The 47118-nt window shown below is 50.5% G+C and carries 39 protein-coding genes; 27 read left to right on the top strand and 12 right to left on the bottom strand.

Going from position 1 to position 47118, the window contains the following annotated elements:
- Positions 1-274 precede the first annotated feature (274 nt).
- From QZT18_RS13875 to QZT18_RS13855, 5 genes are read left to right on the top strand one after another with little or no spacing between them, the layout of a single operon-like run.
- Positions 275-1105 carry an alpha/beta fold hydrolase gene (locus tag QZT18_RS13875; RefSeq protein WP_294148590.1) on the top strand — a complete coding sequence of 277 codons (831 nt, stop codon included), beginning with the start codon at positions 275-277 and terminating at the stop codon, positions 1103-1105.
- A gap of 1 nt (position 1106) precedes the next feature.
- A complete protein-coding gene (locus QZT18_RS13870; protein WP_294148589.1) occupies positions 1107-1979 on the top strand; it encodes a DUF6282 family protein in 873 nt (290 codons plus the stop codon).
- A 51-nt stretch (positions 1980-2030) separates the two neighbouring features.
- A complete protein-coding gene (locus QZT18_RS13865) occupies positions 2031-3131 on the top strand; it encodes a TRAP transporter substrate-binding protein (RefSeq protein WP_294148588.1) in 1101 nt (366 codons plus the stop codon).
- Positions 3132-3142: 11 nt separating this feature from the next.
- The gene (locus QZT18_RS13860) at positions 3143-3646 is read left to right on the top strand and encodes a TRAP transporter small permease (protein WP_294148587.1); all 504 of its coding nucleotides are present in this window, start codon (positions 3143-3145) and stop codon (positions 3644-3646) included.
- Positions 3646-4923, top strand: coding sequence for a TRAP transporter large permease (locus tag QZT18_RS13855; protein ID WP_294148586.1), 1278 nt, complete (start codon positions 3646-3648; stop codon positions 4921-4923). Before QZT18_RS13860 ends, QZT18_RS13855 begins: the two co-directional genes overlap by 1 nt.
- Positions 4924-5053: 130 nt before the next feature.
- On the opposite strand, the gene QZT18_RS13850 is transcribed toward QZT18_RS13855, so the two are convergent.
- A complete protein-coding gene (locus QZT18_RS13850; RefSeq protein ID WP_294148585.1) occupies positions 5054-5500 on the bottom strand; it encodes a CYTH domain-containing protein in 447 nt (148 codons plus the stop codon).
- Between the two features lie 345 nt (positions 5501-5845).
- Between QZT18_RS13850 and QZT18_RS13845 the strand changes: the two genes are divergently transcribed.
- The 9 genes from QZT18_RS13845 to QZT18_RS13805 all read left to right on the top strand — a co-directional run bounded on the left by QZT18_RS13845 (position 5846) and on the right by QZT18_RS13805 (position 17056).
- Positions 5846-6724, top strand: a complete 879-nt coding sequence (locus tag QZT18_RS13845) for a DUF975 family protein (protein ID WP_294148583.1) — start codon at positions 5846-5848, stop codon at positions 6722-6724.
- Positions 6725-6750: 26 nt separating this feature from the next.
- Entirely contained in the window at positions 6751-7305 is a 555-nt protein-coding gene (locus QZT18_RS13840) for a DJ-1 family glyoxalase III (RefSeq protein ID WP_294148582.1), read from the top strand.
- Positions 7306-7534: 229 nt separating this feature from the next.
- Positions 7535-8821, top strand: coding sequence for a trigger factor (gene tig, locus QZT18_RS13835; protein WP_294148581.1), 1287 nt, complete (start codon positions 7535-7537; stop codon positions 8819-8821).
- Positions 8822-8954: 133 nt separating this feature from the next.
- Positions 8955-9536, top strand: a complete 582-nt coding sequence (gene clpP / locus QZT18_RS13830; protein ID WP_125140800.1) for an ATP-dependent Clp endopeptidase proteolytic subunit ClpP — start codon at positions 8955-8957, stop codon at positions 9534-9536.
- A 45-nt stretch (positions 9537-9581) separates the two neighbouring features.
- Complete coding sequence (gene clpX, locus QZT18_RS13825; RefSeq protein ID WP_125140799.1) at positions 9582-10883, top strand: ATP-dependent Clp protease ATP-binding subunit ClpX; 1302 nt, start codon at positions 9582-9584, stop codon at positions 10881-10883.
- Positions 10884-11120: 237 nt separating this feature from the next.
- Positions 11121-13547, top strand: coding sequence for an endopeptidase La (gene lon, locus QZT18_RS13820; protein ID WP_294148580.1), 2427 nt, complete (start codon positions 11121-11123; stop codon positions 13545-13547).
- The gene (gene yihA / locus QZT18_RS13815) at positions 13544-14131 is read left to right on the top strand and encodes a ribosome biogenesis GTP-binding protein YihA/YsxC (protein ID WP_294148579.1); all 588 of its coding nucleotides are present in this window, start codon (positions 13544-13546) and stop codon (positions 14129-14131) included. The genes lon and yihA overlap by 4 nt, the downstream gene beginning before the upstream one ends.
- Before the next feature lie 388 nt (positions 14132-14519).
- The gene (locus QZT18_RS13810; RefSeq protein ID WP_294148578.1) at positions 14520-15377 is read left to right on the top strand and encodes an RNA polymerase sigma factor; all 858 of its coding nucleotides are present in this window, start codon (positions 14520-14522) and stop codon (positions 15375-15377) included.
- A gap of 299 nt (positions 15378-15676) precedes the next feature.
- The gene (locus QZT18_RS13805) at positions 15677-17056 is read left to right on the top strand and encodes an MATE family efflux transporter (protein WP_294148577.1); all 1380 of its coding nucleotides are present in this window, start codon (positions 15677-15679) and stop codon (positions 17054-17056) included.
- 76 nt (positions 17057-17132) lie between these two features.
- Here the strand turns inward: QZT18_RS13805 and QZT18_RS13800 are convergent, their stop codons facing one another.
- A complete protein-coding gene (locus QZT18_RS13800) occupies positions 17133-17474 on the bottom strand; it encodes a hypothetical protein (RefSeq protein ID WP_294148576.1) in 342 nt (113 codons plus the stop codon).
- 144 nt (positions 17475-17618) lie between these two features.
- On the opposite strand from QZT18_RS13800, the gene QZT18_RS13795 reads away from it, so the two are divergent.
- Positions 17619-17747 (top strand): hypothetical protein, encoded by a 129-nt coding sequence (locus QZT18_RS13795; RefSeq protein ID WP_294148575.1) that lies wholly within the window; start codon positions 17619-17621, stop codon positions 17745-17747.
- Positions 17748-17973: 226 nt separating this feature from the next.
- On the opposite strand, the gene QZT18_RS13790 is transcribed toward QZT18_RS13795, so the two are convergent.
- From QZT18_RS13790 to QZT18_RS13775, 4 genes are all read right to left on the bottom strand, one after another.
- Positions 17974-19029 carry an acyltransferase family protein gene (locus QZT18_RS13790; protein WP_294148574.1) on the bottom strand — a complete coding sequence of 352 codons (1056 nt, stop codon included), beginning with the start codon at positions 19027-19029 and terminating at the stop codon, positions 17974-17976.
- A complete protein-coding gene (locus QZT18_RS13785) occupies positions 19026-19334 on the bottom strand; it encodes a hypothetical protein (protein ID WP_294148573.1) in 309 nt (102 codons plus the stop codon). The genes QZT18_RS13790 and QZT18_RS13785 overlap by 4 nt, the downstream gene beginning before the upstream one ends.
- Positions 19335-19534: 200 nt before the next feature.
- A complete protein-coding gene (locus QZT18_RS13780; RefSeq protein WP_125140791.1) occupies positions 19535-20077 on the bottom strand; it encodes a DUF4364 family protein in 543 nt (180 codons plus the stop codon).
- A gap of 104 nt (positions 20078-20181) precedes the next feature.
- A complete protein-coding gene (locus tag QZT18_RS13775; protein ID WP_294148572.1) occupies positions 20182-21330 on the bottom strand; it encodes an NADP-dependent malic enzyme in 1149 nt (382 codons plus the stop codon).
- A 265-nt stretch (positions 21331-21595) separates the two neighbouring features.
- Between QZT18_RS13775 and QZT18_RS13770 the strand changes: the two genes are divergently transcribed.
- The 5 genes from QZT18_RS13770 (at position 21596) to QZT18_RS13750 (ending at position 28387) form a co-directional block, all read left to right on the top strand.
- A complete protein-coding gene (locus QZT18_RS13770; RefSeq protein WP_294148571.1) occupies positions 21596-25180 on the top strand; it encodes a DUF5717 family protein in 3585 nt (1194 codons plus the stop codon).
- Between the two features lie 76 nt (positions 25181-25256).
- Positions 25257-26480, top strand: coding sequence for a DUF5716 family protein (locus QZT18_RS13765; protein WP_294148570.1), 1224 nt, complete (start codon positions 25257-25259; stop codon positions 26478-26480).
- On the top strand, positions 26477-27289 hold the full coding sequence (locus QZT18_RS13760; RefSeq protein ID WP_294148569.1) for a hypothetical protein: 813 nt from the start codon (positions 26477-26479) through the stop codon (positions 27287-27289). The genes QZT18_RS13765 and QZT18_RS13760 overlap by 4 nt, the downstream gene beginning before the upstream one ends.
- Before the next feature lie 40 nt (positions 27290-27329).
- Positions 27330-27467, top strand: a complete 138-nt coding sequence (locus QZT18_RS13755) for a hypothetical protein (protein ID WP_294148568.1) — start codon at positions 27330-27332, stop codon at positions 27465-27467.
- On the top strand, positions 27464-28387 hold the full coding sequence (locus QZT18_RS13750; RefSeq protein WP_294148567.1) for a DMT family transporter: 924 nt from the start codon (positions 27464-27466) through the stop codon (positions 28385-28387). The genes QZT18_RS13755 and QZT18_RS13750 overlap by 4 nt, the downstream gene beginning before the upstream one ends.
- A gap of 209 nt (positions 28388-28596) precedes the next feature.
- On the opposite strand, the gene QZT18_RS13745 is transcribed toward QZT18_RS13750, so the two are convergent.
- A complete protein-coding gene (locus QZT18_RS13745; RefSeq protein ID WP_294148566.1) occupies positions 28597-29607 on the bottom strand; it encodes a nucleoid-associated protein in 1011 nt (336 codons plus the stop codon).
- A gap of 1073 nt (positions 29608-30680) precedes the next feature.
- A complete protein-coding gene (locus QZT18_RS13740; RefSeq protein WP_294148565.1) occupies positions 30681-32378 on the bottom strand; it encodes a CvpA family protein in 1698 nt (565 codons plus the stop codon).
- A 477-nt stretch (positions 32379-32855) separates the two neighbouring features.
- On the opposite strand from QZT18_RS13740, the gene QZT18_RS13735 reads away from it, so the two are divergent.
- Entirely contained in the window at positions 32856-34037 is a 1182-nt protein-coding gene (locus QZT18_RS13735; RefSeq protein WP_294148564.1) for an amidohydrolase, read from the top strand.
- Between the two features lie 34 nt (positions 34038-34071).
- Entirely contained in the window at positions 34072-35472 is a 1401-nt protein-coding gene (locus QZT18_RS13730; protein ID WP_294148563.1) for a YfcC family protein, read from the top strand.
- A gap of 157 nt (positions 35473-35629) precedes the next feature.
- Here QZT18_RS13730 and QZT18_RS13725 read toward each other — a convergent pair whose 3' ends face one another.
- Positions 35630-36526, bottom strand: a complete 897-nt coding sequence (locus tag QZT18_RS13725) for an aldolase/citrate lyase family protein (protein WP_294148562.1) — start codon at positions 36524-36526, stop codon at positions 35630-35632.
- Positions 36523-36822 carry a citrate lyase acyl carrier protein gene (citD, locus tag QZT18_RS13720; RefSeq protein ID WP_294148561.1) on the bottom strand — a complete coding sequence of 100 codons (300 nt, stop codon included), beginning with the start codon at positions 36820-36822 and terminating at the stop codon, positions 36523-36525. The genes QZT18_RS13725 and citD overlap by 4 nt, the downstream gene beginning before the upstream one ends.
- Positions 36823-37045: 223 nt before the next feature.
- On the opposite strand from citD, the gene QZT18_RS13715 reads away from it, so the two are divergent.
- The 3 genes from QZT18_RS13715 (at position 37046) to QZT18_RS13705 (ending at position 40241) form a co-directional block, all read left to right on the top strand.
- Positions 37046-38116: a tripartite tricarboxylate transporter substrate binding protein gene (locus QZT18_RS13715; protein ID WP_294148560.1), complete on the top strand. Its 1071-nt coding sequence runs from the start codon at positions 37046-37048 to the stop codon at positions 38114-38116.
- 169 nt (positions 38117-38285) lie between these two features.
- The gene (locus QZT18_RS13710; protein WP_294148559.1) at positions 38286-38750 is read left to right on the top strand and encodes a tripartite tricarboxylate transporter TctB family protein; all 465 of its coding nucleotides are present in this window, start codon (positions 38286-38288) and stop codon (positions 38748-38750) included.
- Between the two features lie 15 nt (positions 38751-38765).
- Entirely contained in the window at positions 38766-40241 is a 1476-nt protein-coding gene (locus QZT18_RS13705; RefSeq protein WP_294148558.1) for a tripartite tricarboxylate transporter permease, read from the top strand.
- A 75-nt stretch (positions 40242-40316) separates the two neighbouring features.
- Here QZT18_RS13705 and QZT18_RS13700 read toward each other — a convergent pair whose 3' ends face one another.
- Complete coding sequence (locus tag QZT18_RS13700) at positions 40317-41249, bottom strand: LysR family transcriptional regulator (RefSeq protein WP_294148557.1); 933 nt, start codon at positions 41247-41249, stop codon at positions 40317-40319.
- Between the two features lie 156 nt (positions 41250-41405).
- On the opposite strand from QZT18_RS13700, the gene citF reads away from it, so the two are divergent.
- Together citF and QZT18_RS13690 are read left to right on the top strand one after the other, a co-directional pair.
- Positions 41406-42956: a citrate lyase subunit alpha gene (gene citF / locus QZT18_RS13695; protein ID WP_294148556.1), complete on the top strand. Its 1551-nt coding sequence runs from the start codon at positions 41406-41408 to the stop codon at positions 42954-42956.
- Complete coding sequence (locus tag QZT18_RS13690) at positions 42956-45331, top strand: hydratase (RefSeq protein ID WP_366925884.1); 2376 nt, start codon at positions 42956-42958, stop codon at positions 45329-45331. Before citF ends, QZT18_RS13690 begins: the two co-directional genes overlap by 1 nt.
- A gap of 210 nt (positions 45332-45541) precedes the next feature.
- Here QZT18_RS13690 and QZT18_RS13685 read toward each other — a convergent pair whose 3' ends face one another.
- The gene (locus QZT18_RS13685; RefSeq protein WP_294148555.1) at positions 45542-46903 is read right to left on the bottom strand and encodes a hypothetical protein; all 1362 of its coding nucleotides are present in this window, start codon (positions 46901-46903) and stop codon (positions 45542-45544) included.
- Positions 46904-47118: the final 215 nt, after the last annotated feature.

Below are 47118 nucleotides of genomic sequence, written 5' to 3'. Positions count from 1 at the left end.
CGGGAGCGCGTCCCCGCAGGAATTTTTTTCTCCGGATTCCCCCTCACGACAACCATCCACCGGGACTGAAGACTCATATACAACCTCCCACTACCCCGTCCGCCGTCTTACAGAGGCGTCCTCGCATCTCAACTAGTATACCAACTTTCACACAAAAAGTATAGTTTTAAGCTATACTTTCTATGCGGTAATTCTGGATTTACAGCTATAGTTCCTCGGTGTATCATAATGGTATAAATTATGGCGCCATTGAATGAAGAAGGGGAGGTTTTGCTTGAAGAAGGGTTATCTGACAACAACTGATAAAGCCCGCATTTATTATGAGGACAGGGGGGAGGGGATTCCTCTCGTATTTATTCCCGGCCATATGTGCACTTCCCGTTTTTTTAAAAAGAACGCCGAGGCGCTGTCGCAGTCTTACCGTGTTGTGACTATGGATCCGCGGGGGTTTGGGAATTCGTCGAAGGTACTCCATGGGAATGATGTGGAGCGGAACTGTGACGATATTAAGGAATTGATTGAGTTTCTGGGGCTGGAGCGCGTGGTGCTTCTCGGATGGTCGCTCGGCGGGAGTTTTGTCATGATGTATGCGCACAAATACCATGAAAACCATCTGGGCGCGCTGGGACTGATTGATGCCGCACTTTTTCCGTTTTCGGGGGCGGCCTGGAATACCTACAGGGCCAGGGACTACAATATGGATGAGTGGTGCGGTAAATACGGCGTTTGGATTACGGATGCGGAACTGTATTATAACAATTTTATCCGCCGCATCGACCGGGGAATGACTTCTGAGGACAGGGAAGAACTCGGAAGGGAAATTAAAAAAACGCCTCCCTGGATTGGATTTGCCATCCATACGGACTGGTGCCATACGGATACGGAGCAGTTTTTAAAAGAACTTACGGTTCCTGTGCTTCTCATTTCAGGGGAAGAAGTTTCAATGGGAAGACATTACAAAGGGCAGATACGGGGCTGTAGCGAGCTTTACGAATTTGAGACGGGAGGACATGCCATGTTCTGGACGGAATGCGGACATTTTAATGAGATACTTACAAATTTTACCGAACATACGGTGCATCGGGAGAAGGAAAGAAGGGCATGAGATGAGAACAATATCGTTAGAGGGAGCCTGCGATCTGCATATCCATTCGGCGCCGGATATCGTTGACCGGATAGGAAATGACATAGAGATTGCACTTCGCGCCAGGGAGGCGGGCATGAGGGCCATTGTTTTGAAATCGGTTCTGGAGCCTACCGTATCGAGGGCCTGGCATGTGATGCAGCAGGTGGAGGGAATCCGGGTTTTTGGCGGCGTGGTGCTCGATTATCACATGGGAGGGCTGAATCCCATGGCCGTGAGTCCGGCCATCGAGATGGGAGCGAAGGTTGTCTGGCTGCCGACCTACCATGCGCTGGGGCACGAGATTGCCTTCGGCGCTCTGGGAAGCTTCGGCTACACGAAGGAAAACAGCCGCAGCCGCACGCTGGAACCAATCACGATACTGGACGAAGAGGGAAATATAAAAGCTTCGGTCATGGAGATTATGGAAATGTGCAAAGACGCCGGCATTATCCTGGCGACCGGCCATATCCATGCCTCGGAAACGTTGAAGCTGGCCAGGGCGGCGAAGGAGAGCGGGTTCCGGAAACTGGTGGTAGACCATCCGTTTTTCAAGGTGCCGGATCTGGATATTGCCACGGTGGGAGAACTGGTCCGTCTGGGCGCTTACATGGAGTTCTGTGCCAATGAACTCTGTCCGATTCCCCGGAGCGCCAACCTTTACGATTATACGGCATGTTTTGAGAAATACGGCGTGGATCATTTTATTCTGGCCTCGGATGCAGGGCATAACAGGAAGGGGTGGCCTGCGGAGGAACTCAGGATATTTGCCCAGCTTCTGGGCTATGCGGGAGCGAAGGAAGAGCAGCTTCATCAGATGATGAATGAGAACTATAATTTCCTGCTGTCCCTGTGACGGTGAGGAGGTTGAGATTGAAAGAACATACAGAGAGAAGGAGATGCGGTTATGAAAAAAAGATTATGGGTAAAAACAACGGCTCTTACAATGGCGGCAATTCTGGGTGCGGTTACAATGGCGGGATGCAGCTCGCCGGGTGGAACAAAGAGCGCCCCGGAGACAAAGGAGGCCCTGTCGTCTGCGGAGGAAAATCAAGCGGACGCAGGCGCTGCGGATTTTCCGGAAATGACGATTAAGCTGGGCCACGGTTCCGCTCCCGCCGATGATGATCCCTACCATATCCTGGCGGCAAACTTCAAGAAGAACGTGGAAGAGGCGACGGGAGGAAAAGTGACAATTGAAATTTTCCCGAGCGGACAGCTTGGAGGGGAAATGGACAGCTACGAGGGGCTGGGCATGGGAACGGTTGACATGTGCATTGCCACGGGCAATATTTTCGGCCTGTACAATAATAAGACGACAATCATGGACATGCCGTTTTTCCTGGAGGACGAGGCGGCAGCGGAGAAACTTCTGGACAGCAAAATGGTCGCAGGCCTTCTTGAGGAACTGTCCCAGACGACGGGAGCCGTTCATCTGGGCTGGGGTTCGGGCGGCTTCAGGAACATTTTCAACAATATCCGGCCAATCAATACACCGGCTGATTTGAGCGGAGTCAAGCTGAGAGTTCCGGAAACGACCATTTTCGTGGACACGTTCTCTGCACTGGGAGCAAATGTGACCCCGATGACCTATTCGGAGACTTATACGGGAATCCAGCAGAAGACGATTGACGGAATTGAAGTCCCGGTAGGCAACGGATATACGGTCGGATTTTACGAGGTGTGCAAGTATCTGTCCATGACAAGACATTTCTACAACGCGCTTTCAATCAGCATCAGCCGGAACCTCTACGATAAAATGACGCCCGAACTTCAGCAGGTTTTAAGGGATGCGGCGGTAAAAGCGGGACAGGATCAGCGTCTGGCCGTGGCCGAGAATGAGGGAAAACAGCTGGAGGCAATGAAGGAAGCCGGAATCCAGGTCAATAACATCGAGGATATCGAGGAGTTCCGGACACTTGTAAAGCCAATCTATGAAAATTATAAAAACAATATCAGCGCCGAAATCTATGAGGAGGCTGTAAACTTGCTGGGAATCGATGAATAGGGGAGATATTTATGAAAAATGGTTTCAAGCGGGTGGCGGATCAATTCCTTTGGCTGTACTCGGCCGCCGGAACTTTGTTTCTTGCCCTTGTAATAATAACGACGTTTCTCCAGGTGGCTACGAGATATTTTATGAAAGCTTCCCTGCCCTGGACGGAAGAGGGGGCCAGGTATGCATTTATCTGGATGAGCATGATGGGGGCCTCGCTGGCAACCCGTCATGCGAGCCATGCGACAATCGACGTCATCGGTGATTTTATTCACGGGAAAGCCGGACGGTACCATGCGGCGGCTGTACAGCTTGCCATGATAACGGCCTCCGTGCTCATCGGCGTCTATGGAGTCAATATGGTTAAGGTGATGATGGTGCGTTCGAGCGCGGCTCTGGGAATTCCGATGGGATATGTCTATTGCGCAATCCCAATCGGCTGTGTTGGAATTGTCATTCAATGCCTGGCTAATCTTGCGGAGCTTAAGGCTGCCGGGACGGAAGGGGAAAAGGAGGTGGGCGGCTGATGGCGTTACTTTTGTTCGGACTTATGTTTGTACTGATGCTGGCAGGAATTCCCATCGCGTTCAGCATTGCCCTTGCGACCGCCGGTTTCCTCATCTTCACCGGTTCCGGATCCCTGCTGCTGCTCGCCCAGCGTTTTTTCCTGGGAATGGACTCCTTCGTCCTCCTTGCGGTTCCGCTCTTTGTCATGACCGGTTTCCTGATGGATCAGTGCGGACTGTCAAAACGGCTGATTGACTGGGTGGAATGTATTTTTGGACGGATCCGGGGCAGTGTCGGCGTTGTGACGATTGTATCCTGCGCCATATTTGCCGCCCTGGTCGGCTCGGGACCGGCGACAATCGCCGCCATAGGCGCGCTGATGATTCCGGCTCTGAGACAGAGCGGCTACCGGGAGGAAACCTCCGCAGGCCTTGTTGCGGCAGGCGGAGCGCTGGGCCCGATCATCCCTCCCAGTGTCGGCATGATTGTCTACGGTTCCACCATGAACCTGAGCATTCCGAAAATGTTCATGTCCGCGATTATTCCGGGCCTCATGATGGTGTTCGGTCTGATTTTTGTAAACATGCTCATTGTGAAGAAACAGGATATTCCTCCGAGCGATAAGAAATTCACGGCGAAGGAGAAACTTGTAAGGACGTGGAGAGCCCTTCCGGCCCTGCTGCTTCCGCTCATCATTCTGGGCGGCATCTATGGCGGAATCTTTACTCCAACGGAGGCGGCCGTCGTCTCGGTTGTCTACGGTATGCTGGTGGGCTTCTGCCTGAAGGAATTATCACTCAAAAAGCTCAGAAAAACCATGGTTTCCACGATTGAGACATCTGCAATGATCACGCTGATTCTGGGTGTATCCAATCTCTTTGGCTGGATTCTGGCCTACGCCAAGATTCCCCAGACCCTGGCGGCTCTCGTTATCCCGATCGTGAGGACGAAATTTATTTATCTGATAGTCCTCTGTCTGCTGATGCTGATAGTGGGAGCGCTCATGGAAACGCTGACGAGCATCGTAATTCTGGCCCCAATTCTGGCGCCGATTGGAATCGAACTGGGCATCGATCCCCTGATAGTCGGGATGGTCTTCTGCCTCAGCCTGATCATCGGGGTAGTGACGCCGCCGTTTGGAGTGAACCTGTTCACCGTGGCGTCGACGACCGGCCTGTCGTTCAGGAAGGTGGTCTCGGGGGCGGCGCCCTTTATCCTTTCCCTGATCGTTGTGGTTTTCGTTATAGCCATATTCCCGCAGATTCTGATGTTCCTGCCGAATCTGCTCATGAAATAGGAAGAGACGGCAGAAGTCCCGCTCTTTGCACAGATTTTATATGCAAAGAGCGGGACTTCTGTTTTTAAATCGCAGGAAAGCGCCCCTGTGATATCCAATTTAGAACTGCGTTCCCGCAACTGCCTGCTGTTTACAGCGCCGAAAGTCTGCTGTTCTGATATTCCCCCGTAAAAGTGACATCCCTTGTGAACCACGCAGGGGGTGTAAATGCATTGGCTTCCTCCTCCGTCGTGAACTCCACCTCGGCCAGCACAAGCCCTTCGTAGGCGCCGCTGAAGATATCGAGTTCAATGGTGAGCTTTGTCCCCTCGATGGGGATCAAATAGCGCCGTTTTGTCAGGACGCGGCCGTCGGCTTTCTCAAGCAGATGGAGATAGGCCTGTTCCGTCAGGGGAAGATTATATTCCTCCCGAACCATCCGTCCCCTGGACTTGTAGGTCAAATAAAACGTGTCGTCCTCGCGGCGCACGCGCACCACGGGATCCGTACAAAGATAGGCCTGTTCAATCTGGTGAAACGGGTACTGTTCCGGGTCAAAGGGGAGCGTTTCTATGAAATACTTTCTTTCAATTTCCATGTGTGACTTCCTTTCATAAAATCAGTATGAGATAAAACCATTTATTTCATTCTAATGGTATGGGGACGGGAAGTCAAATGAGGGAGAGTGAAAAATGAGGACGCCGACGGCAGGATGGCGGGCGGGGCGGTGAGGGTGACTGGATAGGGCTTCAGTCCCGAGGGAGGCTGTCGCGGGGGAATCCGGGCTGAAAAAATTCCTTCGGGGACTCGCTTTCGCTTGTGGAATGCGCAGCGGATGCTAACCTCCCACATTTTGAAAATTTTCCTATAGCTTTCTGAAAAAATATGCTATACTAAATTTGCGTTAAAGTTTTTTTACGGGAATAGTTAAGGAGGAAATATTATGTGGTCAATAGGAGATATGAAACGTAATGGATGGGCTAAAGTAAAACTCTATTATTGGTCGGCATTCGCAGTAACGATAATCTGGTCGCTTTTAGGAGGCGGTGCAAGCCGCGGAGGCAGTGTTAATACTTATAGGGAGTATAGGGAGGATATTCACCACAGTTTTCAGGGGATTAATCCTGCGACGCTGCACATGATAATTTTTACGCTGCTAGGGATTTTCGCGATTGTGGGAATTGCGGCGCTGCTGTTCAAGGTGTTTATCGGCAACCCTGTTACGGTAGGAAAGAACCGGTTCTTCATGGAGAGCCGTCTGACCCTTAAGTCGGCCGGGATCGGCAAGGTGTTCTGGGTGTTTGGATGCGGCCATTATATGAACGTGGTGAAGATCATGTTCCTGAGGGATCTTTTTACGGGTCTCTGGTCTCTTCTTTTTATAATTCCGGGAATTTACAAGGGTTATGAGTATGCAATGATTCCGTATATCCTGTCGGAGAATCCGGAGGCGGACAGCAGGGACGTCTTTGCCGTGACCAAGGATATGATGAACGGAAACCGTTTCCAGATGTTTTTACTGGAACTGTCGTTTATCGGCTGGTATCTGCTGGGAGCGCTCCTCTGCTGTGTCGGCGGAGTGCTGGTGGTGCCTTACCAGGAGGCGGCCATTGCCGAGCTTTATCATCATCTGAGAGGTTATATTAATGGTTTCCCGTTTAACGGCTATGGAGTGCCGGAACCGGAAGTGTTCTATGACAACCAGGGCGGCGGGGACAATTATTATGATAACCAGAACCAGGGAGGCCAGAATTACGGGAATGGAAATTATCAGGACAATCAGAACCAGGATAACGGAAACTATTACGACAACCAATATTAGAGAATGATTTGAAAGAGGTGGCTGATATGGCGGAAGTATATGCGTTTTTGGCGGATGGACTGGAAGAGGTTGAATGCCTGGCAACGGCGGACGTCCTCATTCGCGCCGGGGTGAAGGTGACCCTGGTATCCATCAGTGATAAGAAAGAAGTGACGGGCTCCCACGGTTTTACGGTTATGGCGGATGCCACAATCGGGGAGATTGATTTTAAAAGGGCGGATGTGCTGTTTCTGCCGGGCGGAATGCCGGGAACAAGACATCTTTCGGAGTGCCGGGCGCTCTGTGACGCTCTGGTGACGGCCAATGAGGAGGGACGCCGTCTGGCGGCCATCTGCGCGGGGCCGAGCGTCCTGGGGGGACTTGGAATCCTGAGAGGGAAGAAGGCCACCTGCTATCCCGGATTTGAGGGTGCGCTGGCCGGAGCCGAGATTACGGGCGACGGAGTTGTGACCGACGGCAATGTGACGACGGCAAGAGGCCTTGGGTATGCTCTGGATCTGGGGCTGGAACTGGCAGGCCTTTTGATTGACGAAAAAACGGCTTCCCATATCAAAACAGCGATACAATACGATCAGGTCTGAAATCGCAGAATCCATCCGGTGCGAACCGGAACCGGAAAAACAATACCGAATAACGGACGGGAAAACTGGGGAAAAAAGTAGAAAAACCCTTGTGTTTTCCCGTTTTTTCTTTGGTTTTTTGACAATTTGGACTGGTATTTACAGAAGGGATATGATATAATGCTATCTTGAAGTGTAACGCCTAACGGGTATGGCTGTTCACATATAGAAGCAAGGAGGACCCCTTATAATGAGTTTACAGGTAGAAAAATTAGAAAACAACATGGCTAAGCTTACGATCGAAGTTCCGGCTGAGGAATTCGAGGCTGCTATCAAAACTGCTTACAATCGCAATAAAGGAAAATTCAATATTCCTGGTTTTAGAAAAGGTAAAGCACCGCAGGCCATGATCGAGAAGATGTACGGAGCAGGCATTTTTTACGAAGAGGCTGCTAACGAAGTAATCGATGCATCTTATCCAAAGGCAGCAGAGGAGTGCGAGGAAGAGATCGTATCCTCCCCGGAGATCAATGTAACACAGATCGAAAAAGGAAAAGATTTTATTTATACAGCAACCGTAGCTTTAAAACCGGAAGTTACATTAGGCGAGTATAAAGGAGTAGAGGTAGAGAAGGTCGTTGCAGAAGTAACGGACAGCGATGTTGAGGAAGAGCTGGAAGCAGCCCGCCATAAGAACGGACGTCTTATCTCAGTAGAAGACAGACCGGTTGCCGACGGCGACAACACAGTTGTAGACTTCAAGGGCTTCATCGATGGTGTTGCATTTGAAGGAGGAGAAGGTACAGATTATCCTCTGACAATTGGTTCCCATTCCTTTATTGATACATTTGAGGAGCAGTTAATCGGTAAGAACCTCGGCGAGAAGTGCGAGATCGAAGTTACTTTCCCGGAAGAGTACCATGCTCCTGAATTAGCAGGCAAGCCGGCTAAGTTTGAAGTGACCATTAAAGAGATCAAGATGACCGAACTTCCTGAGCTGAACGACGAGTTTGCAAGCGAAGTTTCAGATTTTGAGACTCTTGCTGAATACAAAGACGATATCAGGGCAAAACTTCAGGATAAGAAGAACAGAGAAGCAGCTACTGAGAACGAGAACCGTGTTATTGATAAGGTAGTTGAGAATGCCCAGATGGATATCCCGGAGGCAATGATCAACACACAGGCACGCGGTATGGTGGAAGACTATGCGCGCAGACTGCAGAGCCAGGGCCTGAATATCAATGATTACATGAAATATACAGGTATGACGGCAGACAAGCTGATCGACCAGATGACTCCTCAGGCTCTTAAGAGAATCAAGACAAGACTTGTTCTTGAAAAGATCGTAGAACTTGAGAACATCGAAGTTTCCGACGACGCTGTTTACCAGCAGATTGGAAAGATGGCAACAAGCTATCAGATGGAAGCCGAGAAGCTGAACGAGCTGATGGGCGAGAAGGAAAAAGAGCAGTTAAAAGAAGACTTAAAGGTTCAGGAAGCAGTAGATTTACTGGTTTCAGAAGCAAAATTAGTTTAATTGCCGTATAATGAATAAGAAGTGCAAATTGGTGGGAGGCCCGCACTGCGCGCCTTTCACCGTTTGGTGTCGGTGAAAAGTGCGCTTTGCGGGCTTTTCATCGTTTCCATTTTTGCAGAACAGGAGGCATTCTATGAGTTTAGTACCCTATGTCATTGAATCCACCAGCCGGGGAGAACGTTCCTATGACATTTTTTCCAGGCTGTTAAAAGAGAGGATTATTTTCCTCGGAGAAGAAGTTACCGATGCGTCGGCAGGACTTATCGTGTCACAGCTTCTGTTTCTGGAGTCTGAAGATCCGAACAAGGATATTCATCTCTACATCAACAGCCCGGGCGGTTCCGTATCGGCAGGACTGGCAATTTATGACACGATGAATTACATCAAGTGTGATGTTTCTACTATCTGTTTCGGCATGGCGGCCAGCATGGGAGCGTTCCTCCTGGCAGGCGGTGCAAAGGGAAAACGTTTTGCCCTTCCAAATGCCGAGGTTATGATCCACCAGCCGTCCGGCGGAGCACAGGGTCAGGCTACGGAAATTCAGATCGTGGCAGAGAAGATTTTACAGACAAAGAAAAAACTGAACGAAATCCTGGCAGCGAACACCGGCCAGCCATATGAAGTCATCGAGAGAGATACCGACAGAGATAATTATATGACAGCACAGCAGGCAATGGAGTACGGACTGATTGACAGTGTCATTTCAAGCCACTAATTACATTCATAGCCATTATTTTATAGAAGGAATTGAGGTGGGCATATGCCAGGCAGATCTGACGACAAGATTCGCTGCTCTTTTTGCGGCAAAACGCAGGACCAGGTCAGAAAACTGATTGCAGGTTCTAATGATGTTTATATATGTGACGACTGCATCGAACTTTGTGCAGAAATTCTGGAAGAAGAATTTGCTGATCAGAATGACAAGGGTCCGGACTTCAGCGGGATTAACCTGTTAAAGCCGAAGGAGATCAAGGAATTTCTTGATGAGTATGTCGTAGGCCAGGAGGAAGCCAAGAAAGTTCTCTCCGTAGCAGTCTACAATCATTACAAAAGAATCACATCCAAGGGAAGCCAGGAAGTGGAGCTTCAGAAGAGCAATATCCTGATGCTTGGACCAACCGGTTCCGGCAAGACATATCTGGCACAGACGCTTGCCAAGATCCTGAATGTCCCTTTTGCCATTGCAGATGCCACGACATTGACGGAAGCCGGTTACGTCGGCGAGGATGTGGAGAATATTCTTTTAAAGATTATTCAGTCAGCCGATTTTGATATCAGCAAAGCCGAATACGGTATTGTCTATATAGACGAGATTGATAAAATAACGAAAAAATCTGAAAATGTTTCGATTACTAGAGACGTTTCGGGTGAAGGAGTGCAGCAGGCGCTTCTGAAAATCCTGGAAGGTACGGTCGCAAGTGTTCCGCCTCAGGGCGGGAGAAAGCATCCTCAGCAGGAGCTGTTACAGATCGACACAACGAACATTCTCTTTATCTGCGGCGGAGCGTTCGACGGTCTTGAGAAGATTATCGAAAACCGTCTGGGTGCCGGTTCCATCGGCTTTAATGCGGAAATCGTGGATAGACAGAACCAGGATATCGACGAACTTTTAAAGCAGGTTATGCCTCAGGACTTATCCAAGTTTGGCCTGATTCCGGAGTTTATCGGCCGTGTGCCGGTTACGGTTTCCTTAAGTTCCCTTTCGGAAGACGCTCTGGTGAAGATTCTTTCAAAGCCGAAGAATGCCATTATCAAGCAATATCAGGCACTCTTTGATCTGGACGGCGTGAAGCTGGAATTTACGGACGATGCACTCGGTGCGATTGCCCATCTGGCCGTAGAGAGAAAGACGGGAGCCAGAGGCCTGCGCTCGATTATGGAATCCATCATGATGAACATTATGTATGAGATCCCTTCAGACTCCAGCATTGGAATCTGCACGATAACCAAGGACGTGGTGGAAGGAAACAGTGAACCGGAACTGGTGTACCGGGAGAACACAGTACCCCGTAAATCATTTACAGGGCGTTCAAAAAAGGATAAGACAGGCGAAATCGCCTGATTAAGGCCTGTCATCAGCGATGAAAGGTACGCTTCCCGCGCACTTTTAGCGCCTAAACGAAAGGGGTTTGTAAGATGAAGTGTTTCTCATTTTACAGATCCCTTTATTGTTACACGAAAGGTAACTGGCCCTGTCTTTATGGTTCCACATAAAGCGGCGGAGCAGTTATGATGTATATCCAATCAGGCGGGCGATGCAGTCCCGCGAAACTGTGACATACAGAACAGGAGATTTGAAATGGAAGATAAAAAGATGAGACTTCCTGCGATTGCACTGCGCGGACTCACCGTGCTGCCGCAGATGACGATAAATTTTGATATAATCAGGGGAAAGTCCATTGCAGCCGTTGAGAAAGCCATGGTGGGCGATCAGAAGGTCCTTCTGATTACACAGGTGAAGCCGGAGGAGATGAATCCCGACATGGAGGACTTGTTCCATATCGGAACCGTCGGCTTTGTAAAACAACTGGTGAAGATGCCGGGCGGCATGGTCCGCGTTACCGTGGAAGGACTGGAGAAAGCGGAGCTTTTAGAACTGGACAACAGCGGTTCCACCCTGACGGCCACCGCGGAGCTCCTCGGCGACATAGAGGACGACTTAAACGTGATAGAGAAAGAAGCGATGCTCCGGATTGTGAAGGAGAAACTGGAGGAATACGGCAAACTCAACCAGACTGCCGGTAAAGATTTTCTCCTGTCCCTGACCTCCGCATCCGGGCTGGAAGAGCTTCTTCATCAGCTTGCCGTGCAGTTCCCATGGGATTACGAGGCAAGACAGAGAATTTTGGAGTGTACATATTTAAGCTCCATGTATGAGACCGTGCTTCAACTGCTGCTGACGGAGACCGAGGTTTACCGCGTCAAGAAAGAATTCCAGACCAAGGTAAAGGCGGCAATCGACAAGAATCAGAAGGACTATATCCTGCGCGAGCAGATGAGGGTGATCCGTGAGGAACTGGGGGAGGACAACCCCGTATCCGATGCGGATGAGCTGAAAAAACAGCTGAAGAGTATTAAGGCGGACAAGGAAATCAAGGACCGCATCTTAAAGGAAATCAACCGGTTTAAGGGAATGCCCTCCGGCAGCCAGGATGCCAACGTGCTGAGGACCTACCTGGAAACCGTTCTGGAACTGCCGTGGAATAAGGTGACAAAGGACAATGCGGATCTCAAGTTTGCGGAGCGCGTGCTGGAGGAAGACCATTACGGCCTTACGCAGGTCAAGGAGAGGGTGCTTGAATATCTCGCAGTGAGAATTCTGACGAAGAAGGGCACCAGCCCGATTATTTGTCTGGTGGGCCCTCCGGGAACCGGAAAAACGTCGATTGCCCGTTCCGTAGCCAGGGCGCTGGGCAAGAAATATGTCCGCATCAGCCTGGGCGGCGTGCATGATGAGGCCGAGATCAGGGGCCACAGAAAGACATATGTCGGCGCAATGCCGGGCCGTATCGTGGAGGGAATCAAGCTTGCGGGCGTAAGCAACCCGCTGATGCTGCTCGATGAGATCGACAAGGTGAGCAGCGACTATAAGGGAGATACCTCCTCGGCGCTTTTAGAGGTGCTGGACAGCGAACAGAACATCCATTTCCGTGACCATTATATTGAGCTGCCGATCAACCTGTCGGAAGTGCTCTTTATCGCGACGGCAAACACGACCCAGACAATCCCAGGGCCGCTTCTGGACCGAATGGAACTGATTGAGGTCAACAGCTATACGGAGAACGAAAAATTCCATATTGGAAAGAATTATCTGATACGCAAACAGATGGAGAAGAATGGACTGACAAGGGCACAGCTTACCATCACCAATCCTGCCCTGGAGAAAATCATCCATAATTATACCAGGGAAGCCGGTGTGAGAAATCTGGAGAGAAGGATCGGCGATATCTGCCGCAAGGCGGCAAGGGAGCTTCTGGAGCAGGACAGGAAATCAATCCGAATTACGGATAAAAACCTAGAGAAATACCTTGGCCGAGAAAAGGTGCTGTATGAGGACGCGAATGACGAGGATCAGGTGGGAATCGTCAGAGGCCTTGCCTGGACCAGCGTCGGGGGAGATACGCTTCAGATTGAAGTGAATGTGATGCCGGGCAAAGGCAATCTGCAGATGACGGGCCAGCTCGGCGACGTGATGAAAGAGTCGGCACAGACGGCCCTCACCTGGGTCCGTTCGGTGGCCTCGGTGAAATACCGGGTTCCGGAAGACTATTTTGAGACACATGATATCCATATCCACATTCCGGAGGGAGCGGTTCCAAAGGACGGCCCGTCGGCAGGAATCACGATGGCTGCCGCGATGCTGTCGGCCGTGACGGAACGTCTTGTATCGGCAAAAACCGCGATGACGGGTGAGATTACCCTGAGAGGCCATGTCCTCATGATTGGAGGGCTGAAAGAGAAACTGCTGGCGGCAAAGATGGCCCACATTGAGAAAGTACTCGTGCCGGACAAGAACCGTCCCGACGTGGAAGAACTGTCGAAAGAGATCACAAAAGGCATGGATATTATCTATGTCAAGGAGATGGAAGATGTGATCCGGGAGGCGTTTGTAACGGGATGCGCAGAGGATGAGGCGGCAGACCGGGAGAGTGACGCATCCTCCGCCGCATTGGCCGAGGCGGCAGCTACCATGGCCGTAAAGCCAGAAAGAAAGGGAAAACCATGATTATAAAAGATGTAAACCTGGAAACCGTATGCGGCATTACCAGCAAGCTGCCGGAGAATACACAGCCGGAGTTTGCCTTTGCAGGCAAGTCGAACGTGGGAAAATCCTCGCTGATCAATGCGCTGATGAACCGCAAATCCTATGCCCGTATCTCGGCACAGCCCGGCAAGACGCAGACCATCAACTTTTACCACATCAATGATACGCTCTATTATGTGGATCTCCCGGGCTACGGCTATGCAAAAGCCAATGTGGAGGTAAAGGCGAAGTGGGGAAAGATGATTGAGGATTATCTCCACCGCTCCAAGATGCTCAAATGCGTTTTCCTTCTGATTGACATCCGCCATGAGCCGTCATCCAACGATAAGCTGATGTACGACTGGATTGTCTCTCAGGGATACCAGCCGGTCATTATTGCGACAAAGGCCGATAAAATTAAGAGGAGCCAGCTGCAGAAACAGATGAAAGTTCTGAGGGTCGGCCTTGATGTCGGAACCGATGTGCTGATGATTCCTTTCTCAGCGGAGACAAAGCAGGGCAGGGAAGAAATCTGGGATTATATAGAGAAACTGGCCGAAGAGTAAGTAAAACGGAATTCCCGCTTGTGCGGCCGTGTTCCGGTTACTGTTACAAGGCAGGCAGGTGATGATCCGCACGTTGCGGGCGTATCTTCTGCCTGTCTTTTGATGTCCGGAGTTTGTAAACCGCTTTCCGGAATGATATAATAATTGTAACTATTCAGTACCTTCATAATTGCCGTTTCACGATGCACAGAAACAGCAGGAAACGCTGTTTCGCGCGGGCTGATTTCGGGATTTTCATGCAAAAACGCATGAAAACGCCTCGCGGAATACTACCTTCTGAACAGTTACTAATAATTTTACATAAAAAGCTGGTATTTTACTGTCACAAAGTGAGTTCCGGTCTGTCTAATCATATATAACAGAAAACAACCGGAAAAGGAGAATAAATATGAATCAGACGGAAGAAAGCGGAAATAAAACAGAACTGGAAGTCCTGGCGGCACAGGCGGCGGAGGGAAAGAAAGAGGCGGTGGAAGAGATTCTTTTGAGAATTCAGGACATGGTATTTAATCTTTCCCTGCGCATGCTTGGGACGGTAGTGGATGCGGAAGACGCATCACAGGAGATTCTGATTAAGGTGATGACCCACCTGGGCGATTTCAGGCGGGAGAGCGCATTTACGACATGGGTCTTTTCCATTGCCACGAACCATCTGCTGAATTACAGAAAGCACATGTTTGCCAATGCGCCGCTCAGCTTTGAATACTATGGGGAGGACATTGTAAACGGAAGGACGGAGGACCTTCCCGACAGGACGGGAGGGGTGGACAGAGGGCTTTTGGAGGAAGAACTGAAGATGTCCTGCACCAATGTGATGCTTCAATGCCTGGACGGGGAAAGCCGCTGTATTTACATCCTGGGAACCATGTTTAAGGCGGACAGCCGGGTGGCGGGTGAGATCCTCGGAATCACGCCGGAGGCATACCGGCAGAGACTGTCCAGAGTCAGAAAAAAGGTGGGAGATTTCCTGAAGGAATACTGCGGCCTGTCGGGCGGACGGTGCTCCTGTAAGCGGAGAGTCGATTATGCAATTGCAACCCACCGCGTCAATCCGCAGAAACTGGACTATCTGGACCTTCCCGAAGGCGGGGCGGATGTGCATGAATATATCGAGGCGATGGAACAAGCGGATGACTGTTCCCAAGTGTTCTCCGGACTGCCGATGTACGGGGCCACAAAGCGCACAAAAGAATTCCTCAACGTTTTTCTGAACTCGGATGCCTGTAACTATATTAAAAATGCATAAATTCCGGCAGAGCGCCGCGTATCCTCAAAGAAACAGGGGAACGCGGCGCTTTGCCGTCTGATTCATCCGTTCAGCGCTGTTTAACCGTGTATTATAGGAGGCCGCTGCTCCGGCTGCAAACGGAATGCGGCTTGAAAAGACCGGTTCTCAGCCAGGGCCATGATGTGCAGGAAGAGCAGTGAAATACAATTTCTCTTGACAACTACTATAAAGTATAGTAGTATGTACCTTGTTGCTTTTGCTACTGTAATTTATAGTAATATAATTTACAAATATTGTTAAGAGAGAGGAGAACAATCATGAACGGAGGAAACAGAAAGATGGAACTGCTGGGGAGTGCACCCATAGCCAAAGCGCTGCTGGCTATGGGAATCCCGACCATGATCGGCATGATGATTAATGCGCTGTACAATCTGGTGGACGCTTATTTTGTCGGAGGTCTGGGCACCAGCCAGATGGGAGCGATCTCCGTCACATTTCCGTTAGGCCAGGCGGTTGTTGGTCTGGGGCTGCTGTTTGGAAACGGAGCTGCATCCTATATTTCCAGGCTTCTGGGACGGGGAGAAAAGGAGAGTGCGGACCGGGTTGCCAGTACCGCCCTGTACGGCAGTATTTCCGTTGGAGCTGTTGTAATACTCTGTGCCGTTATTTTTCTGCATCCCATCCTGAGACTTTTGGGGGCGACGGAGAGCATCATGCCCTATGCGGTTACTTATGCGGGAATTTATGTAATGTCGTCGATATTCAATGTGTTTAACGTGACGATGAACAATATTGTAACGAGCGAAGGAGCTGCCAAAACAACAATGTGCGCCCTGCTGGCCGGCGCGCTGTTGAACATGGTGTTAGACCCGATTTTTATTTATTCCCTTGGTTACGGAGTGGCGGGAGCCGCGGCCGCAACCGCGATTTCACAGGTTTTCTCCACGCTGGTTTATCTGTGGTATATATTCAGAAAGAAAAGTGTCTTCAGCTTCAGCATAAAAAAATGCAGTTTTTCACAGCGGATTATGTCAGAAATTTTTAAAATAGGAATCCCCACTCTGATTTTCCAGCTCCTGACCAGTCTGTCCATCACGCTGATTAACATGCAGGCCGGAGAGTACGGCGATTCTGTAATTGCAGGGATGGGAGCCGTCACAAGGATTGTTTCCATGGGCAGCCTGATGGTGTTTGGGTTTATCAAGGGATTTCAGCCGATTGCAGGATACAGCTATGGAGCTAAGAAATACGATCGTCTTCAAGAGGCAATCAAAACGTCCATTCTATGGTCTACCATATTCTGCGTAATCTTCGGACTGGCGATGGCCTTATTCCCTACCGTGATTATTTCTCAGTTTACAAAGGGGGATGCCGAGATGATCCGTGTGGGTCAAAGCGCCTTAAGGGCAAACGGTCTTTCCTTCATTCTCTTTGGCTTCTACACCGTCTATTCCTCCCTCTTTCTTGCACTGGGAAAGGCAAGGGAAGGTTTTATACTGGGAGCGTGCAGGCAGGGGCTCTGCTTTGTGCCGGTTATCCTTCTCCTTCCCCATATCTGGGGGCTGGGCGGAATTCTTTATGCCCAGCCGGCCGCCGATGTGATTTCTGCGGCAATAGCCGTGGCCATGGCCGTTTCTCTCCACAGAGAGCTGGCCAATGCAAAGACAAACTTTTTTTCCGCAGAGGCGGTGAACTAAAAAACAGCAAGGCTCCCGGGCGTTTCAGGGAGCCTTGCTGTTCTTTATATAGTAATCTATAAAAAGTTCGTTTTCTTTATTTTTGCCGGAAAAACCGGCCGCTGAAATAGAAACAGAGAAAAGATCCTGCAACAATGATGCATAACACAATCAGATAGGAATGCATCAGCCTGCCGATTCCGTCGAAATGGTAGATGATTCCGATCCCGGCCGCTGCCGTAGCCGCAATACATGACAGTTTAAAAGGAAGACTAACCTCGCGGCTTTTTAAGCAGGGAGGAAGTAGAAGAAAGGTCATAAAATAAGCAAATAACTCAAATACAAAACCGATCGGAAACCGCAGGACAATACCGGCGAAAAGACATATTGCAACAGAGAATATAGCGAGTTTTATCAGTTCTTTTTTAATTGGTTTCATAGGCTCACCAATTCCTTTCCTGGATTAGTCAACTGGTATATGATCCTATTGTGGAGGGAAAAGTCAAGTATATTAAGATAGTTGTATGATTAAGTTGAGATGCGAGGACGCCTCTGTAAGATGGCGGACGGGGGAGTGGGTTGGATGGATGAGTCTTCAGTTCCGGCGGTTGGTTGTGGTGAGGGGGAATCCAGGAGAAAAAATTCCTACGGGGACTCGCTCCCGCTGGTGGAATGCGCAGCGGATGCTAAGACGTCAAAGAACGCCGTCTAAGCACCGGCGGATTCCAAGGTCCCCTTCGGAAAGTTTTCTCCTTCCTTCCCCCTGGGCGGGTTGTCGACGGGACTGAAGACTCAGCGAAGAGTATTGCCCCGTCCGTCATCTTCAGGGGCTGATTGTCTCTTTCGTCAAGTGCGGAGGAGGTATTGTTGCAGCCACGTAATTTAATGCCTGAACGTACAACTGTACTAACTCAAATTAAACAGGATGCATTCTCATCTTATTTAAAAATCACTTTACAGATCCCCTCTATAACCCAATCATAAATGTTCCTGATCCACTCCATCTGGCAGAACATCACCAGTGCGGCGGCAAATACCATCATGCCGGCCAGGTTCCCATAAACGCTGCCGGCAAGCGGGATGAACCGTGCAATGAGCAGGTAGAGGGCCGGAGCGGCGAAGGAGGAGCCTGCGTAGACTAGAATGGCATTGGTGCCGACGCGGGAAAAGCAGTTTTTCCTCTCAGGGAAGAGATTGATCAGGGCTCCTATCATCAGGATGGCGATGAGATAGAAGAGGGCGCGGTAACCGATTCCGAGGACGGGGGTAAGACCGACCGACTCATAGGTGAAACGCACATTCCTGAAGCTGTAGGGCAGCACAACGGAGGGAATGACTGCAGCCGCCAGGATGGCCAGTGCCGGCAGGTGCGGAAGGTTCCGTATTTTCCTTACGTGTTCTTCCGTGCACTTGAGGCCCAGCACAAAGAATATCAGCAGGGAAAAACAGGCGCCCCATCCGATGTGAAAGGCTTCGTCGAAGACGATGCTTACGAGCAGGCCCGATACGAACGCAAAGAGGACGGGACTGCGCAGCTTCAGCAGATCCTTTGCAAACACCTTCCAGACGAAAACGCAGAGAAGATAATAGAGAGGACTGCTGGGAAGCAGGAGCGACGGCTTAAATACGTCCGTGTTATAGCTGGCCAGCCCGAGCCGAATGAAAAGCAGCGCCACCGCAATGTAGAGGAGCTGCCAGAAGGTATAGGGGATCAGTACATTCCTGACCGCCGTATTCCTGGCTTTGTCGGCATTCTTTGTAAAGTATCCGGTAATGAAGGCAAACATCGGCATGTGAAAAAGATAGATGTACTGCATCAGATATCGGTAAAGGCTGTCCTGGCGCTCGATATAGGGATCCAGGATATGGCCGATTACCACGAGAAACAGCATAAATGCCTTCAAGTTGTCAAACAGGTAGTCGCGCTCCTTTGGGGCTGCGGACGCGGTGTCCGTCATATGCCCGGAAGTTCTGTCATGGATGAATGAATTCATAGCTTGGTTTCCGCCTCAATCTTTTTATCGCCGCCGTCCGGCACGGAGACCGCGGCCCCGGAACATTCTTTATGGGGAAGCGCGCTTGATGCTTTCCGGCCGACCTCACGGATTTTGATACGTAAAAACTGTTTTGCCACCTGGTAAGCGATGACGATCAGAAGGATTGGCAGCACAAAGAGAAGAGTCCACTTGATTTTGAGGAACGTGTACTTTCTCCGGATCTGTCTGATATCCCGGTCCATGTTTTGTTTAAAGTTCTGCACCGCGCGTACCGGCGCAATTGAAGAATTCTGCGAACGCATCGTATTCCCTCCTCTGTACGGTAAAAAGCATTCTCCGTGCATTTTACCCGAATTAAAACCGCATCAGTCCGTAATCTGAGAGTTTCCATATATCCGGGAACTTCCATATAAAAACAGGGTTCCTTAAAAGCCCGGCGGCTATGCACGAAGCCGGAATTTCATCCCCCTGTTTCATGCATAGCCGTTATTTCGTGTTACGGTTATTTTCCTTTTCCCGAAGATTTGTCACTCATCAGGGATTTCATAATATAAGCATATATTTCCTGGCTTCTGTCTTTCCAATGGCTGCACATAATCTCGGCCTGTTCCTTATCGGGAACGGAGACGTCGATATTGACCAGGACATTCTTGCCCTCCCGGACTTCACAATGAACGATATAATCCTGATTGGTGGATTTATAAAAATCGGAAACCAGTCCCACTTCGTTGCGCATGCGGAAACGGTTCTCCTTTAAATATTCATCCATATCCTCCACGATGGCGGGAGATATTTTTTTTCCGAAAAATTCCAGGGTTTCCTCACCTTCTCTGGTGATCTCGTATCTGGTGCTGTTGTGCAGCGTTTCCATCTTGATAAGCCCCGCCTCTAAAAGTTCATTGAGGGCCTGCTGAAGCGTGAAATACGTCGTGTACTCACGGTCCAGGAAAAAGTTGGAGAGCTGCGCGTTCGTCAGCGGGAAATTTACCTGTTTCAGCATATACAGGTTCATCAGTTTGTATAAGGTCATCGGTTCAGACAGCATGGAAAGACTCCTTTATGATAGCATACTTGTACCTTCTCAGGTAACAGTTCAGCGATGATGCATCATGTTGCTGCAGTTTGGCCGCAGGCTGAACTGTAACCTTCTCAGATATGTTGTTTAACGGCTTTGCTGACCACATTGGCCACTCTCGGGTCGAATGCGGCGGGCAGTATATTTTCATCATTCAGTTCGCTGTCGTCCACAAGACCGGCAATGGCGGTGGCGGCTGCCAGCTTCATCTCTTCCGTGATAGCGGTGGCGCGTCCTTCCAGGGCTCCCTTAAAGATGCCGGGGAAAATCAGGACATTGTTGACCTGGTTCGGGAAATCGGAACGTCCCGTGCCGACCACCCTGGCGCCGGCTGCTTTTGCAATGTCCGGCATAATCTCCGGAACGGGATTTGCCATTGCAAAGAGGATGGCATCGCTGTTCATGGCGGAAACCATCTCGGCGGTCACAATGCCGGGAGCGGAGACTCCGACGAAGATATCGGCGCCTTTCAACGCATCGGCGAGGGAACCGGTCTTTCGTTCAAGATTGGTGACGTCCATCATCTTTTCCTGCATCCAGTTGAGGCCTTCCATTCCCTTTGTAAGCATTCCCGCTCTGTCACAGAGGGTGACATGGCGGAATCCGTAGGTCAGGAGAAGTTTTGTGATGGCAATGCCTGCGCTTCCCGCACCGTTGACTACGACGCGGCAGTCCTCTTTCTTCTTTTCCGTTACCTTGAGGGCGTTGATAATGCCGGCCAGTACGACGATGGCGGTACCGTGCTGGTCATCATGGAATACGGGGATATTAAGGAGCTTCTTTAAACGCTCTTCGATCTCAAAACAGCGGGGAGCGGAGATGTCTTCCAGGTTGATGCCGCCGAAAGCGGGAGCGATGCGGACTACGGTCTCAATAATCTCTTCCGTATCCTGGGTGTCTAGACAGATTGGGAATGCATTGATGCCGCCGAATTCCTTGAACAGGACGGCCTTGCCCTCCATAACCGGCATGGCGGCCAGCGGACCGATATTGCCGAGGCCCAGGACGGCGCTTCCGTCTGATACGACGGCCACGGTATTGGCCTTGATAGTGTATTTGTAGGCTGCCTCCGGATCCTCTGCAATTACCTTGCACGGTTCGGCTACGCCCGGCGTATAGGCGAGAGCCAGATCTTCCCTGGATTTTACCTGTGCTTTGGAAACGGTGTCAATCTTTCCGTTCCACTCCTCATGAAGCTTTAACGCTTTCTCACTGTTTGTCATTATGCTTTCCTCCAGAAACCAAATTACTTTCTATGTAATACAATATTTTTCTTAACCACTCAAACCCGTCCCGGCGATACCGGTACGGAGGTGAAAGAATGGCCGCAAATTCTCATGTTCCTATCATAGCAATTTTACATTCTTAAATCAAGGACATAAAAAATGAATTACCGAATTAAGTGACAAAAAGTCGATTTATGTAGTGTAATTGCGGACAAAGTATGATAGAATAATTACCAACGAGAGCGACAGCAGGTGGTAAGATATGAAAGAAAGGATTAACCGTCTGGCGAAGGGAATTATCGATTCGGAACTTCCGAAGATAATATGGACGCCGGATGTAATTGAGGAAACCGTACGGGTCGGCACGACCGTGAAGAGGGAGATTTTTATCGGCAGCGAGAATGGCCTGAATGTAAAAGGGTTTGTCTATTCTTCCAGTATCCGCGTGCGCATTCCAAATGACAATAATACGTTTGGAGGACTCCGGAATCATATAGTCTATGAAGTGGATACCTCTTTTTTATCCGCGGGAGATGAGATAGACGGTTCCTTTTATCTTGTAACAAACTGCGGGGAGAAGGAAATCCCTTATCTGTTCCACGTAGATCTCGCCTCATCGGGCAGAATACTCGGGAACCTGAATACGGCAAAAGACTTTTTAGAAGTCGCGGAGCATGATATGGATACGGCTCTGCGCCTTTTAGAGTACCAGGATTTTAGAGAAGCGCCCTTTATGCAGGACATGCATACAAGGGCTATTTACGATGGACTGAAAGGACATGGGAGCAGACAGAATTTCATGGAAGAATTTCTGGTTGCCCTGGGTGTCAAGAACCCTATCCGTCTGATGATCGAGGACGGGAAGAAGGTATATGACAATCCGGGCAGGCTCCTGGAAGATTCCATCACGATAAGAAACGACACATGGGGCTATCTTTACCTTGAGGCCTCGGTGGACGGAGATTTCATCCATCTGCCGAAAAAGAGTGCAACCCAGGCCGATTTTAAGGACGGGACCCTCAGGCTGCCGTTTAACATTCTTTCCGAACGGCTTCACGCGGGAAGAAATTACGGCGCCGTCCTGATCAAGACGGCCAGGGGCATTACAAAGATTCCGGTGGAAGCCACACTGAGCAGCAAATCAGCCGACGCGGAGCGCGCCGCATTCCGGGAGGAGCTGAAGGAATACCTGGAGCTGCGCCTGGAATACGAAAGCGGTATGTATGAGGATGCCCTGATTCTGAACCAGATGCAGAAAGAGCTGGATCTGATGAAGATGACGAGCGAGAATCTGCTCCTGCCTCTTTTACAGGCGGAAATCTACGTCCTGACCGGACGTCAGGACAAGGCGTGCCTGATTCTCGACGAGGTCAGGGACAGGGTTCTGGCGAAGCGGCTGGAGCAGAAGGAGCTTTACTGCTTTTACCAGTATCTCCAGGTGAAGATCTGGAACGATCACGAGCAGAAAGATTCCCTGATCCGTCTGCTTCAGAAATACTGCTCCGACGAGGATCGGGGGCAGAATGATTTTATGCTCTATCTGATGTTACTGAAGGTGAATGAGGAGTTATTTGAAAATCCGGTGACGGTCCTTATCAGCATGGAGCAGGAGTTCAAGGACGGCTGCCACAGTCCGTTTTTGTATGTCGAGTGCCTGAAGCTGCTGGAAAAGGAGCCTGGATTTTTAAGGAATATGGCCCGTTTTGAACTTCATGCCCTCCATTTCGGCGCAAAGCGCGGCATGATGAGCCGCGAACTGGCTCTGGCGGCGGCGAAGGCCCTGAACAGCGCCAAGGGATTCAAGGAACTTTATCTGAAGCTCCTCTGCACATTATATGAGAAATATCCGGAGCAGGAGATTCTTTCTTCCATCTGCTCCATGATGATAAAGGGCAACTGCCGTGGGAACCGTTACTTTGAATGGTACGACAAATCTATCAAAGCGGGAATCAGTCTGACCAGACTGTATGAGTATTTTCTCTACTCCCTGCCGGGAGACTACGGAAAGCTTCTGCCCAGGGAAGTGCTTCTGTACTTTTCCTATGCCACGGAGCTGGATGCACACAGCCGTTCCGTGCTCTACAGAAATATCCTGAGCTACACAAAACGTGATTCCGATATTTACCGTCTCTATGAGAGGGCGATTGAACAGTTTGCGCTTGAGCAGCTTTTTGCCGGAAGAATCAACAGCCGCCTTGCGGTCATTTATAAACATATGATCTATAAGGAACTGATTGACACCCAGATGGCCAAATCCCTGCCGGTGGTGCTTAAGTCGAACCGGATTAGCTGCCGTGACGCCGCAATGCGGTATGTGGTGGTACGCCATGAGGAGCTGATGACGGAGGATGCTTATCCGCTCCACGACGGAGTGGCCTATGTGCCTCTTTTCTCGGAGCGCGATATTATCCTGTTCCAGGACGCCTACGGGAACCGGTACCTGAATATCCGGTATGACAGGACGCCGGCCATGGAAGAGGTGGACGAGCTTTTGGAATGCTGTTTTGAGGTTTATCCCGATCACCCGGTTCTGTTCGTCAATGCCTGCTATGAGGCCATGGAGAAAGAGGAGCTGAGTGAAGACAACGCAGCCCTTTTGGAGCTGGCGGATCAGAAGATGAAGCTTCATCCGCTGTTCCGTTCACGTATCATGTCTTCGATTGTGAAGTATTACAAAAAAATGGTGGATGAGAGTGAGGACGGCACGAGGAATAACAGCGTGGCCTATCTGCTGTGCCTGGACAAGGATTCTCTGACCAGGCAGGAGAGAAGCGGCGTCTGCGAGACGTTAATCAGACAGAATTATTATTCGGAAGCTTATGAGATGATCTGCCGCTACGGTACGGAGGGCATCCAGGTTAAACGCCTGCTGAAGCTGTGCACAAAGATGGTGCTCCAAAATCTCTTCGACGAGGACGACAGACTGCTTCACCTGGCCTATCAGGTGTTCCTGGAAGAGAAGAACGACAGCGTCATTCTCGATTACCTGTGCGAGCACTTTAACGGTACCGTGGATCAGATGTACCAGGTATTGATGCAGGGAATCAAGGAACACGTGGAAACCTACGATCTGGAGGAGCGTCTCGTGGCGCAGATGCTGTTTACCGGCGGCACGGAGAAGATGGACCGTGTCTTCGAACTCTATGCATCCAGGAAAAAGACGAGTGAGAACGTGGTAAAAGCGTATTTTACCGTGAAGAGCGTGGAGTATTTCCTCTATGACAGGACGACCGAAGACAAGGTTTTTGCCTATCTGGAAGCCGCTGTCAACAACAGTGTGGAGAAAGACAAGGTGCCGGACATCTATCTGCTGGCGCTTACCAAATATTATTCCACTCTCCCTGTGCTTTCGGATGAGCAGAGGGAACTGTGCCAGTCGGTTGTGGATGTCCTGATTGAGGCTGGGATGATTTTTGCCTATTTTAAGGATCTCGCAAAGTTCATTATGGTACCGGGCAATATTCTGGATAAGGAAATCATCGAATATCATGGTAATAAGGAGACAAAGCCGTATCTGCGCCTTCGGATTCTTCCGGAAGAGGAGGAATACCATTACGAGGATATGCGTCCCGTATATAAGGGGATTTATATCCGGGAGAAGGTTCTGTTTGAGGGCGAGATTATGGAATATCAGATTCTGGAGGACGAAAACGGGGAACGGAAGAAAGTGGCGGAGGGAAGCATTTCCTGCCGGGAGGTGACGACCAGGACGCCGGGCAACCGTTTTGCCTGCCTGAATGAGATAAGTCTTTCCCTGGAACTGAAGAACGAGGCGGCCCTGAGAGAACAGATGGAAGAATATTTAAAGAAGGATGCAGCGGTTGCAGCGCTGTTCTCATTGCAGTGAGCGGCTGTTCTAATAACTGCGCTTTTGGGCAGTCGGAGAACAGGAATGTAAGTGACCTTGAAAGGACTTTTAGAGAATGGACGGACTTGTAATAGGAATTGATTTATGTGATAACTACACACATATTTCGTGCATGGAGCCGGAACAGACCTGGGTAATACCCACAGTCGTGTGCAAGAACAAGAATATCGACGAATGGTATGTGGAGGAGGAAGCTTACGCCCATACCCTGGTCGGTGACGGGATCATGGAGGATAAGCTCCTGACACAGGTGCAAAAGGACGGAACCGCCACAATCGGAGGCATCAAGTATGAGGGGATTTATCTCCTTAAGATGTTCCTTGAAAAAGCGTTGGAACTGCCGAAGAAAGCCTCCGGCAAGGAGGATGTGGCCAGCCTGGTCATTGCAGTGGACTGCCTTGAGGTAAAACTGATGGACAGTCTTCTTTACTGTGCCGATTACCTGAAGATTCCGCGTGACAGGGTGCATCTGATCAGCCATACGGAGAGCTTTGTCTATTATGTCATGAGCCAGAAACGTGAAGTCTGGAGCAACCAGGTCGGGATGTTTGATTTAAGCAATCAGAGCCTGCGCTACTATGAACTGAAGGTACAGAGGGGGCTGCGGCAGATGCAGGTGGTGGCCGATTACGATAACCTGGATGAAGGATTCCACCTGGATGTGCTTGATAATACGGCAGGGGCCAGACTGGCGGACCGTATTCTCTGTTCCTGTGCGGACCGCATTCTTCAGAAGCGGCTGTTTTCGGCCATTGTACTGACGGGTAAGGGATTTGAAAATACGGAGTGGGCGCCGGAATTCATGAAGCAGGTATGCAGCCGGAGAAGAGTTTTCGTGGAAAACAGCCTGTTTTCCAAGGGAGCGCTGATGAAAGCCGCCGATTACCTGCAGGAGAAAACATCTTATCCCTTTATCTGCATCTGCGAGGGCAGGCTTAAGACAACGGTCTCCTTAAAGGTCCTGAATCACGATAAAGAGGGGCAGTTGGTCCTGGCCGCGGCCGGGGACAACTGGTATGAGGCAAAGAGCACGGTGGATTTTATCGTCACGGGGACTCCGGAGGTGGAATTTACGATTTCCCCGCTGGATCCCAAACGGAAAAAGCTGGTAAAAATCGAACTGGCCGATTTTCCGAAGCGTCCGGACCGGACGACCAGAATCGAACTGTCGCTGGGATTTTCCAATGACCGGACAATGGTGGCGGTGATAAAGGATAAGGGGTTCGGCGAGCTTTACCCTGCTGGGGATACGGTGATAAAGCAGGAGGTTATATTATGAGCTTGATACTTTGCAGGCATGAGCCGGTGAAACATCCATATTTTATAGATCGTCTGGGAATTCACATCACATCCTCCCAGGAGCTTTGCTATGTGATTTATAACAATCCCCTGCTGGCCATGGGAGGCTTTATCGACGACAACCTGATTACTTTTATCCGTTCCGAGCTGGATATGGCGTTTCTGGCGGGAAAGCTGGAGGCCTATAAAAAAAGTGGGGAGGACCCCGATGAGATGATCTTTATCATCCTTCAGGAATGCTACTACTATACGGCGAGGGAGATAAACAAATTCCGGCAGAAGATTGCGGCTTACAGAAAGATGAGCGCCGCGGAATTTACAAAAGAAACGGCCGATTTCTATTTCAGGCTGAAACAGTACGGAACCGCCGTACTTTACTATGAGAAAATCCTGGATGACTGGCGGATTAAGTCATTAAGCGACGATTTCACCTCGAAAATCTGGAACAATATCGGCGCTTCCTATGCGGGGATATTCTGGTTTGAAAAGGCGATGGCGGCTTTTGACATGTCCTACAATTTCCAGAAGAACAGGGATACGCTTAAGAAGATTTACCAGCTTACGCTGCTGAACCCGGAGCTGACCTTAAAGGAACGGTATGAAGCCCTGATTACGAAAGAGGAAAAGGACGGATGGAAGGAAGAGCTTGAGACGGTTCTTAAGGACGCCTCCGAGGATGGAAAAGTAAAGGAAGTGGAAACTCTTTTTGACCGGGATCCGATTAAGCGGATGGCCGGAGCCGGAAAGATGCTGACTAAATGGAAGCAGGAATACAGAAAGATGATATAGTCCGGAGCCGGAAAGCGGCGCCGCCTGCTCAGCCGGACGAATGACCGGTGAAAAGACCGGCGGCCTGTGGGAGGATACCGGGCGGTGCGGCCGGTTTTGCTGTTTCACATCGGTCACGATGAAAGTACTGAATCGTTACAGAAAAGTTAAGAATAACCTGGGAGAAACTGTGGAATGAAAGAAGTTAAAGGGTCTGTCTATGCTGTCATTTCAGCAATTATATTCGGGTGTATGCCGATTGTTGCAAAATACCTGTATGCCGAGGGATGCAACGCGGTCAGCCTGGTCGTATACCGTTACAGCCTGGCGCTGCCCGTGCTGTTTATCCTGGCGCTCAGGGAACAGGCGAAAGATAAAAGGGAAAGGGAGGCTGCGGGAGAGCTTAAAAAGCGTGATTACGGGATGCGGCTTACGGTGTCCCAGCTCGGTCAGTTTATTATTCTGAGCCTTGGATTTTCACTGACCCCAATCCTTTTATTTTCCTCTTACAACTATATCTCAAGCGGCAGCGCTACCACAATTCATTTCAGCTATCCGGTGCTCGTAATTCTTGCATCGGTATTCATTTTTAAAGAGAAGGCAACGTGGACCAAGATTGCCTCGGTCGTTTTCTGTGTGATCGGCCTTGTCCTGTTCTATGAACCGGGGCAGGAAAACGGGATGATGGGAATCCTGCTGGCCCTGGCATCCGGGGTTACCTATACGTTTTACATGATGTATTTCGAGCGGAGCACGCTGAAATTTATGAAGCCGTTCAAGACGAATTTTTATATGTCCCTCGTTTCGGGCGTGATGGTCTTTGCGCTTTCGCTGGTCACGAGAACCTTTGTGCTGTTTCATACGGCCAGAGGCTGGGCGGCCGCGTTCGGCTTCTCCTTTATGCTGATTGTAGTGGCCTGTGTGCTGTTCCAGCTCGGCATAGCCATGACCGGAGCGCAGAAAACGGCAATTCTCAGCACCTTTGAACCTCTCACCAGCATTGTGCTGGGAGTTGTCTGCTTCGGTGAAGCGGTGGGCGTGAAGACGGGGCTTGGCGTTCTTTTTATACTGGCATCCGTTATTTCGATCACGGTGTTTGGAAGAAAAAAGGCGGCATGAAAGCGGTGCGAGAAGGATGGGCGGGTGGTGCTTTGAACGGTATGGCATCCCGTGCTATACATATCCCGATGAAGATGGGAACGTAATAACTGATATGTGTTTTTAGGTGTAATAGAAAAAACAGCAAAAAAAGAATGATGCGAAAGATAATTCCTGTCTTCCGGATCATTCTTTTTTTAACGACGGTTTGATTACCGGCGACCGGGCGGTTACCGGCTTGTAAGCTGTCCGATATTTTTGATCAGCACGGATATGGTTCCATCCTCATTTGTAATAAATTCCACGTGATCCGGATTTCTGTATTCTTCCATCGGTATCGAGATTTCAATACCCGTGTCGGTGGTCAGATGCTGTTTCTGGAACTTTTTGATGGTCTGCTCGCTCTTTGGCTGGACGGTTTCATAGGACATATTATACTTGTCCAGCTTCTCGTCCAGATCCACCTGCATATCGGGGCTGTCCGGGAAAATCTTTTCCTTGATTGTGGCGACCTTGATCTCCCCCTGCTCCTCCAGCTCGGTACAGAGAACATTTTTGATTTCCATTCTGCGCTCGGGAGCTTCATCGCCGTAATATTTCTTATTTACCTGTTCCACCGCTCTTGTTACGATATCCAGCTTGGATTTCTGGGAGAGGGGAGCGTGGCATTCCAGGAACAGCTCGGAGAAATAGAACCGTTTTTCACCGTTGACCTCATATTTTTTCTCGGTCAGGAGAATGCTGCCGTCCGACAGGTTAACGACAAAGGCCTCGGAGAGCTTCTGTCCCTGCGCAGGGAGCAGGGCGCGCTGAAGAATAATATCATTGCGGTTGCCGCCGTCGGCCTCTCTGGTGGCATGGGTATAGGATGTTTTATAATTCATCTTCAAAAATGCCAGATAGTCGTCACCTGCACAACTGAACACCAGGATGGCAATATCGGCGGCTGGAATGTCGATGTTGGAGTTCATGATATCATAGAGATTCTCGGCAAGCTGTTTGCTGGTCGCCACAAAGTTCTCCGGTGTACAGTTCTCAATCAGTTCCTTTAAAGGGGAACTGTCGGAAAAGCGGCACTGCTTAATATCGTCGCTCTCGGTAATTTTTTCAATATGTGCCTTTAAAAAATCGGAAAAATCCGGGCCAATCTCCATGGCCTGATCGGAGAGCACCGGGATGCCGACCGAGGAATCCAGGATGTGGATGATGGCTGCTTTCATGATTATATCGTCACTTTTCATTGTGTTGTCCTCCCTACGTATGGTACTGCGATGAGGCCGGTGCATTATGTAAGAGTCTGTACGGAGCCGGCGGTTTTCAGGGCAGTATTAGTATTATAGCGGAAATGGGAGGGAAATTCAACAGGAGGTAGTGGTGAGAAATGAGGACGCCGCCGGGACGGTCGGGGGACGGGATGGTGAGAGGGAGGTTATGAGTCTTCAGTCCCGGGCTTTAGTTTGGTGGCGGGTGGGGAATCCGGAAGAAAGAAATCGCCTACGGGAACCGCTTGCGCTTATGGAGTGCATAACGGTCACTAGGGCGCCTGAGAAACGCCGCCCAAGTGCCGATGGACTCCAACGTTCCCTTCGGCGATTTTTTCTTCCTCCTCCCCCACCGGGAAGGTTATGGCCGGGACTGAAGACGCGAAGCTTACCGCCATCCCGTCCCCGGGCCGGAGGCTGCTGAATTGTCCTGTTTCTTCATCAGGGGGAGATATGGTCGCGCCCACTATATGCATCCGATGATTTTAAGGTTTCTGGATATCGCAGTCAGTGAAGGAAAGTTAGCAAATTACAGTTGAAATTTCTATTTTTTTATAACCGGTTTCAAGACTATAAAGGGGCAAAAATAATCTTAAAAAAGAAAAGGCGCTTTTTCCGATGTGGAACAAAAATCATGTTCTGATATCAGAAAAAGCGCCTTTTTTAAGTTATAAACTTAATAAGAGTGAATGTTGACAGGAAACGAGTAGTGACAGCGGCAATACCTGCCCCGCACTTGCTGGAGGGGACAGTCAGCCGGGGGATGGTGGCGGGCGGGCGATTTACTATGGCGTGGGGGCTTCAGTCCCGTCGATAATCTTCCCAAAAGGGGGAAGGAGGACGAAAACTTTCCGAAGGGGACATTGGAATCCGCCGGCACTTGGGCGTCGTATTGTGACGCCTTAGTACCGCTGCGCATTCCACAAGCGAAAGCGGGTCCCCGCAGGAATTTTTTCGTCCGGATTCCCCTGCACGACAACCTTCCCCGGGACTGAAGCCCCCTCGATCCACCTCACCATCCCGCCTGCCACCATCCCTCCGGCGTCCCCTCATCAATTAAATATAAACTCTATAACATCCCGCACATTCCCCTCATCCGTATAATTGAATTTCACCTGCTCATCGGCCTTCATAAACGGAAGTTTCTCCGATACGGTAATCTCCGCCGTATAAACCTGCGTGCTTCCCTTCAGGGTGAAGTAGTAGCAGGTATTCCCGCCCACAACGGCGCTCTCAATGGCGTCGATGGTACCGGAAATCTCTGTTCCCTCCTTGATTTCGGGAAGTTCCACATCTTCCAGGTTCAGGGCATTGCGGTAATTTCTCTTTGCCTCGTCGATCGTCTGGCCCGTTCCTACAATCTGGTACTGCTCCACGTCGACGAACGCGTACATCTTAACAAGTCCTGCGGCATCCTTCAGGGAGATGAAATAGGTCGGCCTGTCGGAAATGTTCAGGAGCAGCGGGAAGGTAGCGGTGTAGTTCAAATGCTGAACCTGGCCCTTGGCGGACTCCATCGCAGACAGCTCGGTGGCTCCGGGAACCGCATAGAACTGGGTGTCTTTTGTTCTTAAGTTAACCAGCACGAAACCAATATTGGATTCATCGGAGGTAACGGAACTCATACCCGTATACAGATAAACGTCGTCATCGATTGCCAGGTAATTGTATCCGTAGGTGGTTCTTCGCACATTTCTCTGGCCGAAGATGGAGTTGATATAACCGTTCTGGAATCTTCCGTTGTCGTCCAACTGCTCAATGATCAGGTTGGAATCGTAAAGCTGGTCGATCCACTGAGGAACATCGGCCTTGTCATAGTAAGCCGATTCTCCCGTCTCTGCGTTTACAAGCACGGCGCCGTCAATATCCTTGCCGTCCCACCAGCCGATCCGGTAGGCGATAGTCGGAGCAACCCAGTAAGGAGTACCCTCGTCGTCGATCTCAAAAGAGACGGTTTCAAACATCTTTGTAGGATATTTAAAACGGATATAGCGGTAAATGTTGCGGAAGAAATATTCACTGGTTGAGTATTTCATGCCCGATTCAAGCCATACAAGATTGGTGTCCTGGTTTACCATATCCACGGCAATATAGGCCGGAAGACCGGTTTTCATATTATAGAGCCATTTGATCGGATCGGCGTAGGACAGCGGCGTAACGCGGTAAGGCGTGCCCTTGTAGTTAATCTGGGTGTAGTTATCAAGAATTTCAAACTGGGAGACAAGCTCCGTCATCTCGCCCAGCTTCTTGCTTCCCAGCCTGGATGCGGTATCCTTGTCAACGACAGGTATCTGTGACATGTTAAGTTCGGAGACGTCGGAAGTGAAGTCACCGTCGGTGATGGTGATCAGGTCACGGTAGCGTCCGGCATTAAATATCTTGAGTCCCAGCGCGGAGGCCAGAAGCATCAGTGCAATCAGGACCGCAATGGCGATGAAACCGTACTTCAACGGTTTGCCCATATTTACCTTGCCTTTATTCTCACCCGGGGTCTTGCGGAAGACGACCTGGCCCGTCACCGGATCTCTTGTCATCTCCATTCCGCGCCCGCTGCTGAGATTCTGAATAAAATCTTTGACATAGGTGAGGAAGTTAACGACCAGGAAAATGATGATGCAGGAAATCAGATAAATGATAAAATTCTTATCCTTTAAATTGATGGCCGGCAGCATGGAATAAAACAATAGAAACATAAGTACTGCAGAAATGATGATTCTGGTGATCATCGACGAAACTTTCTTAATTTTCATAGGTTCCTCCTTTAGGTGATACAGCCTATTGTATCCAGAAATGGAGAGAAAATCAAGGAAGAGTATGAAAAAAGTATAAGACAGCACCAATTGAACTATCAGCGGTACTTTGAACCTGTAATTTTTACAAATTATCGGCGGCGCAGGAGCAGTAGGCGGATGAGCGGATTGCGCGGCGGATGCTCGGACTGCGGCCCGGTCCGCGCAGGAGCTCCGCCGCGGCAGGATAAGAACAAACAGGAAACGTCAAAAATCCGCATCATATGATTGATGTCTGAAAAAATACAAAATAAAATAAAATACACAAAAAACATTGCAGAGCAGATACAGGTGTGATATAATTCTTTTTAAAGAGCTGTTCTTTAAGTATGCTTTAATTAGAGAACGACAGAGCAGATTTATACTTTAATTGGGAACCTGGTGTGTGTCTCCGCACGGCGGAGACGGTTTAGAGGAAACTCAGAAAGGATGTGTGCTATGGCAGAATACAAACTGTCGGAAGTAAAGAAAGCGGTGGAGGGACACTTTCAGAAGGCGGCTGAACTGAGCTGCTACCTGAGGGAACATCCGGAGCTGCCGGATCAGGAGTTTGAATCCAGCAGAAGGATGGTGAAAGTGCTTGAGGACGCGGGATTCGAGGTTACATACCCTTACGCAGGATACGAGACGGCGTTCCATGCCCTGTTTGACAACGGGGACGGACCGGAGGTGGCGATTCTGACGGAGTATGACGCGCTTCCTGAAATTGGACATGGCTGCGGCCACAATCTTCACGGCTCCCTTTCGGTGCTGACGGGACTTGCTTTAAAAGATCTGAAGGACTGCTATAAGGGGAAGGTTCATGTAATCGGAACTCCTGCAGAGGAAGAGAACGGCGCAAAGATAGGCATGTCGGCCCAGGGCATATTTGACAACATGTCTCTGGCCATGATGATGCACAGCTGGTCCGGAGGAAAGTGCCGGGCGGATATGGATGCTCTCAGCCTGCGCTGCTACTTTGTGGAATTCTACGGGCAGGCGGCCCATGCGGTAGCCGCTCCCTGGGAAGGAAAGAGCGCCCTGGCGGCGGCCAGGAAATTCATGGACCTGATCGATGCAAGGCGTGAATGTTTCACACCGGATGTCCATGTCAACAGTATCGTAGTGGAAGGAGGAAAAGCACCCAATATCATACCGGATTATGTGAAGCTCAGAATGGAATTCAGGACGGCTACGATGAAATCCATGGGAGCGGTGGATGAGATGGTAAAGAAATGTGCGGACGGTGCGGCGATGGCCCTCGACTGCACGGTGAAATTCACAACGGTGTTCGAATTTGCGGATATGGTCCGCAACATGACACTGGAGGAGGAAGTAATTGACCGGTTTGAGTCCTTTGGCATGCCTACAACGGGGGTAGAGGCGGCCAGCGGTTCTTCTGACGTGGGAAATGTAAGCTATCATTGTCCGGCGATCCAGCCGCTGCTTGCAATCACGGATGAAGACTATGCATTGCACACCGAGGCGTTCAGGGATGCAACGGCCCTGCCGCAGGCGGAAAAGGCAATGGAAAACGGGGCCTGTATCCTGTCCCTGATGGCTCTTAAGATATTTAATGACGAAGAGTTCAGGAATAAGGTTTACGCGGAGTTTCAGGAGCAGGTGGAGAAGAGAAAGTAAGTAAACGGGTCTGTCTTATGAGAGGAGAGAACATATGAGTAGTGAGTCCGCAACCAAAAAGAAAAAGTTTAAAATGCCTCATATTTATGTACTTCTTGTTTCAATTATTATTATTTGTGCGATTGCATCGTGGATTCTTCCCGCAGGTGAATTCGAACGTGCTTTGAATGATGCCGGAAGGGAGATGGTAGTTCCCGGTACATATCACATCATTGAGTCCACTCCGGTAGGCTTTTTCACCCTTGTTCAGTCACTCTACAACGGTACTGTGGATGCAGCGGGAGTAACATTCTTCGTATTTATTTCTTATGCTTCCATCGGACTGATTATCGCCAGCGGCGCATTTAACGGTCTCGTTGCCAGCATGCTGAGAGTGTTAAAAGGCTCCGCAAGAGCCGTCATCATCCCGGTATTTATCACCCTGATTGGATGCGCCAGCTCCACCATCGGTGTATTTGAGGAGATGTTCCCGTTTATCCCGATTTTCGTAGGAATTTCGATTGCCATGGGATATGACGCAATCGTAGGTCTGGCCATCGTTGCCCTTGGTACGGGGCTCGGTTACAGCGGCGCCGTTATGAACCCGTTTACGGTCGGAATGGCCCAGAGTATTGCCGACATCCCTCAGATGTCCGGCGCAGGTTTCAGAATTGTCTGTCATCTTGTCCTGATTGCCGTCGCTTCCGTATACGTCGTACGTTATGCCCTGAAAATCCAGGCGGATCCGTCAAAGAGCCTTGTTTATGGGGATAACTTCGACACCCTTACCATGGATTCGGATAATATAGAAAATGAGCGTTTTGGCATAAGGGAAAAACTTGTTCTTGCAACACTTGTTGTAGGTATTATCGTAATTGTCTGGGGAACAAAGACAAAAGGCTGGTATTTTGCCGAACTGAGCGCTGTTTTCCTGTTAATGGGTCTTGTCAGCGGATTTATTATGGGCTGGGGACCTAATGTGATTGCGGAAAAAGTGGCCAAGAGCTTTTCCGAGATTGCGGTTGCCTGTATGATGATTGGTATTGCCCGCGGTATTCTGGTAGTGCTCCAAGCAGGCCATATCATTGATACGATTGTTTATTATCTGTCTATTCCGCTTTCCAATCTTCCGGGAGCGATTTCTGCAATTGCAATGTTCCTGGTGCAGACGGGACTCAACTTCTTCATCCCGTCCGGTTCCGGTCAGGCGGTAACAAGCATGCCGATCATGGCGCCTCTGGCAGATTTAATTGGTATTTCCAGACAGTCGGCCGTTCTGGCATTCCAGTTTGGCGACGGCCTTTCCAACATCATGTGGCCTACCGCCATGACACCGATTATCTGTGGTATCGCAGGCGTCAAGATTGATAAGTGGTGGAAATGGTTTGTACCGCTTTTCATTGCACTTGTTATTACACAGAGTATCCTGATGGCTGTTTCTATCGTAGTCTGGTAATATAACAACCGCCCGGTATCCAAATCAATAACAAAACATAGTATCGTAGATAAGAAACTGCCCGGGGCTTTTGCCGGGCAGTTTCTTTGCATTGATTGGCAATGAAAAGTTCGCGAAGCGTGCTTTTCGTTGTATATTCTCTAATCACATCCTCTAATCAGAGATTCACAGACAGCCCTGCGGCGCGGGCCAGACTCAGCGTCCGCACGGCTCCGTCGTAAAAGGCGATATCCACCATTTTCCCATCCACGGTAAAGACACCGATGCCCTGTTCTTTCTGTTCGTCAATCGCGCGTATCAGCTTTTCCGCATAGATAATCTCTTTTTCCGAGGGAGTGAAGATTTCATGCACCACCGCGATCTGCTTCGGGTTGATGATAGATTTGCCGTCAAAGCCCATCATGTGGATCATTTCCACATCTTTCCGGAATCCCTCCATATCATCCAGGTTCGTGTAGACCGTATCAAAGCACTGGATTTTGGCGGCCCTGGCAGCCAGGATCATGTGCTGTCTGGCCCCGGCCAGCTCCACTCCGGTTCCCGTGATGGTGGTCTGGATATCCTTCGTGAAGTCGCCTCCGCTGAGGGCGATGCCGAACAGCCGCTCGGAGGAGCCGCAGATTTCGAGCGCATTTAACACGCCTTTTGCGGATTCCAGAGCGGCCATGAGAAGCGTGCTGCCCTCAGGCCTGTGAAATTCCTGCTCGGCGGAGAGGACAGCGGCCTCCACGGCCTTTACGTCCTCCGCCGTTTCCGTCTTGGCGATCCGGATGGCGTCGGCGCCGCCGGCAACGCAGACACGGATATCTTCCTTCCAGTAAGGCGTGTCCAGCCCGTTGATGCGCACGACGCGCTCCACTCCGCGGTAATTGATTTCCTTTAAGGCGTGATAGAGAGAGTATCTGGCCGAATCTTTCTGGTTCGCAGCAACCGCATCCTCCAGGTCGAGAATAATGGAGTCCGCGCCGTAGATATAAGGATCCCGGATCAGGCCCGGTTTCTGGCAGTTCAGGAACATCATGGTTCTTCTGAGTCTGTTCTTATTCTCATTCATCGAATCGCACCTCCCCACGGCAGCTGCTCCGTAATATGGTTGGAGCGGAAAACCGCGCATTCCACCCGGGCCTTTAACGTACAGTCCAGCGCGCCTTTGTCAATCACGCGCAGCTTTGCATTTTTTACTTCCAGCCGTTCCAGTGTTTCCATGATAACCGCCCGGATTTGCTTTCCGTACTGGTTGATAACGCTGCTTTCAAGCTCAAGTTCAATCCCCCCGGCCGCCGGTTCCACCATCACCTGGACATCGCTGGATTCCAGGGTACCGGCTATGGCAGTATTTAAAATTTCCATAACAACCTCCTCATACTGTATTTACTTGCGATTATACTGAAAAGTATTTCAAAACGCCAATAGTAAGATCAGATATCAGATATTAGAAAAACTGATAGGGTGGGTGTGGGAATCCGTATTGTTCAAATTCAGAATTATCTGATAAAATAAAACCATCGAAAAGGACGGAAGAAGTGGGGAAGACGTCCGATAAAAAAAGAATCAAAAAACAGGAGGAGTACCTATGAAAAAAAGAGTGATGGCACTGACAATGGCGGCAATGATGGCAGTTACGGCTACGGGCTGCAGTTCGGGCGGGGCAAAGGGAACGGATACCGGTTCAAAGGCCGAAGAGAAGGAAGCGGCAGCTCCGGCGGAGGAAAACAGCAAGGCAGAGGAGGGGGAGAGCACCTGGCCCCAGGGAGAGACACTGACGATAGTTGTTCCGTTTAAGGCGGGAGGAAGCGCCGATTTGATGGTCAGGGGAATTCTTCCCTACTGGGAGGAGACGGCGGGATGCACCTTTGTCGTTGAGAACCGGGAGGGCGCGTCCACCATGGTCGGCTCGGTATACTACCAGACGCTTCCGGCGGACGGCACGAATATCTACTGCGGAACCCAGACATACCTGAGCGGCAATCAGGTTTTACAGGGGGCTACCTACGATATCTCTGATTTTGACCTGATTAATATGCAGCAGATCGATCCGACCACGATTACGGTGCTCGACACCTCACCTTATAATACGATCGAAGATCTGGTCAAGGCGATTCAGGACAACCCGGGGAAAATTAAAGTGGGTCTTACGGCGGGCGGAGCCGGTTCCATTCTGCTCGGCATCCTGACCGAGGCATTCAACCTGGATTACAAGACAATTTATTACGACAGCGGCAATGATTTCCGTACGGCTTTAATGGGCGGCCATGTGGACTTCATTACGGGTTCCGCCAACGGCGATATGGGACTGGGCGATCAGGCAAAAGTGCTTGCCGTCTGCGGTTCCGACAGAAACGCCATCTGGCCCGACACCCCAAGCTTTGACGAAGTGTATCCGGATCTGAAGATCCCCGGCTCCCTTGGTTCCTGCCGTCTGTTTGCAGTCCAGAAGGGGGTAAAAGAGAACTACCCGGATCGTTACCAGACGCTTATAGATACCTATAAAGAGGCGTTCGAGAATCCGGAATACCAGAAGTTCTTAGAGTCCAGCGGCGAGCTTGCCGTATCGGCGTTCCGCGGACCGGAAGAGAGCAATAAACTGAATCTTCAGCTTCATGAACTCGTCGTACAGTACCAGGACTGGCTGAAAGAGGAATAAGACAGAACGCATAGAAAAAGAATATTCCATGTGAGTATAAAACAAGAAAACTGCTGCCCGGTATCCCGCATCTTCGGATATCGGGCAGAACAGACAGCGGGAAAACCGCGGTCTCAGGAGGGGAAGCGGCGGGCCGTCGGGCTGCCGCAGTACGGAAGGAGGACAAAAAATGGGTTCGCTTATAAAAAGACTGGCCATTCCTGCCATTGTATTACTCTGGTCGGCAACCTATTTTATCGAGGTTGCGGGATACAGCAAAAAGAACCAGTACCTGATAAAACCGGTTTTTATCGTGATGGTGATTCTGTTTGCGGTAAATACGTTCACCGATATCAGGGAGTGGAAGAGGGAGCGGGAAGAAAATAAAGGGGCGCTGCAGATATCACAGGAGGAGAAACAGGTCCTGTTCAAATCATTCCTCGTGGTGGTGTCCATGGCGGTTTACGTGATCGTCATGCCTCATCTGGGATTTATCATTACCACTGCGGTTCTGCTGGCGGTTCTGTTACTGATTATGCAGGTCAAAAAGCCGCTGCCTTACATTTTACTGCCGCTCATCGTCACCGGGATTTTATATGCGGTATTTAAGATCGGGCTGCATATTCCGCTGCTGGCTGGATTTCTGGGATTTTAGGGGAGGAGGAACAGAATGCAACATTTCATAGAAGGATTTTCGGTTATTTTTCAAATGCAGTACCTCCTCTATATGTTCGGAGGAGTGGCGATCGGACTGGTGCTCGGCTGCCTTCCGGGTTTGACGGGAAGTATGGGGATTGCGCTGATGCTGCCCTTTACCTACAAGATGCCGCCGCTGACTGCCCTTGTTTTCCTGCTTTCAATCTACACGGGAGGATTATTTGGCGGGGCGGTTACGGCCGTTATGATTAATACGCCGGGTTCGACGGCCAATATGGTGACCATGCTGGACGGTTATCCGATGAATCAGAGAGGAGAAGGCGGAAAAGCGCTGGGAATTGCCCTGATGAGCTCCGTTATCGGCGGCCTGATCGGCTGCGTTTTCCTGCTGTTCGCCACAAAACCCCTGGCGACGCTGTCCCTGAAATTTGGACCGGCTGAGATGTTTATGGTGGCGATTTTCGGTTTGAGCTGCGTGGGCAGTCTAGCAAAAAATACGCTGAAGAGCGTGTACGCGGGCCTGTTTGGAATTCTTCTCGGCACAATCGGGATGAGTTCCCTTGGTACAATCAGGGGAACCTACGGTAATATGTTCCTGATGGACGGCATTCCGATGGTTCCGGCCCTGATTGGTTTTCTGGCAATGCCGGAGATCATTAATCTGGCGGGAAAAAAGATGATGACGGACGAGAACGGAAACCATTCCACCGGATTCAGGGCGGTTATTTCGGGCTTTAAAGAGGTGCTGAAACGTCCCGTGCAGGCGGTGCTCTGTTCCCTTCTCGGCGTGATTATCGGAATCATGCCGGCAGCAGGAGCGGCCGTGGCCGGTATGATGGGATACAACCAGTCGAAGCAGTGGTGCAAACGGGGGGATCAGTTCGGAACGGGAATCCCGGAAGGCGTAATCGCCTGTGAGACGGCCAACAATGCATCCGAGGGCGGAGCCCTTGCAACTCTGTTTGTGCTCGGTATTCCCGGCTCGGCCTCCACTGCGATGATGCTCGGGGCATTGGTGCTTCAGGGATGGAACCCGGGTCCAAAACTTTTTATCGACCACGAGGATGTCATCTATATGGCGTTTTCTTCCCTGTTTATCCAACAGTTCGTCATGCTGATTCTGGGACTGGTGCTCTGTGCCTTTGCCGCTTACATTGTAAAGGTGCCGACAAAATATCTGGTCCCCTGTATTCTGGTGCTGACGCTTCTGGGCGCGTTTTCCAACAGAAATACCCTGTTTGATGCCGGGCTGATGCTGCTGTTCGGAGTAATTGGCTGGGCAATGAAAAAAGCAGAATTTCCCATTATGCCTCTGATACTGGGACTTCTGCTTGGTAAGACCGCCGACAATGAGCTGCTTCGGACCATTGAATCCTACGACAGCTTCTGGGAGATATTTACAAGGCCGATCGTACTGGTACTGGCGATAGCCAGCATTGCCTGCGTATTCGGCCCCATGCTTGCGAAAAAAAGAAAAGCCCGGGCATAACGGCGCATGACGGTTCCAATTCAATTGGATGGGTTCCGGTTCGATTGGAGGGCATGAAACACGGGCGGCGCGGCTCTAGGAAAACTTGCCTCCGGGAGCCAGCAGCCTGGAAGCCATCTCCACGAAAGCCATCGTTGCTTTGGAGCGGTAGGTGTTGGGCGGGAACGCAAAGACCAGCTTGCGGTGAAGTCCCTCCCTGCCGATGGACAGATAGGAGAGCTTATAACTGCCGTTGTAAATGGGGTGGATATAGGAACCTGCCATGAATGCCAGGCCAAGACCCTGTTCGGCCAGGCGGATGCTGGTTTCGGGATTCTGGGTCTTCTGGATGACATGGGGTTTACAGCCGTATTTGTCAAACTGGCTCTCCGCCAGGGTGAAAAGCCGCTGGCCCTTTGAGAGTAGAATGAACGGCTCATGCATCACATCCTCAAACTCCACATAGGTGCGCCCCGTCACCGCGTCGTGTTTGGCCAGCTCCAGGACGTGGGAATCCCGGTTAACAGCCAGATATACCTCCTCCTCATAGGCGTCCTCGGTGGGCAGCTTCTTGTTGATGAGAGGATAGGTCAGCAGGGCGACATCGATAATGCCGCGCAGAAGATGATCTTCCAGTGTCTGGGTGTTGGCTTCCACCGTATGGATTGTAATCTGCGGATATCTGGCGTAAAAGGCCGGAAGGATATCGGGCAGTACAAAGGAACCGCGGAACGGGGTAAGGCCGAGGGCCACCTTGCCGGTGGAAAGGTTGGCGATGTCCCAGAGTTCATTCTGTAAATTGTTGCCGATGGCAACAATCTGGTGAGCGGCTTCCAGGACGCGTTCACCGGCTTCGGTGGGGCGCATTCCAGTGGAAGTGCGGACAAAGAGGGAGCAGCCAATGGAGGCTTCATAGCTTTTGAGAAACTGGCTTAACGAGGACTGGCTTACAAAAAGCTTTTCGGCGGCTTTCGACAGGCTGCCCTCCTCGGCGATTGTTAAAATGTTGGTTAATTCCCGGAATTCCATATGAATTCGGCCTCCTTACTGCTGAAAAAGAAATTAGTCAATATGCACAAAAGATGTAATAAAATGTCGAATAATATATACAGATAAATCATATAGTGTTTGACTCAGCAAGTCAAGAACAAAAAAATGGAAAAAAATGGAAGGAAATAGACGGCCATGATCAATCGAGTGGGGAGAGAAATCCCGGATGAAATATTAGAGCGGTATGGTAAAGAGGGGTATCAGGGCCCCGGTTACCGCGACGGGGCAGGCTACAAAAAAGCGGCTCCGGCGGTCAGAAGCAATATGCAGGGAGGAAAGAAGCTTCTGCCCTCCCTGGAGGATGCCCTTAGAAAATGCGGCATCAGGGACGGCATGGTTCTTTCTTTCCACCATCATTTCCGTGATGGAGATTACGTGGTTAACATGGTGATGGAGACCGTGGCGGCTATGGGAATAAAAGATTTAACCATCTGCGCCAGTTCCCTGGGGGCGGCCCATGACCCGGTTGCAAAGCTGATTGAGGACGGCGTGGTGACCGGCATCCAGTCCTCCGGAGTGCGGGGGAAAATCGGGGAGGCCATCTCGGGAGGCAAACTGAAAAACCCGGCCATTATCCGTTCCCACGGAGGAAGGGTGAGAGCAATTGAAGAAGGGGACGTACATATCGATATTGCGTTTATCGGCGCCTCCACCAGTGATGAGTACGGAAATGCCAGGGGAGTGGGCGGCAAAAGCAACTGCGGTGTCCTGTCATACTCCATGGCGGATGCAAAGTACGCGGATCGGGTGGTAGTTGTCACGGACTGTCTCGTCGGTTTTCCCAACCTTCCCGCCAGCATTTCGCAGGTGGATGTGGACTACGTGGTGCAGGTGGAGGAGATCGGAAACCCGGATAAGATTGTCAGCAATGTGGTGCGGATGACAAGCGACGTCAGGGAACTGAAAATGGCGGAATACTGTGCGAAAGTAATCGCGGGCGCCCCGTTTTTCAAGGACGGTTTTTCGTTTCAGACCGGAGGAGGAGGAGCGGCGCTCGCGGTAAACAGGATGCTCAAACCCTATCTGGAAGAAAAAAATATTAAAATGGGTTTTGCCATCGGCGGAATCACGCAGCCCATGTGTGAACTGCTGAAAGAGGGATTTGTACGGACCATTGTGGACGCCCAGTGTTTTGACGCCGCCTCGGTCGAGTCGGTTGAAAAGGATCCGGGCCATTTTGAGATTTCCACATCCGAGTATGCCAATCCAATGAATAAAGGGGCCTACGTAAACAGGCTGGACTATGTGGTGCTGGGAGCGCTGGAAATCGACACCGATTTCAATGTCAATGTGGTGACGGGCTCCGACGGAATTGTCAGGGGAGCGCCGGGCGGCCATCCCGATACGGCGGCCGGTTCCAACTGTTCGATTATTGTTGCCCCCCTTCTGCGCAGCCGCATCCCGACCGTCTGTGACCGGGTGGTAACGGTGACGACTCCGGGTGAGGTGATAGACGTGCTTGTAACGGATTACGGCATTGCCGTTAACCCCCGCAGGCAGGATTTACTGAGCGCATTCAAAGAGACGGGGCTGCCGCTGAAAACAATCGGGGAGCTTCGGGATATCGCCTACTCGATTGTCGGAAAGCCGGAGGAACTGGAATTCGAGGAGCGGGTGGTAGGAATTGTGGAGAGCCGTGACGGAACGATTCTGGATGTAATCAGGCAGACGAAAAAAGAAGGATAATGGTCCCGACGGAACGGGAAACGAACGGAATCGTTATGATTAGGGACAACAAGGTGGAATTTGCGATGAGAAAAGAATATGACGGCGTCTACCTGGTAGACGGCGAAAGAATTGTATGTGATAAAGATAGGGAATCCCTGACCGCCGGAGGCCGGTTTTCAGAACAGGAGCTTGAAGCGGCGGTTCAGGGAACCATGGCGTGGTCCATACTGGAAGCGCACAATACGTCTTCCGACATGGGAAACCTGAAGCTCAAATTTGATGCGCTGGTCAGCCACGATATGACTTATATGGGAGTGCTGCAGACGGCGATTGCCTGCGGCGTGGAGGAATTTCCGATTCCTTTTGTCCTGACCAACTGCCACAACAGCCTGTGCACAATGGGCGGGACACTGAATGAGGATGACCATCTCTTTGGGATGGGGGCGGTGAAAAAGTACGGCGGAATCATGGTTCCGGCCCATCAGGCGGTTCTTCATCAGTATATCAGGGAGCAGCTTGCCGGGGGCGGAAAGATGATTCTGGGGGCGGACAGCCATACCAGATACGGCGCTCTCGGAACCATGGCCATCGGCGAGGGGGCCGGAGAGCTTGTAAAACAGCTTCTTCTGAGAACCTATGATATCGTACGCCCTCCGGTTGTCCTCGTGTATATGAAGGGGGCGCCGGCGCCGGGAGTAGGGCCGCAGGATGTGGCTCTCGATATTATCAGGAATGTGTTTGACGAGGGTTTTGTGAAAAACAGGATTATGGAATTTGCGGGCCCGGGAATTGCAAACCTCAGTGTGGATTTCAGAAATGGGATCGATGTGATGACGACGGAATCCTCCTGCGTCTCCACAATCTGGCAGACGGACGACAGCGTCAGGGAATGGCTTAAGATCCACGGACGCGAAAGCGATTATAAGGCAATCAGGCCCGCCGGACTGGCTCATTATGACTATCTTCTGGAAGTAGACCTGGGAAAAATCAGGCCTATGATCGCCCTTCCTTTCCATCCGAGCAATGCCTATACGATCGAGGAGCTGAATGAGAATACGGAGGATATCCTGAATCTGACCGAGAAAAGATGCAGCGAGCAGATGAAAGAGTTCGGCCTGAAGATGGATTTGAGAAGCAAGATAGAGAACGGCCGTCTGAGAGTCGATCAGGGAGTGATTGCAGGCTGTGCGGGAGGAATATTCGAAAACATCAGCAAGGCGGCGGATATTCTGAAGGGAAGCTCCATTGGAAACGATGTGTTCCAGTTAAATATTTATCCGGCCAGCCAGCCCGTGTTCCAGGAGGTGGTGGAGAAGGGGATTGCTTCAACGCTTCTGGAGGCGGGGGCAAACTTACGTTCCGCTTTCTGCGGACCCTGTTTCGGGGCGGGGGATGTTCCGTTTAACGGGGGCTTCTCCATACGCCATACGACCAGGAACTTTTCAAACCGTGAGGGCTCCAGGCCGAAGAGCGGTCAGTTAGCGTCGGTTGCATTGATGGATGCGCTGAGCATCGCCGCAACCGCCGGAAATAAAGGATTCCTGACACCGGCGACGGAGTGGGACGGAACGTATACAAAGTACAACTACTATTTTAATCCGAAGCTGTACGAGAACCGAGTGCTCGACTGCTTCGGAAAGGCGGACCGGAGCGTGGAGCTTAAAAAGGGGCCGAATATCAAGGACATTCCTGTGATTCCGGCGCTGAACGACGATTTGCTTTTAAAGGTTTCGGCCGTTCTTGACGATCCCGTGACGACGACCGACGAACTGATTCCGGGAGGGGAGAGTTCCTCTTACCGCTCAAACCTTTTAAAACTGGCGGAGTACGCCCTCTCGGCCAGGGAACCGCAGTACGTGGGCCGCTGCAAGGCGGTAAAAAAATGGGAAGATGCGCTGATGGAAGGAGCGGCCCCCTTTGAGACGGACGGGGAGCTGAGGGAGGCCGCGGCCTGCCTGACCGCAAATGGACTGCCGTTTAACGCAGGAAGGACCTGTATCGGAAGCGTCCTCTGTTCCCAAAAGCCGGGCGACGGTTCGGCCAGGGAATACGCGGCAACCTGCCAGCGAGTGATTGGCGGCTGGGCCAACATCTGCCGCGAATACGCGACGAAGAGATACCGTTCCAATCTGATTAACTGGGGGATTCTGCCCTTTACCTGCGCGGACGGGGCGGAGTTTGAGACGGGAAGTTTTATCTGGATTCCCGGCATCAGGCAGCTGCTTGAGTCGGAGGAGAGCGAAACGGAAGCTTATGTGCTCCCGGAAGACAGGTCGCAGAGTCCGCATAAAATTACTCTGTCCTTAGGGTATCTAAGCAAAACGGAGCGGAGGATTCTGCGTGAGGGCTGCCTGATTAACTTTTACAGGCAGGAAGAATGCGAATTAAAATAAGATTTTGAGAAGTAACGGGACTGAGGTAATAGGATTGAAGTAACGGGACTGAGGTAATAGGATTGAGGTAACGGGACTGAAGTAATGGGGCTGAAGTAATAGTACCGGCAAGTAGAAGAGGCTCCGGGTGCCTGTATTGGCATCCGCGAGCCTCTTTTATGTTGCCTGCATAGATAAAGTATTATGTCTGCCGGACAGTGCAGCCGCCTTTTAAGACGGACTTAAATCAAAATTCACCCGGTAGATGTTCACGGGGCGTCCCTTGATTCCATTTCTTTTCTGGCCGCATACGGAGGCGTAACCGCCCTTTTCCAGATTGGATAAAAATTTATTGGCGCTGCGGAGGGAAACTCCCAGACTGTTGATCAAATCCTGGGAAGTGATCTCTTCCGTATTCAGGGAAAGAAGGACTTCCGCGATACGGACTACCGTTTCGGAAGAGAGTTTTACCTTGTCGGCAATCTCAGAGACGGTGTCGGCGCTGATTTTAAAGAGAGAGCCCGAGCCGGAGGAACCGCCGGCCGACAGGAAGGTCAGGGACTCATTCTGATCCAGCAGAAAACTGCCCATGCTGTCCTTCATCATGTTCCGGCCAAAGTGGCTGGCATTGATGGCATTTAAGCGGGCCTGATAGATATTGTCCCCGATGCCGTAACCGATCGAGCCGTGAAAATCCATCGATTTCGTCAGAAAGGTGAACAGGGGGCAGCTATGGAACCCGTCTGTGAGCAGGTTCATGGTTTCATAATCCATATAAAGTTCCATCGCATCATAGCTGGATTTAAAAATAGCCTTGTTTAAATGCTGCTGGTTAAACTGCAGCACCGTACTCATAAGCTGGTGACGGAACTGCTCATAGTTATCCCGGTACAGCTCTCTGGCATTATCGGTATTGATATGGATGACCGCGGACCGGTTCTTATTGAATTTCTTGATGAAAATGCTCTTTTTCAACTCCTCCATGCTGTTCCAGAAGGCCCACTCGCCGCGGTAGACGTAATAGCAGCTGATATCCTTATCCCTCAGACGTTCCAGGACGCTGTAATAATAGGTGATAATAATATCCAGCTTACCTTCCTGACACTGTTTCACATAGAAATCCTGGACACGCAGTTCCTCCTGCTCAATCTCGTCCACCGTCTGTAAGCTGGTCCAGCGTTTCTCATAGGTGTAGGCGGCCTGGGCAAATTTCTCCTCGCGTATCAATTCCTCCAATGTCTTTTCATCGTCCAGGAAATCCATTCCGACGCGGGAGAGGTTGACATTCTCGATGCCGGACGTGACAATATGATGAAGCAGGGCCTGATACACATTTTCCACATTAACGGAAGAATGGGCGATGATGGCGTCCCTGCTCTGTTCACCGATTATTTTGATAGCCTGCAGCGGAATCAGGCCGCTGACGTAAAATCCGTCATATTGATCCTTGATAGAAAGAAAAACATCCTGGATTTCCTGAATCGTAGTATAAGGAAAGAAGTCAAAAACGACGTCGTCCGGTTTGTTCGGCATGTAGCTGTTGATTTTTTCTCTGAAATGTTCTTTCAGGATCAGAGCAATTTTAAAGACCATTTTTTCTCCTTTGTTTAAGAGCTTTTTATATTATAAATATAGCAGATGGCCGGAAAGAACACAAGCGGGGGATTTGAGAAATGAGAACGCCGCCGGGACGGTCGGGGGAGGATGAGTCTTCAGTCCCGGAGTTAGGTTGTTGTGAGGGGGAATCCGGGTAAAAAAATTCCTACAGGGACTCGCTCCCGCTTGTGGAATGCGCAGCGGATGCTAGA

The sequence above is a fragment of the uncultured Clostridium sp. genome (assembly GCF_900547735.1).
In the GTDB taxonomy this organism is placed as follows: Bacteria; Bacillota; Clostridia; order Lachnospirales; family Lachnospiraceae; genus Otoolea.
This window is presented reverse-complemented; position numbering and strand designations above follow the sequence as displayed.

What these genes read in the sequence shown, in the direction of transcription:
- QZT18_RS13870 (WP_294148589.1), top strand. Translation starts at nt 1,107, where the DNA reads ATGAGAACAATATCGTTAGAGGGAGCCTGCGATCTGCATATCCATTCG.
- QZT18_RS13865 (WP_294148588.1), top strand. Translation starts at nt 2,031, where the DNA reads ATGAAAAAAAGATTATGGGTAAAAACAACGGCTCTTACAATGGCGGCA.
- QZT18_RS13860 (WP_294148587.1), top strand. Translation starts at nt 3,143, where the DNA reads ATGAAAAATGGTTTCAAGCGGGTGGCGGATCAATTCCTTTGGCTGTAC.
- QZT18_RS13855 (WP_294148586.1), top strand. Translation starts at nt 3,646, where the DNA reads ATGGCGTTACTTTTGTTCGGACTTATGTTTGTACTGATGCTGGCAGGA.
- QZT18_RS13850 (WP_294148585.1), bottom strand. Translation starts at nt 5,500, where the DNA reads ATGGAAATTGAAAGAAAGTATTTCATAGAAACGCTCCCCTTTGACCCG.
- QZT18_RS13845 (WP_294148583.1), top strand. Translation starts at nt 5,846, where the DNA reads ATGTGGTCAATAGGAGATATGAAACGTAATGGATGGGCTAAAGTAAAA.
- QZT18_RS13840 (WP_294148582.1), top strand. Translation starts at nt 6,751, where the DNA reads ATGGCGGAAGTATATGCGTTTTTGGCGGATGGACTGGAAGAGGTTGAA.
- tig (WP_294148581.1), top strand. Translation starts at nt 7,535, where the DNA reads ATGAGTTTACAGGTAGAAAAATTAGAAAACAACATGGCTAAGCTTACG.
- clpP (WP_125140800.1), top strand. Translation starts at nt 8,955, where the DNA reads ATGAGTTTAGTACCCTATGTCATTGAATCCACCAGCCGGGGAGAACGT.
- clpX (WP_125140799.1), top strand. Translation starts at nt 9,582, where the DNA reads ATGCCAGGCAGATCTGACGACAAGATTCGCTGCTCTTTTTGCGGCAAA.
- lon (WP_294148580.1), top strand. Translation starts at nt 11,121, where the DNA reads ATGGAAGATAAAAAGATGAGACTTCCTGCGATTGCACTGCGCGGACTC.
- yihA (WP_294148579.1), top strand. Translation starts at nt 13,544, where the DNA reads ATGATTATAAAAGATGTAAACCTGGAAACCGTATGCGGCATTACCAGC.
- QZT18_RS13810 (WP_294148578.1), top strand. Translation starts at nt 14,520, where the DNA reads ATGAATCAGACGGAAGAAAGCGGAAATAAAACAGAACTGGAAGTCCTG.
- QZT18_RS13805 (WP_294148577.1), top strand. Translation starts at nt 15,677, where the DNA reads ATGAACGGAGGAAACAGAAAGATGGAACTGCTGGGGAGTGCACCCATA.
- QZT18_RS13800 (WP_294148576.1), bottom strand. Translation starts at nt 17,474, where the DNA reads ATGAAACCAATTAAAAAAGAACTGATAAAACTCGCTATATTCTCTGTT.
- QZT18_RS13795 (WP_294148575.1), top strand. Translation starts at nt 17,619, where the DNA reads ATGGATGAGTCTTCAGTTCCGGCGGTTGGTTGTGGTGAGGGGGAATCC.
- QZT18_RS13790 (WP_294148574.1), bottom strand. Translation starts at nt 19,029, where the DNA reads ATGAATTCATTCATCCATGACAGAACTTCCGGGCATATGACGGACACC.
- QZT18_RS13785 (WP_294148573.1), bottom strand. Translation starts at nt 19,334, where the DNA reads ATGCGTTCGCAGAATTCTTCAATTGCGCCGGTACGCGCGGTGCAGAAC.
- QZT18_RS13780 (WP_125140791.1), bottom strand. Translation starts at nt 20,077, where the DNA reads ATGCTGTCTGAACCGATGACCTTATACAAACTGATGAACCTGTATATG.
- QZT18_RS13775 (WP_294148572.1), bottom strand. Translation starts at nt 21,330, where the DNA reads ATGACAAACAGTGAGAAAGCGTTAAAGCTTCATGAGGAGTGGAACGGA.
- QZT18_RS13770 (WP_294148571.1), top strand. Translation starts at nt 21,596, where the DNA reads ATGAAAGAAAGGATTAACCGTCTGGCGAAGGGAATTATCGATTCGGAA.
- QZT18_RS13765 (WP_294148570.1), top strand. Translation starts at nt 25,257, where the DNA reads ATGGACGGACTTGTAATAGGAATTGATTTATGTGATAACTACACACAT.
- QZT18_RS13760 (WP_294148569.1), top strand. Translation starts at nt 26,477, where the DNA reads ATGAGCTTGATACTTTGCAGGCATGAGCCGGTGAAACATCCATATTTT.
- QZT18_RS13755 (WP_294148568.1), top strand. Translation starts at nt 27,330, where the DNA reads ATGACCGGTGAAAAGACCGGCGGCCTGTGGGAGGATACCGGGCGGTGC.
- QZT18_RS13750 (WP_294148567.1), top strand. Translation starts at nt 27,464, where the DNA reads ATGAAAGAAGTTAAAGGGTCTGTCTATGCTGTCATTTCAGCAATTATA.
- QZT18_RS13745 (WP_294148566.1), bottom strand. Translation starts at nt 29,607, where the DNA reads ATGAAAAGTGACGATATAATCATGAAAGCAGCCATCATCCACATCCTG.
- QZT18_RS13740 (WP_294148565.1), bottom strand. Translation starts at nt 32,378, where the DNA reads ATGAAAATTAAGAAAGTTTCGTCGATGATCACCAGAATCATCATTTCT.
- QZT18_RS13735 (WP_294148564.1), top strand. Translation starts at nt 32,856, where the DNA reads ATGGCAGAATACAAACTGTCGGAAGTAAAGAAAGCGGTGGAGGGACAC.
- QZT18_RS13730 (WP_294148563.1), top strand. Translation starts at nt 34,072, where the DNA reads ATGAGTAGTGAGTCCGCAACCAAAAAGAAAAAGTTTAAAATGCCTCAT.
- QZT18_RS13725 (WP_294148562.1), bottom strand. Translation starts at nt 36,526, where the DNA reads ATGAATGAGAATAAGAACAGACTCAGAAGAACCATGATGTTCCTGAAC.
- citD (WP_294148561.1), bottom strand. Translation starts at nt 36,822, where the DNA reads ATGGAAATTTTAAATACTGCCATAGCCGGTACCCTGGAATCCAGCGAT.
- QZT18_RS13715 (WP_294148560.1), top strand. Translation starts at nt 37,046, where the DNA reads ATGAAAAAAAGAGTGATGGCACTGACAATGGCGGCAATGATGGCAGTT.
- QZT18_RS13710 (WP_294148559.1), top strand. Translation starts at nt 38,286, where the DNA reads ATGGGTTCGCTTATAAAAAGACTGGCCATTCCTGCCATTGTATTACTC.
- QZT18_RS13705 (WP_294148558.1), top strand. Translation starts at nt 38,766, where the DNA reads ATGCAACATTTCATAGAAGGATTTTCGGTTATTTTTCAAATGCAGTAC.
- QZT18_RS13700 (WP_294148557.1), bottom strand. Translation starts at nt 41,249, where the DNA reads ATGGAATTCCGGGAATTAACCAACATTTTAACAATCGCCGAGGAGGGC.
- citF (WP_294148556.1), top strand. Translation starts at nt 41,406, where the DNA reads ATGATCAATCGAGTGGGGAGAGAAATCCCGGATGAAATATTAGAGCGG.
- QZT18_RS13690 (WP_366925884.1), top strand. Translation starts at nt 42,956, where the DNA reads ATGGTCCCGACGGAACGGGAAACGAACGGAATCGTTATGATTAGGGAC.
- QZT18_RS13685 (WP_294148555.1), bottom strand. Translation starts at nt 46,903, where the DNA reads ATGGTCTTTAAAATTGCTCTGATCCTGAAAGAACATTTCAGAGAAAAA.